Source organism: Pusillimonas sp. MFBS29 (assembly GCF_020687695.1).
In the GTDB taxonomy this organism is placed as follows: Bacteria; Pseudomonadota; Gammaproteobacteria; order Burkholderiales; family Burkholderiaceae_B; genus Pusillimonas_C.
This window is the reverse complement of record NZ_JAJEWL010000003.1, coordinates 169,506-227,176: the sequence shown is the minus strand read 5'-3', so window position 1 is coordinate 227,176 and position 57,671 is coordinate 169,506. Positions and strand designations below refer to the sequence as shown.

Sequence of the window (57,671 nt, the reverse complement as noted above, 5' to 3'; positions counted from 1 at the left end):
GGCACACCAATCAGTACCGACAGGCTTAACGACACCGTGACGATCAAAAGCGTGTGTGGCAGCGTGCGGAGAATGGCGTCGAGCACGGGCTCGGAGGACATCATCGACACAGACAAATCGCCCATGAAGGCATTGCCCACCCAACTGGCGTACTGAACCAGGAACGGCCGGTCGAGGCCGAACTGCTGGCGTACCTGCTCAATACGCTCCGCTGTAGGATTCTCGCCGGCGTACAACAGGGCCGGATCGCCGGCCACAAGCTGCATCAGGCCAAACACCAGGAACGTCGCAAGCAGCAGGGTCGGGACGATCTGAAACACCCGGCTGCCGATGGCGCGTACTCGAACCGCGTTCATGACTGGGCTCCTTGCGATACGGCGGGGGCATCAGCGACGATCGACGAGCCGGCGTAATGGCAGGCGACCCAATGATTCGGGCCGTGCTGTTCCCAGGCCGGCGTTTCGGCGGCGCAGCGCTCGGTGGCCAATGGGCAACGCGTGCGGAAGCGGCAGCCCGACGGCGGATTTAACGGGCTGGGAATTTCACCTTCAAGGATGATGCGCTTGGTCGTGCGCATCGAGCGCGGCAAGGGCACCGGCTCGGCCGATAGCAGCGCCTGGGTGTACGGATGCATCGGGTTATTCATGAGCGTTTCGGCCGGGCCCAGCTCCATGAACTTGCCCAGATACATCACTGCAATGTTGTCGCTGATGTGCGAAACCACGCCCAGGTCGTGCGAAACAAACACATAGGTCAGGCCGAACTCTTCCTGCAGTTCAGCCAGCAGGTTGAGCACGTCGGCCTGAATCGAGACGTCGAGCGCCGCCACGGCTTCGTCGCAGACGATGGTCTGGGGCCGACAGCTGAGCGCACGAGCGATATTGGCCCGTTGCTTTTGCCCGCCCGACAGCTCATGCGGATAACGGTAGGCCAGTTCGGTGTGCAAACCCACGCGCGCCATCAGTTCCATCACACGCTCGTCGCGTTGACTGCGTGTCATGGCGCCTTCGATGTCCAGCGGCTCACGAATACTGGCGCCAACGGGCATGCGCGGATTCAGCGAGGCGTTCGGATCCTGGAAGACCATCTGATAATCGCGCCGGTGTTTGCGCATCTGCGCTGAACCCAGTTTGTAGGGGTCGCGCCCGGCGTGCTCCAGTGTTCCCGCTGTGGGCTTTTGCAAGCAGACGATCACACGCCCGAGCGTGGATTTGCCGGAGCCGGATTCGCCGATGATGCCGAACGTTTCTCGCGGCTGCACGGTGAACGACACGCCGTCAACGGCGCGCACCGGCTGGCGGCTGCCCTGCACGGGGAACAGCACCGACACGTCTTTCACTTCGATTAGAGGTTGGTTCTGCATAATTCCTCTTTCAGGAAACCGAACCGGGAAGGTTCAGCTCGTCATGCCGGTGGCAGCGCACGGCGTCTCCATTGGGTAGCGGCAACATGGGCTGCGGCATGTGGCAAGGGTCGATGGCATGCGGGCAGCGGTCGGCGAACCGGCAGCCGGTGGGCATGGTGTCGGGCGGCGGAACGCGACCGCCAATCGACGGCAGCGGCTCGCCTTTACGGCCAAAGCGTGGCAACGAGCGCAACAGGCCCGAGGTATAGGGGTGGCGCGGGCGATGCAGCACCGAATCGATCATGGCGTCTTCGACGACCTGGCCGGCGTACATCGTGAGCATGCGTGAACAGACCTCCGACACCGCGCCCAAGTCGTGCGAAATGAACAGAATCGCCGTATTGGTTTCTTCGCTCAGCTTGCCCATCAGATCCAAAATCTGAGCCTGAATCGTCACATCGAGCGCCGTCGTGGGTTCGTCGGCGATCAGCAGGCGCGGCTCACAGGCCAGGGCCACCGCCAGCATCGCACGCTGGCGCATACCGCCGGAAAGCTGGTGTGGGTATTCGTCGAGCCGCTTGCGTGCGGCCGGAATCCCCACCTTGTCGAGCATCTCGACGGCGCGTTCGCGCGCCGCCTGGCGGCTGATGTTGAAGTGCTGGCGAACGCCTTCGGTAATTTGTTGGCCCACCGTGAACACAGGGTCGAGTGCGCTCATGGGCTCTTGGAAAACCATGCCGATCTGCCGGCCGCGCAGCTTGCGCAGCTCGCGCTCCGGCAAGCCCACCAGGTTGCGCCCCTCGAGCAGGATTTCGCCCGTAAGCACGGCATGGCGCGGCGGCAGAAGGCCCAGCATAGCCAGGCCGGTGACCGTCTTGCCGCTGCCGCTCTCGCCCACTACAGCCAGACGCTCGCCCTGAGAAATCGAGAACGAGAGGTCGGGCACGATATTCAGCAGGCCTGGGCCTGCACGGAACGAGATACTCAGGTTTTTCACTTCCACCAATACGGGGGGAGCGTTCTGTGCCTGTTGTCTCCGGTTCTCGCTCGTCTGCTTTTCTGTATCCGGCATAGATTCGTTAGGGCCGAGGCCCCATTCCTGCGTTGGTCGCCGAGAATCGAAATAAAATCGTTTCGATTCTCTAACGAAATTCCGTTTTTGGGTCTAGGCCACGGCCGTCCCGGGGTAAAGGCTCAAGAATTGCGTGGTAGGCGTCCCATTGAGCACGGCATCGTGGCTCATTAGGGCCTGCAGCATACCCAGATTGGTTTCCACCCCGCTGACCTGGAAAGCCGCCAGCGCATCGCGCATGCGAGCCGCAGCCAGTTCACGCGTTTCGCCCCACGTAATCACCTTCGCAATGAGCGGGTCGTACAGATGCGTGACTTTCATGCCCTGGGCATAGCCCGTATCGACCCGCACGCCTGCGCCTTCCACTGGCGGTGCGAAGGTTTCCAGCACGCCCGTGGACGGCAGGAAATGCTTGGCCGGACGTTCGGCGTACACGCGGCATTCGAATGCGTGACCATGCTGGTTCAGCGCCGACTGTTCGATCGGTGCCAATGTGCCCGCTGCCAGCTTGATCTGCATGGCAACGAGATCAGCGCCGGTGATCATTTCGGTGATGGGGTGCTCGACCTGAATGCGCGTGTTCATTTCCAGGAAATAGAACTCGCCCGTATCGGTGTCGTAGAGGAACTCCACCGTGCCGGCGCCCCGGTACTTCTGGCCGCAAGCCAATGCCAGCGCGGCCGCACGCATTTTTTCGAGCGTGGCTTCTGGCAGATTGGGGGCCGGTGCCTCTTCCACCACCTTCTGATAGCGCCGCTGAATGGAACAATCGCGCTCGTACAGGTGCACGGCCTGGCCATCGCCGAAGCCAAAAACCTGCACCTCGATATGGCGGGGCTGCGCCACCAGACGCTCAAGGTAAATGGCGCTATCGCTGAAGTGCTTGCCGGCCAAGTCACGGGTGGCCCGTACGGCCGCTGCCAGATCTTCGGGCTTCGCCACGGCGCGCATGCCAATACCGCCACCGCCGCCCGACGCCTTCACCAACAGGGGGAAGCCCACTGAGGAGGCCGCCTCGGCAAGCGCTGCGTCGTCGGCAGACAGAATGGCGCTGCCGGGCACGACGGGCACACCCAGCTCAACGGCCAGTTGCCGTGCCTGGTGCTTGCTGCCCATGGCAACGATGCACTCGGGCGTAGGGCCGATCCAGGCCATGCCGGCTTGCTCGACCGCCGTCGCAAATTCTGCGTTCTCAGCCAGGAAGCCGTAGCCGGGGTGAACCGCGTCGCACTGCGCCTTGCCGGCGATCTCGAGAAGCGCAGCCTGATTCAGGTAGCTTTCGGTTGCGAGTGCGCCGCCCAGCGGGTACGCCTCGTCGGCCTGCTTCAGATACGGCGCCTGTGCGTCGGGCTCTGAGTACACGGCCACGCTCGCGACACCGCACTGCCGACAGGCCTCGATGATGCGGGCGGCGATTTCACCGCGGTTGGCAACAAGAACCTTGCGGATCATGACGCAGCCAGCTCAACCAATAGTTGGCCTTCCTCGACCGTGTCGCCCTCGGCCACGTGTATGGCGCTGACGCGGCCGGCGGCCTCCGCCTGCACGGGGATCTCCATCTTCATGGATTCCACCATCATCACCACGTCGTCTGCGCCCACTTCGTCACCAACGGCCACTTCGACACGCAGCACCCGCGCATTCACTTCGGACTCAATTCTGGTTGTCGACACTGTCTTTCCTTCATTCGTTGACCCGCCCCGAAAACGAGGTGAGCTTGACAATAAAATCGATTTTATTCTAAGATGTTTTCAACGTCGAGTCAATGCAGGTTCCGCTTTGCGACTCGCCTGCACATGCTTACCTTCTGAATCGGGAGTCATCTTGAACGCAGTAATTCTTTCCACGGCCCGTACCCCCATCGCCAAGGCCTATCGCGGCGCGTTCAACGACACGCACGGCGCCACGCTGGGTGCCCACGTCATCAGCCATGCTGTACAACGTGCCGGGGTGCAGCCCACCCAGGTCGAAGACGTCATCATGGGTAGCGCGCTGCCCGAAGGCGCCACCGGCGGCAACATTGCACGCCATTCTTTGCTCCGCGCGGGGTTTGACCCTTCCGTGCCCGGCGTTACGGTAAACCGGGCCTGCGGTTCCAGCCTTCAGGCCATCGCCTTCGCAGCGCAGCGCGTACGCTCGGGTGAGGCCGACCTGCTGGTCGCCGGCGGCGTTGAGTCGGTGAGCCTGGTGCAGGATCATCGCAACGTGCATCGCTTTCGCGAGCCCTGGATCGAGGAAAACCGCCCCGACCTTTACTGGTCGATGATTCAAACCGCCGATTACGTGGGCGAAAAGTACAGTGTGTCGCGCGAAGAGCAAGACCGCTTCGCACTGGAAAGCCAGCAGCGTGCGGTGGCGGCTCAGGCGGCCGGGCGGCTCGATCAAGAGATCGTTCCGCTCACCACCGTGAAAGTGCTGCGCGACAAGGCGGGCAACGAGCTGGGCCGCGAAGAAGTGACGCTGCAGGCCGATGAAGGCGCCCGCCCCAACACCACTCTCGAATCATTGGCCGGCCTGAAACCGGTGGGCGGCGCCAACGGCACCGTAACCGCTGGAAATGCCTCGCAGCTTTCCGATGGCGCATCGGCGTGCGTGGTGGCCAGCGAACGATTCGCTGAGCAGCACGGCATCACGCCTCTGGGTCGTTACATCGGTTTCGAAGTGGCCGGTTGCGAACCCAATGAGATGGGCATCGGCCCCATCTTTGCCATTCCACGCCTGTTGAAGAAGCACGGTCTCACCGTCGACGATATCGACCTGTGGGAACTGAACGAAGCCTTCGCCGTACAAGCCGTTTATTGCCGCGACTTCCTGGGCATTCCCAGCGAGCGCCTGAACGTGAACGGCGGCGCGATCGCCATCGGCCACCCCTACGGCATGACCGGATCACGCCTCGTGGGCCACGCCTTGCTGGAAGGCCGCCGTCGCAACGCCCGCTATGTCGTGGCCACGATGTGCATCAGCGGCGGGCAAGGTGCTGCAGGGCTGTTCGAGGTGATTCATGAATAAGCTTACGCCCCAGGAAGAGCTGCACGTCCGGCGGGCTCAGGCGCTGCAAATGGGTGGCGAGAAGAAACTCGCCGCCCGCCGCGAGCGTGGCGCGCTGAATGCGCGCGAGCGTATCAATACCTTGCTCGACAAAGGTTCTTTCCTGGAAGTGGGCCTGCTGAACCATTCCGACATGCCCGGCATGGAAGAACGCACGCCTTCCGACGGGCGGGTGTGCGGGTATGGCACGATCGACGGTCGCCCCGTGGTGGTGAAGGCCGATGACCAGACCGTGCTTGCCGGTTCCGGCGCGCGTGTGGCCAGCCGCAAATCCCATGAAGTGGCCATGATGGCGCTGGAGAAGGGCTACCCCTTCATCAGCATGGGCGAAGCGGGCGGCGCACGTATTCCTGATATTCAGGGGTCGGATGGCCTGAGCTCGTCGGGCCTGAAGCTCGACATGGCGCTGCGCGATCGCCGCGTGCCCTCGGTGGCCACCGTGATGGGCGAATCGTTCGGCTCGCCGGTCTGGTATGCCGCCTTCGCCGATTTTGCCATTCAAACCAAAGACAGCTGCATGGCCGTGGTGAGCCCGCTGGTGCTCGAAGTAGCCACCGGCGAGAAGGTTACGAACGAAGAGCTGGGTTCCTGGAAGGTTCACGCCCGCCAGACCGGGTTGATCGACCGCGTGGCCGAGAACGAAGAAGAAGCGCTGGCGTTGGTGCGCGAGTACCTGTCGTACATGCCGTCGAACTGCGACGAGCTGCCGCCCGTGCTGCCCTACGATGACGAGGCTCAGGAGCGCCAACAGAACCTGACGAGCATCTTGCCCGAGTCGGCGCGCACGGCGTACGACATGCGCAAGCTGCTGCGCACGCTGGTCGACCACGAAACGCTATTCGAGCTCAAGCCCGAGTACGACAAGAGTGTGATCACCTGCCTGGCACGCATCGACGGCCAGGTCGTCGGCATTATCGCGAACAACCCCATGTTCAATGCCGGCGCCATGGGCCCCAAGGGCTGCGCCAAGTGCACCAAGTTCATTACGACCTGCGACTCCTTCCACATTCCGCTGATCTTCCTGCATGACACCCCGGGATTCTTTGTGGGGAAGAACGCCGAGCACGCGGGCGTGGCGGGCCAGATCATCAACTTCTTTGAAGCCGTGGCACACGCCACCGTGCCGAAGATCGCACTGGTGATTCGCAAGTCGTACGGCATGGCCTACTACAACATGGGCGGCGGCCCCATGAACATGGATTTCCAGTACGCCTGGCCCAGCGCCGACATCAGCTTCATGGCCCCCGAGCTGGCCGCTGAAGTCACATTCGGCCGCAAGCTGAGCGCCGCAGAAGATCGCGACGCCGCGAAAAAAGAAATCGTTTCGGAAATGCGCAGCCAAAGCTCGCCGTGGCGAGCAGCCGGCCTGCATTACCTCGATGACGTGATCGACCCCGTCGAGACTCGCGAGGTGCTCAAGCGCAGCCTGCGCATTGCGCGCGGCAAACGCGGCGGCAAATCGGAACGCAAGTTGGCCGCCTGGCCCACCACTTTCTAGTACGTAGGTTTTACCCATTCAGCACACAAAGGAAGGGAGACATAGATGACATTGCTATTCAAACGCCAGACGGGCGCTTTTGCCCAGGCACTGAAGCGGCGTGCAGGCCGCCTGGCCGGGGTTGCCGCACTGGCCCTCGCCACCACCCTGGTGTTGCCGGCAGCACCGGCCCATGCCGCGGAATCCGAACTTCGCGTCGCGTCGTTCCGCCACCCCACCACGCTTGACCCGCTCACTGGCAGCTCGGGTTACGACCATGCGTTCCTGTACCCCGTGTACGACACCCTGATCGGCATGGACCCGGCAACGCTGGAACTTAAGCCGGCACTCGCCGAGAAGTGGACGTTTACCGACCCGAAAACGCTGGTGCTCGACCTGCGTGAAGGCGTGAAGTTCCACGACGGCACGCCGTTCGACGCCGAAGCCGCTCTGTACAACCTTGAGCGCGCACGCGCCGGCGAACGCTCGAACGTCAAGTCGACCATGAAGGCCGTTGAGCGCATTGAAGTGACCGGGCCGATGCAAGTGACTCTGCATCTGAATACGCCTGACATTTCGCTGCCCGGCGTACTGACCGACCGCGCCGGCATGATGGTTTCGCCGAAGGCGGCCGAGAGCGGCGACGAGCTCGACCGCAACCCTGTGGGCACCGGCCCGTGGAAGTTTGGCTCGTGGACAAGCAACGACACACTGGTTTTTCAGCGTAACGCCGCCTACTGGCAAGACGGTGTGGCAAACGTCGACGCTCTGAACTTCGTGTATGTGGCTGACGTGAACACCGGCCTGCGCTCTGTCGTAGCCGGCCAGAACCACTTCGTTTACGGGCTCTCGCCCCAGCAGAGGTCGGTGGTCGACCGCGCCAACAACGTGGTGGCCGTGAGCGCCCCCACGCTGCAAGTGAACCAGTTCTTCGTGAACTACGGTAAGAAGCCGCTCAGCGACGCCCGTGTGCGTGAAGCCGTGAATCTGGCGATCAACCGCGACCAGTTCACTAAGGTCACCACCCTGGGCCTGGGCAAGCCGGCTTCCAGCCTGTTCCCGGAAGAGTACTGGGCACACGACCCCAGCATTCAGTACGAGCACAACGTGGCTCGTGCCAAAGAACTGCTGGCTGAAGCCGGGTACCCCGACGGCGTGACGCTATCGGCTGTTGGCCTACCAGATCAGGCCTGGCAGCAACGCCAGGAAGTGCTGATCAGCATGCTGGCGCAGGCTGGCATCAACCTGGATGTGGTGCGCCTGGCCCCGGCCGCCGCGCTGTCTCGCTTCTTCCGTGAAAACAACGACGACGTGTTCATCTCGCTTTGGACCGGTCGTGCCGACCCGTCGACCACCTTCGACGGCCTGTTCGCCCTTGAAGCGTTCTTTAACGCCGGCCACGTTGACGTGACCGATGGAGAGCTGATCAAAGCCATGGAAGAAGCCCGCAGTATCGTGGACCGTGAGGAACGCGTGGTGGCGTTGAAGAAAGTGCAGCAGATCTTGCACGACAACGACCTGTTCACCCCGCTGAACTTCGAAACGCAGCTGAATGCTCACACCGACAAGCTGGAAGGCTTCGTGCCGAATCTGCTTGGCAAGCCGCGGTTTGATGGCGTGGCTTTCAAGGAGTAGGTTAGCAGTTACCGACGCCCGTGTTTTGAGGGGCGGGTGAACCGCCCCGGGGTTCGTGGAGGGCTGGAAGCTCAATTGGACAGTGCGCGTCGGGTGCGTGAGATCCCTGGCGTGGGGTTACTGGGCTCTACCGCGCTCGCGGCGGTGCTGGGCACCGATGCCAAGGGGTATCGCAACGCGCGCGAGTTTGCCGCGAGCCTGGGGCTCGTGCCTTGCCACCGAGGGACCGGTGGCAAGGTAGCCGTGGGTCACTTGAGCGAACGCGGCGATCCGTACCTACGCAACCCGCTCATGCACGGCGCGCGCGGTGCTCTTTCACGCGAAGCACCGCAGTGCGCGGCTGGAACAAATCCTGGCTCAACGGCCCTTTAATGTGGTGGCGCTGGCCAACAAGATGGCACGTATCGCCTGGGCACTGATCGCCCACGGTCGGAGTTTAGCGGTAGTAGTAACCGTCTTGTTTTAGCAAGGAGGCTGCAACCGTTCTCGCCATGTCAATCACAGCACAAATTCGAGTTGACACACAGGGTGGCGTCCATATAAGGCTGATTGGTTTAAGTTAGACCTCGATAGCGACCTTTTAGTCTGTTGCCGATCATAATTGTCTTCAGCTTCCGCCAGTGCAATAAACCGGATGGGCGCCAGCAGGAGGTGATGGTTGAACCACGATACCCATTCCAGCGTGACTAGGTCCACTGATGCCTTGGTATTCCAGGGGCCACGGCGATGAATCACGTCGGCCTTGTACATCCCATTGATGGTTTCCGAAAAAAAGCATTGGCGTAGCTGTCACCACGTCACCCACAGAGGGCTCAATGCCGGTAAACTACTTCAATTGAAACTCTCGACGACTATGATTACGACTGTAATACGTCCTATTCCACAACACGTGCTCTGCATTCACCAAAGCCGATGCTATACAAATCATCGCGTGCACAATACGCGGTGAAAATCACCTCATCACCATCCTCTAAAAATGTGCGCTGTTCCCCCGACGAAAGTGTGATCGGTGTGCTTCCACCCTTCGTCAGTTCCAGTAGACTGCCATTACCCGAATCGTCAGGCGTCGAAATTGTTCCTGTTGCCATCAGATCGCCAGATCTCAGATTGCACCCCCCTACAGTATGCTGTGTCAGCATTTGAGCTGGAGTCCAATAAAGGTGTTGCGCATGTGAGTTTGAGATCGTGCACGCTTCAAGATTTTGCGTTCGCATCAACGCTGTCGACACATGCACATCAAGATGAATATCCAGTCCGCCGTGCGCCTGGTCCTGACTGCTCTTCAAATAATCAAGCAAAGGAGGATCGTCTTTCGCACGTTGCATGGCAGAACGACGAAAAGGTGCTAGCGCATCAGCCGTGATCACCCACGGAGATAAGGTTGAAGCGAAGTTCTTTCCTTGAAAAGGTCCAAGTGGCCGATACTCCCAGGCCTGAATATCACGTGCAGACCAGTCATTGAAAAGACTGTATCCTGCAATATGATTTTCAGCCTGTTCGAGAGACACTGAAGTGCCCTGCGATGTACCAGGACCCACCCAGACACCCAGCTCCAGCTCGAAGTCCATACGCTCACTGAGCTGCAACTCAGGGCCATTCTCGCGTTCAACCTGCCCACGTGGGCGACAGACCGGCTGCCCTGAAGGTACAATTGACGAGCTGCGTCCGTGATAGGCGATTGGCAGGTGCTTATAGTTGGGCAGTAATGGATTGTCAGGACGAAACAACGAGCCTGCTTTGACGGCATGATGAATCCCACAGTAGAAATCGGTGTAATCACCGATATCTGCCGGCAGCCTCATTAGACTGTCGTTCCTTTCTCTTAGTATCTGCAGCTGATGTCGTTGTGCCGGGCTTTCCTGCTTCAGCAATTCGAATAAAGCGTGACGCACTTGCAACCGCGCTGGAGCATCCAGTTGCATCCAGCCATTCAGACGCGATGATCGCAATGCGGTCTGCGCCGCGTGATCCAGAGCACTCAGGTAGCCAAGATCAAGAGCTGCCTGTACGTCCAGCACATAATCGCCGATTGCAACGACAATCCGGCCGCCCCCTTCATCAAGAACTCCCATAGGCAAGTTCTGCAGCGGAAATGTTTTGTGACCTGTCGCGTCGGGAACCCAGCTGCGACAGTCCGGTTCGTGTGTGTGATCAATTCTCATGATGGTTTCCTTGATTATTGAGCGGTTGTGCCGCCATCCATGGCCCAGGCCACGCCCCGTACTTCAGAGGTAGCGGGTAAACACAGAAAAAGCGCAAGCTCAGCGATCTGTTCTTTAGTAACGAATCTCCCTGATGGCTGGCGCAAGCCAATAAGACGTTGGGTCGCAGCATCGTTGTCGAGCCCTTCACGCTGGGCAAGAACATCAATTTGTTTCTGTACAAGTGGTGTGTGAACCCAGCCCGGGCAAATCGCATTGCAGGTGATGGCGGTTGAAGCGAGCTCTAGAGCGACTGATTTAGTCAGCCCAACCAAACCGTGTTTTGTAGCGTTATATCCAACTTTGCCACCTCTTCCGCGCAGGCCGCTGATAGACGCTATATTGATGATGCGTCCCCAATCGCGCTCTTGCATGGCAGGTAACGCCATTCGAATGGTGTGAAAACTGGCTGATAAGTTGATAGCCATCATGTCATTCCAGACTTCGGGCGGAAAATCGGTTATCGGACTGACATGTTGAATGCCTGCATTGTTGACGAGGACGTCTAATGCCCCATAGCGTTGGTTCAGTTCAGCCACCATCTGCTCGATCTGAGCATAATCACGCAGATCGCAGTCGGCAAAGTGGGGACGGCTTCCGTAGCTTCTTTCAAATGTGTCACATAAATCTGTAGCCTGCTCCTCACTGGCAAGTCCATGCAATACCAGACGAGCTCCGGCTTGCGCCAATCGGTTTGCTATGACTAACCCGATGCCGCTGGTTGATCCTGTTACCAACGCGACTCGACCATTCAATTCATTCATCTGTTTCCCCCAAATTGATACCCACTAGAACATCACAACTAGGTATGAGGTGGACTGGTAGCGAGTAGCAAAGTAATCTCGGAAAACAGTTTAGCCACAACAATTAATTAAATCCAATACATAATTGTTCCTTCATTTATACTTAGTTTATATAAATAATAAGGTAACTCGCACTCGGATGCGCTTACAAAACAAGGACGCTCCCTCACTATGGAACTCAGATATCTGCGTAGCTTTATTGTCGTAGCTCAGGAAAAGAGCTTTACTCGCGCTGCCCGCAAACTCAATATTGCTCAGCCACCACTCAGCCACAGGATCCGCGAACTGGAGGGCAAACTGAACGTCAAACTATTTGAGCGCAGCACACGCAGCGTGGCATTGACCGAAGCGGGGGAAGTTTTTTTGACGCATATTAAGCCTGCTTTAGACGCCATCGATTACGCCACACAAGCATGCCAGCGTGCACAACAGGGTGAAATCGGTCGTTTAAGATTGGGATACACTGGCCGTGCAAGCCAAGCACACCTTCCAGGTCTGCTTAGCCGTTTTCGTCAATCACACCCGGATATCAGTCTGGATATCCAAGGGCCATGGCCGACTGGCAAGCTACGTTTTGAGTTGCTTGAAAAAAAGCTTGACGCCGCCCTGTGCTTTTTACCCCTTGCGGGGACGGGTATTATGACGCGACAACTCTCTGAAAATGAATTCGCCGTCGCCTTGCCAAGCTCGCACCGCTACGCGCGATCCGAACAATTATCTTTGCAGCAATTAAAGGATGAGTCTTTTGTGGCGTACCCGTCAGGCCGAGGCTTTTATTTGCGACAAGCTATGGATGAAGCCTGCGCGGAGGCGGGCTTTGTCCCGCACGTCATTCGTGAATCTGAAGCCTCGCAAACACTATTGTGTCTTGTCTCTGCGGGCGTTGGTATTACTATCGTCCCGTACGAAATCAAAGCACTGGCTGTTGAAGGAGTTGTTTTCAAACCATTACCGAACAGCAGTCGACGTCTGCAGCATGGGTTGGCATGGCTGCAGAGCAATAACAATCCAGTATTGCAGCATCTTCTGGATGCGGCCGAATCACTTCTGAAATAATCATCCAAAGATACCGCAATAAATAACACATTGCATGATGAGGACGCGGAAGTTCTGGTTGTTGGGTCACGGGCCCACTGACGTGTAACGATCGTTTATTTTCACTAAAAGGAGATAATTAGTATGACCCGCACATCGTTAAATCTTGGGAAAAATTGGGAGCAAAAGGTCCCGTTCTCACTGGGAGTTGTCGTTTCAGGTAAATTTCTTTTCACTGCCGGAATCACAGCCCGGGATAACGACGGAAACGTCGTTGGTGTAAATAGCATGAGGGAACAGGTTGCGCAATGCTTTGCTAACTTGTCTGAAGTGCTGGATGCTGCGGGTGCAAGCTGGGCGAACGTCGTGAAGTACACAATCTATACGACGGATATTCAGGATTACAACGAACACACCAAAGATATACGCACACCGTTTTTCGTGGATGGGCCTGCTGCAACCCTGATCGAGGTGCGTAAGCTGATTGACCCCAAAATGCTAGTGGAAATCGAGGCCATCGTGCATATTGACTGACCGAGGTTCCTTGTGTTTAAGTTTCGTCGTCCCCGGGCGTTGACGGTTGGGTACGACGGGACTCTTCGGCAGAAAGTAAACGCAAGGCAGCAACCAGCGAAAGCAGGTTGGGGTCCCGTTCCCGGGATCGCATAAAGCAGGCGCCAACGGTCTGGGGAATGTTGAATTTCTCAGCCACCGGAACAAACGATACGTTGTTTTTGAACATTTCCCGTATCCGGCCATGAACCAGGGCACAGGCCACACCGTTGGCAACCAGATTCATCAGCGTGAAAATGTCTTCGACTTCCATGACGACTTGAGGTTGAAACTCAATAAAGTCGGCTCTGAGGCGCGCGGTTGTAAACGGACCTTCGGTCAGTGTCGCGATTTTTTCTTCAAAGCAAACCCCAAGATCAATTTCGGACATTGATTCGTAGGGCGATCCCCGTGTCACTGCAAAGTAGACGGAATCTACAAAAATGGGCAAAGACACCATGTCCGAGCCTATTTTATCTACTTCGGCAAATACAACATCCAGTTTGCCGGTACGCAGGTCGGGAAGCAATTCGTTTTTTGCGCGTCCCAGTTTCAGTTCACAACGCAAGTCTGGCCGACGTTCGGCCATGGTTATAATGACCTTTGGCATCCAGGAATGCGTCAGTGAATAAAGCGAACCAATTTTAAGTTCGTCGGATGCATAGCCGGCGACTCCCCGCGCTGAGTTGACTCCCGCTTCCATCCGATCAAGCACTTCTTCGGCAGCTTCAGCCAAAACATGTGCCGCTTCACTTGGGATCAGGTTTCGGCCAACGCGCCGGAAAAGGGCCACACGCAAGCTTGTTTCCAGGGAACGGATCGCCCGGTGCACACTGATAGGATTGCTGTCCATCAGTTCGGCGGCTTCGGCCATACTGGTTGTTTTCATGTAGGCCAGGAATAACTCCAGCCTTTTGAACGACAGTTCTTCGTTAATCCTAAAGCTCATGCGTGCTCCGTAAATTGAAACAGCCGGGCTGTTATGCGTCTATCGACTCACGGGGCAGAATAACAAGTTTTCCGGTGACACGTCGCTCGATCACGTCTCGTAGCGCAAGAGGAACCTCGTCCAGCCGGTATGTTTTGGTCACAGGCGGCTGCACATGCCCATCGTTATAGTATTGAATTAATTCGTCCAGATGGCGCTGCGCCTGCGTTTTGTCTTTTCGTAGGAAAGCGCCCCAGAATACGCCGACAATCGATGCGCTTTTCAGCAACGGAAGGTTAAGGGGTAGTCGGGGTACATCACCCGCAGCAAAGCCGACAACCAGGTGACGGCCACCATATGCGATAGAACGGAAAGCCGTTTCGGAAAAACTCCCGCCTACCGGATCGAATATGACGTCAATCCCTTTTCCGTCGGTCAGCGATTTGATTTTTTCCCGTAGATCGTCTTGTTCATAATTGATGACATGGTCGGCTCCGTGTTGTAGACACAGCTCCAGTTTCTCCGCGGTCGAGGCAGCGGCAATGACTTGCGCACCCATGGCTTTGCCGAGCTCAATTGCAGCAATGCCAGTGCCGCCTGCTGCACCCAGCACTAATAAGGTTTCACCTTTTGCCAGTGCGGCCCGTTCTTTAAGCGCATACAGTACGGTGCCGTAGGCGAGCACATACGCAGAGGCAGTCGTAAAGTCCATGGCGTCAGGGATGTGAACGATACGTTCTTCGACCACCACGGCTTCTGTTGCGAAGCCGCCCCATGTAAACGTGCCGATCACGCGGTCGCCGACCTGGCAAGCCGTTACATCGGAGCCGATTTCTTTTACGATACCCGCAACCTCGCCACCCGGGGAAAAGGGCCGGTCGGGCTTGAACTGATATTTGTTCTGAATGATGAGCGTGTCGGGAAAGTTGACCCCGGCGGCGTGCACATCCATTAATACTTCACCTGGACCAGGTTTTGGTCCTACAACGTCTTCTACAACCAGGGTCTCGGGCGGACCCCATTCTTTACAAAGAATCGCTTTCATCAATTACCTCCTAAGGCAGGACGTGTTGTGGCACGCCTGGTCCCGCCTGATTATGCGGCACACGGTACGGGCTTGCGTTGAGTCGCAACACGAATGACGGCATCGACAGCAACGACCTTGTCGGGATACACGCGCAAAGGGTTTATTTCGATGACGTCAAGGTCGCCCTGCAGTGCATGTGCCAGATCAGCAAGCTTTAATATGCTGTCTGTGATTTTTCTAACATTCACCTGTGGTGAGCCTCTGAAACCGTCAAGCAATGGCCATGCACGCAGTGATTTCAGCAGTGCGGTGGCATCAGATTGCGTCAGGGGCAACGGTGCTTGCGCTACGTCGTTTAGTAATTCGACCCAGACGCCTCCAAATGCCACGCTTAAAACGGGCCCGAAGGTTGGGTCTTTTGTGACGCTTAACAGAAGCTCAATGCCTGCTTCAACCTGTTCCTGAACAAGCACACCCTCGATTCGTGCATCGGGAGCAGCGCGACGAACATTTGATGTAATCCGGTCAAAGGTACTGATAACCTCGGACGAGCTATTGAGGTTCAACGCCACGGCACCCAGTTCAGTCTTGTGGGCGATATCAGCGCTTAATACTTTCATTACCACCGGATAACCGATTTCTGCAGCAATACGCGCGGCCTGTTCAGAATTATGTACAACGTGCTCGGCAACCACTGGAATGCCGTACTGCGCAAGCAGCTGTTTGGCGTGATGTTCGTTCAGTTGTGTGCCGCTTTCAGCATTGCGCGGTTCAAGCGTGGTGTCTATCGTTAGGCGCTGAACATCGGCTATGTCGTCCTGCAGGGGTCGACCCGCATATTTTTGAAGGTTCTCGTGCCAGGTGGCAAGACTGGATAAGGCCGCAACCGCACGGGTCAGGTTATCGAATACAGGAACGCCAACGCGTTCTAGCTCATCTTGCCGCGTGGGATCGCCTGTTGCAATGACAGCGATCAGCTTCGACTGGGCGTTCGCAACCTGGCTAATCGCATCGGTCATGCGGTCTATCAGAAAGCCGGGGGCATAAACCACCGCGAAATCCACATCATTGTCATCCAGTATGTACGTCAGGGCGTCGGCCACGAAACTGTGGCGGTTCATGATGTTGCCGGTCAAATCGACGGGGTTGGCAACCATGCCGTACTGGGGGATTTCTGTTCGAAGCTGGCTCTGGATTTCATTGTTCAGCGTTGGCACCTGGACACCGGCCTTGATGAACTGATCGGACAGCAGGGCTCCCATTGCGCCAGATATGGAAAGGATCGCGACACGACGGCCGCTGTCTTTCTTGCGGAAACGAGCCATATAGCCCATGTCGGCAAGATGCTCTATGTCGTTGGCGGGCACAACACACAGACGTTCAAAAACGGCCTGGTATACGCCTTTTTGTCCGGTGATTGCCGCGGTATGAGAGGCCGCAGCGCTGGCGCCTTTTTCGGTGTCGCCTACTTTAAGGACGGACATTAATTGGCCACGATCACGCATTGTTGCGGCAACCTGGCAAAAATTGTCGCCGTCACGCACGCCTTCTACATAGCCAAGAATGGCCTGGGTGCCGGGTCGGCCTGCCAGGTATTCCATGTACTGCGAAAACTCGACACAGGCTTCATTACCGGTATTGATGACCACACTGAACTGGACGCCCTTGCTGCGACCTGCAGCGTACACGGCAGAACTGACGCTGCCACTTTGTGTAATCAACGCGACATCGCGCGGGCCAACAGGGGGTTCAACCGTACGATAGACGGACGTAAAGGTACTGTATGCGTGGATATCCAGATTGGCAAAGCCCATGCAGTTAGGTCCGGCCACCAGAATGCCGCTTTCCTGCGCATGTCGTTTCAGTTCTTCTTGAAGCGCCTGGCCTTCGGCATCGCCTTGCTCGGCATACCCGGCTGCAAAGATGACCGCAGCACGGATCCCTTTTGCGCTGGCATCTTTTAATGCAGTCACGACTTCGGATGCGGCCACAGCGATGATCAGCAGATCAACCGAACCGGGTAGCGACGCAATGTCCGGGTAGCATGTCAGTCCCCCGATTTCAGGGTACTTAGGGTTGATCGGATAAATTTCCCCTTTAAAGCCATGTTTTTGCAACAGGACAATGGGGACGCCTCCCAGGCGCTGCGGGTTTGCCGAGGCACCCAGAATTGCAATAGAGGCAGGATCGACTAGAGGCTGAAGGCTGTGAGTCATAAAGGCGGAAAATTCAATGTGTTAGATAGGCTTGGGATCAAAAATATGTTCGGGCATGCTGTTTACGACTTTCCACAACTCTTCATCCCGTGCCTCCTGGAGTTCGCCAGGAGTCCGGTTGCCATAGTCATAAAAACCCCGGCCTTCTGCAATTCCTACCGCACCTTGCTCGACACGTTCGGTCAGCAAACGGGGTGCGCGGTCAACAGGGGCATCAACCATCGCAGGGTCCTGAAGATTGCGTAGGCTCAAGCCTAATCCGGTGTAGTCATAACGCTGCATGACACCTAGAATTTGCATGCGTGGCGCCAGGCTTGCACGTACGGCTACATCTAGGGCCTCGACAGAAATGACCCCCGATTCAATCAGGTAGAACGCTTCCCGGCCTAAGGCGCGCAGCAAACGGTTGATAACAAAACCGGGCGCAAAACTGTCAAGCAGCACGGGAGTTTTGCCCAGTGACTTCAGTATCGATGCCGTTTCATCACGCACTGGCGAATTGCTGTCCTCGGGGCCAAGTACTTCGACTAAAGGCAGGATGTGTGGCGGTGCAAACCAGTGAGCTACCACCAGACGGTCCAGAACGTCGGGCTCAACAAGCTTGAACACGTTCAATGTTGATGTGTTGCTCCAGATGACGGTGCGTGGCCCGCAGGCTTCGAAAACTTCAGCGAATACGGTTCTCTTGATGTTTTCGTTTTCGGTGACGGCCTCGATGACAAGCGTTGCATCAGCGTAGGCATTCGGGGTCATTGGGCTGGCCGATACGCGGCTTAGTGCGTCAGCGGCCTGCTCGCGTGTACACAAACCCAGGTTTGCGCGTAGCTCGAGGCTTTCTTTTAGCGACGCCATGCCTTTTTGGAGCATGGCGTCTTGTACATCACAAAGCGTCACACGATAACCATGCATCGCAAAAGTGTGAGCAATGCCGGGCCCCATGACGCCTGCACCAATGACTACGATGTGCGCGTCAGGACCGAAGTTCTGGCCCGACAGCGTCAAACGCGAGGAAGAGGAACTGGAAGTATCAGCAAGCACAATGAAAACCCGACAAGTGAATTACCGGATAAAGCGTGAAGCGAGCTTCGCTTAGTCGAGCATCGCGATGGCTTCGACTTCAAGCAGAAGTTCGGGGCGCGCCAAAGACTGAACGCCAACCATGGTGCTTGCGGGGCGGCCTTCATCGGCTAAAAACGAGGCACGGGCATCCCGTATGATCATCGCTTTATCCAGATTCAGGTCACAGACAAACAGCGTGGTCTTGATGACGTCATCCCAAGTGGCACCACATGCCTTAAGGGCGTTTTCGATATTGGTATAGACCTGCGTTGTCTGGGCTGAAAGATCGCCCTCTCCGACAACCGTACCGCTGGTGTCATAGGCGACTTGTCCAGAAATATAGACCGTCTTCGCGCGGGACGATACCGCAACGTGCGAGAAGCCTCCGGGAGCGGGCAGCGTGTCAGGGTTATAAGTCTGCTTCATGTTTATTTCCGTGATTGGGATAATGGACGATCATTCAGTAGCTATAGAGTGTTGGCAAGCCCGAGTCGATTGATCAGTTCTTCTTCGCTTTTATAGAGTTCTTGGACCCATGTGGCATATTCTTTAGGTGGGATATAAAGGACGGGTTTTACATATTCACCTAGTGCGTCAAGCACACGCTGTTCTTTCAGCGATGTTTCGATTGCATCGGCTAGCACCTGAACGGTTTCCGGATCCATGCCTTTTGGCCCTGCAATACCCCATGGTGATTCCGAAACGATGTCATAGCCCAGCTCTTTCAGCGTGGGCACATCAGGCCAGCGTTCAGAGCGTTTCTCGCCGTATGTGGCAAGCAAGCGTACCTTTCCGGCATCAACGTGAGGCGCAAAAGTGGCTGTGCCGGTGCCGACGTCCACGTGTTCGCCCAGTACGGCAACCAGCATGTCAGCATCCCCTTTATACGGGATGTGGTTGACGTCCACGTCGGCCAGTTGAGCAAAGTTCGCGAACAGAAGGTTGGGGGATGCGGCAACACCCGTTGACGCGTAATTTAGAGCACCCGGATTTTTCTTGGCATAGTCCACAACATCTTGGACCGAATGGAACGGCGAGTTTGCCGGCACGATCAGCCCCAGGGTGTACCCGGTTACGTTGCAGATAAAGGTGAAGTCTTCAGTGAAATCGTATGTAGGCTTGGCCTGCATATGAGGCATGCGGACCATCCCGATGGGAACCTGCGTCAGCGTATAGCCGTCAGGTTTTGCATTGCGAATGGTTGTTGCAGTTAACGTACCCCCGGCGCCGGGCTTGTTCGCGATAATGACCGGCGTATCGAGTGTTTTTGCCATCGAGTTTGCGATCAGACGCATGATGGCGTCTGTGGCGCCGCCTGCCGTGAACGGGCAGTACATCGTGATAGTTTGTGACGGGAATGTAGTTAATGCTGCTAAGCTTGGCCGGGCGAATCCGGCTGCGACGGCCGCGCTGCTTATTATAAAATTACGGCGATCCATGATGTCTCCTTATTGTTGTATGCCTTCCGGTCTAAAAATACTACTTCATGTCATTGCTACTAAGCCTGTGGTGCAAAACGACACAGCCCACCCTTAAACTCGGCGGACGTGAATACTTCGGGCAGAACAGCGATGAGCTCTTCCGTGTCGATATCAATGTTGTTGGCTTCCAGATAGGGTTTCGCCTCATGTACCATCTGTTCCCAGTCGCCAATGGCCCGATAGGGCTCTACGGTATCCGGACAGGGCTCAAGACCCATCGCACGGACAAGAATGTCGGTGTAGTTAATCGTCTGGAAGCCATGTTTACGGCCGTCTGATGACAGTTGTAAATGACAGGCATGATACAAAGTGACGAGGGCGTCGATGTCGTTACATTTGCTCCGTTCTACCGTCTTGGCACGATAATGCTCCTTCATTTCCAGTGCTTTTTCAGAACCTGATGCACCACACATATAAGCGGGTTCCTGCAGTTCTTCGACTATCGTCAGGCCGGGTACGGCGCGTAGCAAGCGCATTACCGCGGCCCCGACTTCAGGGACGCCGCTGTGCGTGTGCACGGCAACCTGCATGTTGACCGGAGTCGTGAAGCGGGAAATCAGTTCTTCTTCGCGTTCAAGTAAAAATTTGGTGATGTGGTCGAAGCTGAACTCGACTTTACGATAACCTTTCAGTGTTTCTGTCAGGTGTATCTGACAGGTTGGGCACCAGTTCAACACCTTTTGTGGCTTGAAATCACCAAATTTATGCAGCGTCCGTTCGGTGACACGCCCACCCGTCTTGAGGTCGCCCTCCCACTTCGAGTGCACGACGCCGCAACACGCCGATGTTCCGCCCATGACTTCGTAGTCGACATCAAGCTCGTCCAGCATTGTCATTACGTTAAACAAGACATGCGGGGTGCGGATCGGATTACAGCCTGTATAGAAAATAACGTCTGCATCACGAACCGCTTTGGGCCTGAGCAGGCGCGCGACGTCGTCCGGGATCAGTTGCATTCCAACCATTATGCGAATGGCACGCGCCATCTTGCGAAAGGCGTAAGGTGTTTTGTCTTTGTTTTTGGCAACTTTTGAGTTGGCCATGCTGATCAGTTGCCTGACATTGATGTCTTCAGGGCATGCTGGAATACAGTCGCCACAGCCGTTACAGGTGCTGATCCATTTGTCTGCGTCGGCCGACATGGTGACATCGTCACGCAGCGAGCTCAGCACATCAGATATCACATCTTTTGGAGCGGCATCGGAAAGCCCGGAAAATGGGACAGTGGGGCATACTTCAACGCAACGTCCGCAGCGGGTGCATGCCGAAAAAATGTCATCCAGAGTCTGGTTAACAAAGGTCTCCATCGTCAAGGGATTCTCAGCGGGCTTGACCCTACTAATTGCTTCTGTCATGTCTGTCTCGCTCCAGGTAGTGTCCATGAACGTTAAACGGACTGTAGTCTTAAAGTCCGGGGGTAATCAATTTCATATCAGTCCAGATCGTTACGTCTGGTGTAATGATTATTGTTCTGCGAATGCTTTTTCGATTACAAAATGACCTGCCACGCCGCGCTGTTCAGAAGGCTTGAATCCTTTGCTTTCCAGCAGCTCGGTAAGATCCTGCAGCATGCCGACGCTGCCGCAAAGCATGACACGATCAGTGTCCGGATTCAGCTTAGGTAACCCGCTTAGGCTGCTAAGCTTCCCGTTTTCAATCAGACTCGTAATGCGCCCCTGGGTGTGAAAGTCTTCCTGGGTCACAGTGGGCACGTATATCAGTTGTTCTTGCACCTGTTCGCCGACCAGCGGGTGCTCATGCAGTTCAGCCCGAATTGTGTTTTCGTACGCCAGGTCACTGACGTGTCGTACACCATGCACAAGCACGACCTTTTCAAAACGATCGTAGATTTCGGGTTGTTTGATGATGCTTAGAAACGGTGCCAGTCCGGTTCCCGTCGCGAGTAAATAGATGTTTTTACCTGGAAGAAGGTCATCAACGACCAAGGTACCAACGGCTTTCTGACTGACCAGGATTTCGTCACCGACCTTGATATGTTGCAGACGTGAGGTCAGGGGGCCGTTCGGTACTTTAATGCTCAGGAATTCCAGATAAGGGTCATAGGTTGCGCTTACAATGCTGTAGGCACGCAGTAATGGCCTTTCGCCATTGGGCAGCCCCACCATCAGGAAATGCCCGCTATCAAAACGTAGGGACGATGAGCGTGTCGTACGAAAGCTGAATAAAGAATCGTTCCAATGTTCCACTGAAAGAATCGTTTCGGGTGTGTGAGCAGCCATGTTTTCTCCTATGCTGTCCAAGGATCATTAGTACCAAATGCGGTTTCCAGTTTTCCAGATACTCCATTCCACTCTTCGGCGTCTGGGTTTGGTGGCGTCTTATAGCTAATGTTTGGCCAGATTGATGCGTACTTGCTGTTGAAGTGTCCCCACGGCGCTGTCGTTTCATCAACGTCAGGCTTGATCGCTTTTGCCGGGCATTCAGGTACACAAACGCCACAATCGATACAGACAAGGGGATCAATGACCAACATGCTTTCACCTTCATGAAAGCAATCCACCGGACAAACCTCGACACAGTCCATGTATTTGCACTTAATACAGTTTTCGGTCACGACGTAGGGCATGAAGTTATCTCCGTTGTATCTTTACGCTTAAGCAGCGTTTTGTCAGGAGAACGCTCTGTCAGTACGCCGCTGGATAACGTCATCATAGAAATCGGCACAATGCGTATCAATATCATGTAGGGCACAATATGTACGTTAAAGGAAACAATGGTCTCTTCAATCGCTGAGCGAGCTCGGTCGTTTACGCTGCAAGGAGAAAAAAATATGGCGACAACCGCTTCAAAGAACTTGGTCGACTGGATCGACGACCATTTCGACTAACAGGTCGCTTTTTTGCAAGATCTGGTCCGCATACAGACCAATACTCCGCTTGGCGAGAATGCCCCGCACGCCGATGCCGTGGCCACGGCTCTGGAACAACTGGGCTGGGCCGTCGAAAGACACGCTGTTCCGGCAACCCGGGTCAGCGACTATGGCATGCAGCCCATTACCAACCTGATTGCGCGCCGACGCTACAGTAATAACGGCCCCGCGATTGCACGGAATGCACAAGGTGATGTTGTACCCCCCGGTGATGGCTGGACTTGTCGCCCCTACGATGCCGTGATCGAAAACGGCTGTCTGTATGGTCGTGCAGCGACCGTATCCAGAATCGGCGTCCTACTCTTTGACCACGGCGGATGGATTAAATTTCGGACGTGCATTCCTATGTAAACGATTACAATCAAACATTACGTTTTTTTTTAGTTGTTAATTATTGATTCGGTGATGGCAGAAAAATTGATTTATAGAGTGCTGACCTGTCCGGGAATTTCCTACCAGTGGCAACTAGAGATTCCGGCCGGGTTGGTTAATTGATTGCTTAGTGTTCCCACGAACTGCCGTGGGGTCAGGTAATTCAAGCTGGAATGCGGTCGGATCTCATTGTAGTGGCGGCGCCAGTCATCGATGATGATCCTGGCCTCCAGGCGGTTGCGGAACCATTCCATGGACAAGCATTCATCCCGGAATTTTCCGTTAAAGCTTTCGTTGGTACCGTTTTGCCAGGGTTTTCCTGGCTCGATCAGTACCGTTTCCAGTTGCTCGCTCACAGCCCATTGCAGTAATTGAGTGCTCACAAATTCCGGGCCATAGTAAGTGCAGAATGATTGTCAGCCAAACAAGGTGACAGGCATCCTTAGGTTTCTCTAGGACCTGCGGAGGACACCAAGATGGCTGACATTACACATACTACGACTAAACCGCATCTGCTCGCGATCGACATAGCCAGACGATTCAATGCCGTTTTCATTGAGTTGGCTAGCGGCGAGCAACGCCGTTTCAAGATGACGAATAGCGCACAGGACTTTGATCGTTTGGTGCATTTCATCAACGCCACAGCAGGAGTTTGGCGTGCCGCGCTCGAACCCACGGGTGACTACCATCGCCCGATTGCACACCGCCTGATTCAGGCGGGTGTGGAGGTGGTCATTGTCTCCTCTGTCGCTCAGTCCCGATATCGTGAAGCGAAATTTAACTCCTGGGACAAAAACGACCCCAAGGATGCTTCGATCATTCTGGATATGCTCAAGCATGGCATGGTGATGCGGTATGTTGACCCCATGGTCGCAGGGCATCACGATCTGCAAGAGCTATCCAAGACATACTATCAAGTCACTCGCGCTAGAACTAAGGTCTTGCACGCCATTGTCAATCACCACCTACCGCTGTACTTTCCTGAAATGCAGCGATATTGGCAGACCACACGGATCGAGTGGTGGCTCAGATTTATGCTGGAGTTCCCAACGCCTGCCCACGTCCGACGACTGTCGAAGGAAGCATTCATCAAGCAGGCCTGGGAATTAGTCGGCAGAAAGGTGGAAAAGACCGCCAAGTTAACCGAAATCTGGCAGATGGCTGAACACTCGGCAGCTTTGCCGCATGCACCAGACTGTTTGGCTGTGGAGACGTTTCGGATGTCGTTGCGCCAAGCTCAACATCTGAATGAGCTGCGACGCAGCCTCGAGCAATGCGCCCAGGAGGTTTTGACCTCAAACAAAGATTACGAGCAATTGATCAGCCTGCCCGGCATTGGCCCAATCATTGCGTTAACAGTACTTGCAGAAGTCGGCGATATCAGACGTTTCGCCCATCACCGACAATTCTTGAAGTACTGTGGCTTTGATCTGGCGAAACTGCAGTCCGGCTCTCAACGTGGACGTGAGCAGCTGTCCAAACGGGGTAATGCACGTTTGCGACTCGCGTTCTGGATGGCCGGACAGGTGGCTATCCGCCTTCGTGAGAACGCCTTCAAGGACAAGTATGACCGCTATATCCGTTCAGATCCGGGAAACGCCGATCTGCGTCGGAAGGCGCTGACCGCTGTCGCAGCAAAAATGGCCCGTGTTGCGTACAGCATTATCAAGTCGGGCCAACCGTATCAACGTTTTTACGAACAAAGCTTACCCAGCGGATCGATCCCTCTCAGTAGGGCCGTGGAGGCAGCGCCGTATCACTGACCTCGTAGATAATGCTTGGACCTTCCGCTGGGCCCTCAAGCTGTTTTAAGTACAGTGAAGACCTGCGAATCTCGCCAGGATCTTGTTTCTACTATGGTGAGCTGCTCGGACCCATATAAGCGGAAATGGCTGGGAAGTGCTGGATGCTCTTTTTTTGTAACGCTGGCGTAAAGCCCGCGCAGGATGGCTGTTGTGTTTTGCCAATCAGGGTCTTGCATTTAGTACGTTATCGCTTCGTAGATATTTCGGAGCCCCATGAAGGCTTACCAAGCGGCTCAATACCTCAATGACGCGTGCCGCCCGGATACTGCCGGCCACATCAATCGCCAGGCATTCTCGCGTGTACTCATCGACCACCGTCAGGCATTTCAGTGTCTGACCATTGGCGCAGGCGTCATACACGAAATCGTAGCTCCAGACACTGTTTTTGCCGGTGGGCAGACAAGGCCGGGGGTGCGAGGCCGCTACCCGGCGCCGCTTGCGTTTGGCAGGCACCTGAAGACCCGTTTCGCGCCACAGGCGCGAACAGCGCTCCTGACCGACATGGAGTCCTTCGCGACCTAGAAATATACGGATACGGCGCGAACCAAATCGTGGGTATTGTCCTGAGAGGCGTCGCATTGCCTCAATGACGGGAGCGTCCTTCACGGGCATCCTCAGCGTGTAATACAAACCGGAACGGGAAACATCCATCAGCGCACAGGCCCGGCGTTGCGATACACCACGGGAAATGGCATATCTGGCCTGATCAAGCCGGGCCTGCACGCTCACCACTTTTTTGCGTTGATCTCCTTCATGACGTCGATTTCGAGCTCCCGGTCAACCAGCAGCTTGCGCAGCCTGGCATTCTCGCCTTCCAACGCTTTGAGCCGTTTGACTTCGTCGGTCTCCATGCTGCCGAACTTTTTGCGCCACGCGTAGATCGTCGCCTCACTCACACCGTGGCGCTTGGCTACCTCGGCTACAGTGTCCTTGTCGGTCTCGCGCAGGATCCTGACGATCTGCTCGTCGCTGTATCGCGTCTTCTTCATTTGCCTCTCGCTATCGAAGAGGCCATTATCTCAAGTTACCTTGGATCGAAAAAGCCGGGACAGGTCACTCCCGTTTCATGAGGTTCAATCAGATCGCCGTAACTGCTGTAACATCGCGGAATGACACGAAAAATCCAAATCGATCTAGGTCGTCCACTTCTTGTGAACGGCATCCCTGCGCGGAATCAGTCGGTTTGGTTGCTGTTAAGAGTTTGGTACGCACAGAAAACCGGAGAGGTATTTGTGCCGGCGTCGTCATTGCAGGCTCGATACCCAGGCAGCACGAACCTTCGCATGTTTGTGTCCCGCGCGTTTCGTGATTTTGCAACGTGGGGTATCGAGGTGGGGTGGGGAAACTCCATTGACCTTCCCCCTGCACTACTCAATTCGTCATGTCGCAGTCAGGGACCATTCTGGATCACGCAAGCGCAGGCCGATATGGTGCTTTGCCGCCGCGGTGAGGAGCCTGCAAGCCTGGACCTCGTGGCGAGCTTTCTGGGTCTGAAGGGATATATACCCCGGCGCGCAGATCTTCTGCAATATGTGACCCAGGATGGGGACTACTGGAATCATCTGACCCAGGCCATGCGGCTTGCGCGGGATGGCATGACGACGACTGGTATGAGTTGGGCTGCGAGCTATCGGGCAGCCGACCGAACGGCGCTGGACGACTTTCAGCGCGCGTTGGCCATACTCAAAGAGAGTCTCGCATGGCGACGTCACGGTAACGTAAGGCGCAGCGAGGCCGCATTGAAAAGACTTGAGCGTATTCTCCAGTCCGAATTTGTCGGCCCTTCCATGCCTACTTTGTCGGCCATGGCGTCGGTCGCTTCAGCCTGGAATAGCTATGCGCGCGGGGAAATCAGGCAAGCTCATGCCGGATTGGACCGGTTAGCATCAGACCCGCTTCTGGCGCCCGTAATTCGCTATAACCCTCGCGTGCGCTTCGAATACCTGAATTTGCGCGCCTTGCTGCACAAAGGCAGCGCTCTCGAGGACAAAAATGCTGATCGAGTCTCGAGAATGAATGAGGCCGAGAAGGCGCTTAGTGCCCTGTCAGAGGCACTCCAGGCCGCCTACGAGGCGGACTCTGTCGAGGCCGCTCAGGATGTGGCGGCAAACATTGGATGGACTTTGTGGTTATTTTGGCAGCAGCGACTGCTTGCTGTACTCAACGACCAGGATGTTCAGACGGTGCAAGGATTATCGCTGCGCTGGCTGGGGCTATCCGAATGGATATGTGACCGCTTTGGTGTTGGCGGAAGCTCTGCCTGGAATACAGTATTTGTACTCCGTATCGCTCGTGGCCACTGTGACGACAAAAGCGGAGACTTGAAGCGCTTTCAAGCGCAGTCGCCCCTTCCTGTTGGCAAAATGCTAGAGGCAGTCAAGCCGTTCCAAGCCGCGTTTTCTCGTGCCAAGGGCTACGACGACTGGTCGAATGTTGCTGCCTTCACGCTTGAAGAAAACGATGCAGGCCGGGTTTTCTACGGGGCTCATCAAGTAGCCAACCTGCTGCTGGAGTTTGTGTGGTTTCGCACTCACAGCGAGGGGCTGAGCCATCAGGTTTTCGCTGCGGTGGAGCGGCTTGCACGCGTAGTGCAAGATTTGGGCTCAGGGCAACGACGCTTTTTCAGGGAAAGCCTCAAAACCTTGCCTGAGCCGCTGCAGATAGTTGCAAAGGATGCCGCTATCACTGGTTAACCTTGCCCGGTAGCGACAGATCACCTTTCGCGAGGTAGCAGGCCGGGCGTTGGCTCACTGGCTGGCTGGTTGGTGCAGTTGTCGGCGCCCTCAAATCCAGTCAGGAACTGCCTAAGCAGATCATCCAGTTGAGCACGCTGCCTATCTGTAAGGCTGGCCACCAGTTTTCTCTGCGTTTCGACGTGGGCCGTGACGGCCCCGTTGATGACTTTCCGCCCTTTCGGAGAAAGAGAAATCAGAAAACTGCGGCCATCGTTTGGATCTCTGACGCGCTTGACCAGCCCGATCTTTTCCAACTGGTCGATACGATGCGTCATCGTGCCCGAGGTCACCATGGTTGAAGTTATCAAATCTCCCGGTGATAGCGTATAGGGCGGGCCAGCCCGGCGTAGAGTCGCCAGGACGTCGAAACTGGCCGCATTCAAGCCGTGTGCCGACCATGTTTTTTCCATGCCGCGGACCAAGTACTGATTTAGTCGCTTGATGCGTCCGATCGTACCCATTGGAGAAACCTTCAGGTCAGGGCGTTCTTGCTGCCATTGCGTGAGAATTCTGTCGACTTGATCCATGGCACCTGTTCTTTTATTAATTTATCTTGACATCAAGATTAATGGGACGGTATCTTGATGTCAAGGTAGTCTGCAAAGAGCTTGAATATGTCGGGTTTTATGGTTAAAGCGCACAAAGTCGCTCGTGAAAGGAATTGGTTGCTGCCGTTGTTATGTCTTCTGGCCGGCGGTTCATTGCTGGGGTTGTCCACGAATCTGGCAAAGCTTGCGGGTGAGGTGCACCTGTCGCCACTGGCGTTTCTGTGTTGGTCAATCATCGGTGCGGCCCTGGTCCTGATGACTGTGTCGGCGCTACGTCGGGATCTGCCGCCGGTCAATGTGCGGGCACTTAAATACTATGCCGTGTCTGCACTGGTGGGAGTAGCCGGCTCCAATCTGATTTTCTTTTCAGCCATCCCGCATGTAGGCGCGAGCTTTGTCGCCCTGATCATCTCACTGCCTCCGTTATTGACCTATGTGGGAGCGCTCGCACTGCAGATGGAACGGTTCAAAATGATGCGCGCGGCCGGGGTGGCGGCGGCGCTGGCCGGCGCCATTGTTCTGGCAGTAGGCAAGTTTTCCGCCCCCGATGCGGATGGATTCTGGATTCTCCTTGCACTTGCCGGTCCGGTTCTGTTGGCCATCGGCAATCTCTACCGGACACTGCGCTGGCCCACCGGAGCATCCCCCGATGCGCTGGCGCCAGGGATGCTGGTTGCGGCTGCATTGATGTTGCTGAGCGTTGGTTTGCTGCCCGGATTCTCGCTCGCGGTGCCTATGCACGATAGCTTGCCGCTGGTCCTGATCGCCACGCAGTCGGTCGTCTTTGCAGGCATGTTTCTGCTGCTGTTCATGCTGCAGAAAACAGGCGGGCCGGTGCTGCTGAGCTTGCTGGGGTCTGTTGGCGCCCTTGTGGGCGTGCCCGTCGCCATATTTCTGCAAGGCGAAGCAGCACCCGAAGGTCTGATGCCGGGGGCTGCCCTGATCGCTACAGGGGTTGCCCTACTGACACTAGGCAAGACCAAGTCCGAACGGCGATGATTGCATGGTTTGCTTGAATCAAACGACTGCCAATACCAGTGATGCGGACTATGTTTGGACGAGATTGAGTTGCTGCGACGCTGTTATCTAAAATGACCAATCAGATTCTTCCCCCGCGTGGTCAGGCGGTAGCGCTGTAAACGGCTGTTGGGCTTTTCAGGGATGGTCATTTCGATAAAGCCCGCATTCAGCGCAGGATTAAGGTAAGCATTACGAAAGTGCGGCGAATGCTCCAGACCCAGGCAATATTGTAATTCATTGCGAGTCATTTCGCCCTGCATCACCACCATCAGGCGAGAAATCTCATCAGTGAGTTGGTCAGTGACTTGGTCGGTGGCTCCAGGACCCGACTTCAAATCACCCATTTCATTGTGATGAGCAAAATGGAAAATGGCCCAGAAATCACCGCCTGATACCTGCCACTCAGGCCTTGGACTACCGTTCTAAAGAATGCCCAGCTCGGGATAGGGTTGATGCTTTTCCACCCGCTCGTAACCCAAACGCGTCAGATCGATCGTTTCGTAGCGGCCCCTGATAATGAGCTCGGCGATACCTCGTCCCGCTGCCGGCGCGTGCATCATGCCGTGCCCGGAGAAACCCGCCACCGTGTACAGGTTGGGCAGCCTCGTGTTCCAGGCACCGATGACTGCATTTCCATCGAGCTCATTCACTTCGTACAGACCCGACCAGGTGCGGTGACATTTTGCCGCTTCAAAGGCGGGAAAACGATGAGCTACGGCAGGCCAAACAACGTTCTCGAAGTAGTCGTGATCTATATCGAAGCGGTATCCACGTGCCACGTCGCCATCGACCAGGCCGCCGGAATAACCTTGCCCCTCTGACCGAAATGCCAGTCGGGAAAGGTCTTTAACATAAGGCAAATGACCAACCGGAGTGCCCGGGGTGAAATAGTGTTCGAATCGGCGCACCGGAGAAATTGGCAGTGTCATGCCAAAGAGTTGCGCGACATCGCCAGACCACGCGCCCGTTGCATTAACGAAGGCCTCGGCATGTACGGTTTCGCCTTGATCGAGCCGAACGGAAACCGCCCTGGAGTTTGTCACTTCGGCATCGACGACCCTCCCTTCAATGTAGGTCGCGCCAAGCTCAACCGCTTTGCGGCGAAATCCCCACAATAGGCCATTTGGATCACACCAACCGTCGTGTGGGGTATGAGCGCCGGCGCCCAAATCGTCCACATACATGGCGGGAAACTTTGCCTTAAGCTCGGGTGAAGAAAGCAAGTCGACCGTGGCGCCCTGGGCGCGTTGTAGAACCACGTTTTTCTCTAGCTGTGCCGCGTGTTCGGGAGGAACGATGAACAGATAACCGCCTTCCACCCAGTCTACGTGCGCGGAATGCCTGGCCGTTGACATGTGCTCGTCGAACTGCTTGATGAAGTCGATACTGAACAATGACATTGCAATGTTCTCTTCACCGGTGAATTGCACACGGCAGCCTCCGGAAGATCGCAGTGCCGATGCATATTCGTAAGTAGAGTCGGGCTCTATCACACACACAGACAGCTGCGGATCTTGCTTGAGCAAGAAATAAGCAACCGAGGACCCGATCACGCCGCCGCCTATTACAGCGATATCGAATTTTTTCTGATCACTGGTTTCCATGTCTCTCCCGTGCAAGCGGCTAATATTAGGTCAGACTATATGAGCTGAATGTACCCACAATCCGGGCGTCAGGCTACCGGGGATTGATATTGCGACGCAGCAGATCAAGTTGCTCAAGAGCTGCGAATTAAAGCGATATAGTTATGCTGTGGTCCTGAAAGTTACAGGATTGAATTTATGTGGAGCTTTTTCATGAAAGTATGGCTTGCCATGGCTGCGCTTGCGGTGGCGTCATCGGCTGTTCACGCAACCGACCGCGCCATTACGGTTTACCAGGATCCCAATTGCGGCTGTTGTTCCGGCTGGGTCGATCACATGCGTGATGCGGGGTTCCAAGTGAAAGCGATCAAAACCAATCGCATGGCGTCGATCAAACAGGAATTGGGCATACCCATGGAGCTTGCCTCCTGTCATACGGGCGTGCTGGAAGGCACAGGCCAGCTTGTTGAAGGCCATGTTCCGGCAAACGTAGTAGACAAGCTCCTGGCGAACGCCTCGGTGAAGGGCGTGTCCGCCCCAGGAATGCCCTTGAATGCACCCGGCATGGGCGAGCTGGACGGTAATCTGGTCACCGTGGATTTCGATGGGAAGCCGTTTTCCAGGGATTAGCGGGCTGAACGGATCGGTCGTGTTTCGTCAGGTGTATGTAACGTACGTCCATAGCTTTCGTTGGCAGCATATCTTCAAGGGGTGTCCCATTAAATCGAGGCCTCCCGCATCAGGCGCACCGGAACTTTCAAGTAAACAACGCCGTTGGATTCTGCTTTGGGGAAGCGGCCGGCTCGTATGTTGACTTGAACGGATGGCAAAAGCAGGGATGGCGTGCGCAGGGTCTTGTCGCGTTCTTGTCGCATGGTAACGAACTCCTGTTCAGTTACTTGGTCATGCACATGAATGTTGTGCTTGCGTGCTTCTTCTACCGTGCATTCCCAAGCGTAGTTACTGCGCCCCGGAGCTTTGTAATCGTGGCACATAAGTAAGCGCGTATCTGGCGGCAAGCTTAGCAAGCGTCGGATTGAGCAAAACAAGGTCTTGGCGCAGCCACCGGGGAAATCGGCACGCGCAGTGCCGTAATCGGGCATGAATAGCGTGTCACCCACAAATACCGTATTACCGATCCGGTATGAGACACATGCGGGGGTGTGTCCGGGTGTGTGCAATATTTCGACGGGCATGGAACCGATCATGAGCATTTCGCCATCAATCAACAGCCTGTCGAACTCACTACCATCCTCCGATACATCGTCCAGGTTGAAGATTGGCCGAAAAATGGTCTGCACTTCACGAATTTGCGCACCAATAGCGATTTGTGCGCCCGTGCGTTGCTTGATGTAGGATGCTGCGCTCAGGTGATCCGCATGGGCGTGGGTTTCGAGTGCCCAAATGATTTTCAGCCCTGCCTGGCTTGCCGTTTGCAGGATGCGATCGGCGGACTTTGCTGACGTGTCGCCGCTGGCATGATCGTAGTCAAGTACTGGGTCGACTACGGCGGCTTGGTTGGTCGCAGGATCCGAGACTAGATAGGTAACCGTATTCGTGGTTTCGTCAAAAAACGGCAGAATGTCAGGGTCTGTTTTCATCAAAGAACTACGCTCCTAGCGGCTGATGGGCGAGCCCGCGGTATTGCACCATTGGCTCCATGAGCCAGGGTAAAGCGCGGCGCCATGCAGACCAGCGATCTCCATGGCCAGAAGATTGTGGCACGCAGTGACACCCGAACCACACTGACTGATAACTTTGGCGGGTTCCTGGCCGTCGAGGTAGGCCAGGAACTCCTGACGCAATGTTGGTGCGCTTTTGAAGCAACCATCAGGCTGCAAGTTATCTTTGAAAAACCGGTTTACCGCGCCAGGGATATGCCCGCCGACTGGGTCTATGGTTTCACCCTCGCCCCGAAAGCGCTCGGGGCTACGCGCGTCGATAACTTGTGCTGTTCTGGAGTCCAGGTTTTCGACGACCTGGTCATAATCTATTGTGTCTACGAGCGACTCGCCAACAGTCAGTGTGCCTGCAGGATGTTCTTCCGCCTCGCCTGTGCTGAGTGGGCCGCCTGATTTCATCCATGCCTTCAGCCCTCCGTCAAGTACCAGCACCTTCGCGTGACCAATCCATCTCAGCATCCACCACAGCCTTGATGCATACATGGAATCACAAGCGTCGTAGCAGACTACCCATGTATCACTGCTGACACCTGCCGCTGCCATAGCTGCCGTAAAATCTTCGCGAGCAGGTAGTGGGTGGCGGCCTTGTTCGGGCCCCGCCTTGCGGCTAAGTACGCGATCAAGATCGATATGCACTGCGCCAGGCATATGGCCCGCCGAATAGTGCCGAAGTCCTGCTTCGGGGTCAGCTAGATCGAAACGGCAATCGCAGATAACCGTTCTTTTTGTTTGATCCTGGAGGAGAGTCGCCAGATCCGTTGTGTTGATTAATGGTATTGGCATCATGATGGTTGTATTGGTTCAGCTACTAAAAGTAAAAGATTAAAAGGTCAGGCAGACTGTGTTGTATCGTCGCGCATCCAGCCGCTTGCATTCTGGCTGGCCAGAGTTCGGTCAATACTTGTACCGACTTGTCCCAGATAGTTAGCGGGATCGGTCAGCTCGGCAATTTCCTCGTCTGACAGCACTTTGGATATCTGGCCGTGATCATGCATGGCGGAACTGAAGTCGATTTTTTTCTCAATGCCTCTCATTGATGCTTCATATACCCACTCGTGGGCATTATCCTTGCCTACCTTCTTCGCTAACTCAAGCATGACCCGTTCAGATAGCAGGTAACCGCGCATCATGTCTAGATTGGCAGCCATTGCATCCTGATCTACCCGCAAGCCAGCAAGCAGATTGCGTGATTGCAGCAAGATAGCGCCGGCAATCAGGCAGCACTCCGGTAGTGCTTTCCATTCTGTTTTCCATGCGATGCCATCTCGCTCGTGCTCTTGAACCATGGCTTCGGTCATCATGGCTGCGTTGTATCGCAAAGTTCGCGATAGTCCGGCCACATTTTCTGCAGAAGTGGGGTTGCGCTTGTGGGGCATGGTGGAAGACCCAAGCTTGCCTTCTGTAAAACCTTCCTCTACTTCAGCAAACTCGTTGCGCTGCAGATTTCGGAGTTCGTTGCCGATTTTGGAAAATGTAGCACCGACCATTGCCAGCAGGTTCGCATATTCGGCAAACCGGTCACGTGCCGGTCCCCAGCTTATATCAGGTACTGCCAGGCCCAGCGTGGCGCATGTCATCTCTTCCAGCTCTCGCGCTTCGGCCCCAAGGGAGGCCTGTGTTCCCACGGCGCCGATCAGCATGCCTACAAACAACCGGGGCTCGATTTGACGCATACGTTCATGATGGCGCGATACCTCGTCCAGCCATATTGCGCATTTATGACCAAAGGTTATCGGCAGGGCCTGAACGCCGTGGGTGCGGCCAGCCATCAGAGTGTCCCGATGGGCTTGCGCCAGTCTCGCCAACTCTCGCGCACATGCTTTGAGATCCCGCAAGAATATCGCGTGTGCTTCCTTCAGCTGAAGCACAGTCCCGGTGTCGAGTACGTCCTGGGTCGTAGGGCCGTAGTGGACCCATTGCCCGTGATCACCACATTGTGCAATCAGTTGCTTAAGCATGGGAACGAGCGAATGCTTGATTCTGCGCATTTCCGCAGCCATTGCAGGAATATCGATGTTTGCAACATTCGCATGGGAGGATATCGAGTCAGCGGCGTCCTGGGGGATCAGTCCAAGCCGGGCCTGGGCTTGGGAGAAAGCGGCTTCGAAATCCAGCCATTTCTGGATACGGTTTTCCTCGGAGAATATGGCTCGAAGTTCATCGGTGCTCCATAGATGTTGCATACTAACGGAGTCGAATACAGAAGATGGCATGAACAATACCTTTTGATATGAAAGGGGTTAGCTATAGCGATTGCCTTAGTGGCAGTACGCGGCCAGGGTTGAAAATATTGTTGGGATCCAAGGCGTTTTTGATGCAATACATCATCTGTATTGCTACTGGGTCCTTGTACCGGAGCAGAATGTCTTGTTTCTGTCGGCCAATTCCATGCTCGGCCGATATCGATCCGCCAATCGCCGCCGCAGTTTCATGTACAACTTCATGAATTGCTGTTGCTGCGGCAAGGAACTCCTCTTTTGCCATTTCTTTGGGCTTGCTCTGGTTGAAATGCAGATTGCCATCGCCAACATGCCCGAATGTGATGCAACGTATGCTGGGGACGATGGCCTGCATGCGCGGCACCACTGTTTCTATGAACTCCGAAATACGGGATATGGGTACCGAAATATCGTGCTTAAGCGAAGGCCCATCCTTGCGCTGGGCTTCCGGTATATGGGAGCGTATGTTCCACATCGCCTGCCTCTGTTGCCCCGAAGCTGCCAGGGCGACATCCAGAATACAGTCTGTCTCTATGGCCTGGACGAGAGCGGCTTCAAATTCCTCTCGTACTGGCACGCTCCGGGATGCTTCCGAGACCTCCACCAGTACTACCCAGGGTGCTGCTGTGGGCAGGGGTTCGCGCATTTGCGGAAAATGGGTCAGGACAAGATTCACGGTTTCTCTTGCCATTATTTCGAAAGCCGTGACGCGGTCGCCCAGCTCTTCGCCCAAGGCAGCAAGCAGGGCGACCGCCTTGTCAGGACTTTGCAACGCAACCCACGCAGTAGCCTGCTGACGAGGCACGGGGTACAGTTTCAGTGTGGCAGCAGTGATGATTCCCAATGTGCCTTCGCCGCCGATGAATAAGTGCTTCAGATCATACCCGGTGTTGTCTTTGCGCAGGCTTGATAGTCCGTTCAGTACGCTGCCATCCGCGAGCACAACCTCCAGTCCCAATACTTGTTCTCGCGTGTTTCCATAACGTACAACCTGGTCGCCTCCGGCATTGGTGGAAAGATTGCCGCCAATGGTTGCGCTGCCTTCCGAACCAAGTGTTAGCGGGAACATTCGATTCTGCGCTGCGGCTGCCTCTTGTACACTTTGCAGGATGCAACCGGCTTCGACCGTCATGGCATTGTCGAAGGGGCTAATGTTCCTGATGCGGTTCATGCGTTTCAAACTGAGAACAATTTCATGGCCTGAGTCGTCAGGTGTGGAGCCCCCCACGAGCCCGGTATTGCCACCCTGAGGGATCAGCCGCACGCAATGTTCTGCGCAAGTCCGTACCACTGCACTGACCTCGTCGGTTGTGCGCGGCAGCACGACAGCCCAGGCTTGGCCAGGGTAGTTGCCGCGATGTTCGATGGAATATGCCTCGGTGTCGACTTGTTTTGTCAAGACGCCATGTGGGCCCACAATACGAGCGAGAGCGGAAAGCAATGATTGTGGGGGCACAGAGGTTTGTGTATGCAGCATCAGGTTGGCGCTCTTCATATAGTATATTTTATTGAATGAAACGTATTTCGTTTAATAAAATATAAGATATCTTTTCTTAGTCAATCTGTCAAGAACCATAAAGGCCTATCCATTATGAAAGCAGTAGATAAAAATCCCAGGGTCACTCCAAGTCCCCCGGTCGGAGTCTTGGCCCGCGGGCTAATTATTCTGGAGTGTTTTGCAGAAGACCGGTTGCGGTTGCAATTGCGCGAGCTTGCCGACATGACTGGACTTGACAAGGCAACGCTGCTACGCCTACTTGGAACCTTCATGGAGTATGGATACGTCCAGCGTGGAGCAGATGGCCGCTATTCTCCTGGCCACAGTCTCTTGCGGTTGGGTGCGCTATATCGCGCCACGTTCGACATGGGGCAGCGTATTCAGCCGGTACTTCGCGCTATTGTGGCCGAAACACATGAAAGCGTGGCGTTCTATATCCGCGAGGGTGAACAACGGGTATGCCTGTTCAGAGAGAACGTTTCGCGTGATGTGCGATACGTATTTGAGGTCGGTACGCGTGTTCCGTTGGTGGACGGGGGTTCTGCCTCACACGTATTGCGGGCTTTTACCGATGGGGGCTCACTGCGCAGCGCAGAAGTGCTGGAGCGCGGCTATGCCATCACGCGTGCCGAGCGCTCACCGGAGTTGACGTCTGTATCCGTACCCGTGTCTGAACTGCATGGACCATTGCTCGGTGCCCTTCAGATCACCGGCATTCTTAGCCGGCAAACGGAAGAGCAGCAAATCCAGGCTGCTGCTGCTGCCGTCCAGATATTGAGATCTCATGGATTCGCATCACGTCCCGCCAATTTTCCAGGTAAAGAAATCAGTTAGATATTAAAGAGCGCATTTCCTTATTGCGTTTTTTTAATATATGTGCCAAAGTGCCCGTACGGTTCAATTAATAAAATATATTTCATTAAATGAAACTAAACGGCAAAATGATTGGCGCGGAAAGTCGGCTGTGCGCATATATAGCCTCGTTACCCCAACGGGATTTCGTTGATGCAACGCGGCATAGGGTTTCGCAGGCGTTACTGGACTGGTTTACGGCCGGCTGTTCGGGGTCTTCGCTTGCTGCGGCAAGCACCCTGCAGCAACTGGCGCTGCAGCTGATTCCAGCAGAGGGTGCCGCCCCGATCTTTGGCGGTGGAGCCGCCCACCCGCTAGCAACAGCGTTGTGCAATGCGGGCATCGCTCATCTGTGCGAAATAGACGACGCCCATCGCACTGCAATGTTGCATCCAGGCATTGTGGCGATTTCCCCCGCCATGGCGTTGAGCACAACTACACCACTCAGCAATCAGCGTTTTACCGCCGCAATCGTGGCCGGATATGAGGTTGCAATACGCGCAGGCGAAGCGTTGGGCGGTGAGCACTCCGGGCGCTTTCATGCAACGGCAACTGCGGGAACGCTAGGGGCCGCTGCGGCGAGTGCTACGGTTCTGGGACTGGATGCCGATCAGATCCATCACGCACTTGGCATCGCCGCCACACAAGCTACCGGCTTGTGGCAGTTTGTCGATGATGGCGCACACGAGGCTAAAGCATTGCATCCCGCTTTTGCGGTAAGAAATGGGATAGCCGCCGCCTATGCCGCAAAGCTCGGGTATCCGGGAGCTCGGGATTTCATGTCTGGCAGCCGCGGCATGCATGCGCTGCTTCACGGCAATGGCGATCTTTCTTGTCTGGATAAAGATCTGGGCGTGACCGACCGGATATCTTCGACCACGATCAAGCCATGGCCGACCTGTGGCCAGCTTTTCACGGCGATTGGTGCTGCTCAGGCAATTATTGACGAGCACGACCTTGACCCGCAGTTTATCGAGTCTGTGAATGTATCGATATTCCCGCAAGCATTGCGTATCGCCAAAGTCGACTGGCCATCTAAGCCCGCTGAAACGTGCTTCTCAGGCCGTTACTGTCTGGCCGTATTACTGACAAATGGCAGATTGGCGCTGGATGACATGGAGCGGCCAAAACTGGATAACCCGGACTTACTCGCGCTTGCTGCTCGTATAACGATAGCTCCGGAGCCTGGCTATGCGTCAGCCTTTCCCGATCGGCGACCCGCTACCGTCACCATCACCCTAAAGAACGGCAAAGTGTTGTCCGCCATGCGCGACAAGCGGCAAGGAGATCCAGAGGCTCCTTTTAACTGGGAGCAGCTTGATGCACGTTTGCGCGACTTCAACCCTGGTATGCCCGAAACGCGGGCTAGCGCCATAGCTGGTTGGTGCGAGGCGCTGCAGCATTCTCCTGCAAACGCGCGCTTTTCCAACCCAGAGAAAGACCTGTTCGGCACGGCGTGAAACCTGCTTGAAACTCCATCATGTACACCGTCGGGCGTGCATTGACTAAGTTGGTATTACCGTAAAACCCATAAATCCATAAACCCATGAACCCAAAGGAGAATTTACATGCGATTCCGGAATCTTGTGTCTGCATTTTGCGCGCTGCTGATAGCGGGACTTGGCATACTTGCCGGCCCGGTGTCAGCGGCCAACTTTCCTAATAAAGCCATCACCCTCACTGTCGGTTTCCCGCCTGGTGGAGGAGGGGATCTTTACGGCCGCCTGCTGGCAGACGCGATGAGCAAGCGCCTGGACAAAACCGTTGTGGTGGAAAACAAGCCTGGCGCAGGCGGGAATATCGCTGCCGACATCGTAGCAAAGAGTCGTCCCGATGGTTATACGCTGTTGCTTGCAATGAGTGGAAACATAGCGGTGGCGCCAGTTGTGCGGGGCGACTCGCTACCCTATAAGTCGCCGGACGACTTCGAGATGATAGGTGCGGCAGTCGAAGCTCCGCACGGTCTTTTTGTAGCGAAGGACTCGCCCTTCCAAACGGCACAGCAGTTCTTTGAACATGCTGGCAAGGAAGAAATCACTGTTGGCTCTACTTCACCGGGCGGCGCTGCACATATGGGCCTGGAGATGATCAAGCTCAAGACAAAAGCCGATCTTCTGTATGTGCCATATCGTGGGTCCGGACCCGCTATCACGGACATGATTGGAGGCCAGATCGAAAGCTTCTTTGCTACTGCGCCACCCCTGGTTGCGCAAGTGCGCAGCGGCGGGCTTCGGTTATTAGCGGTCACTGGTGAAGAGCGAAACCCCTCGCTGCCCGATGTTCCAACATTCAAAGAGCTTGGGATTCCTGTTGTGGTGACCCAGTGGTATGGCCTGGCAGCTCCCAAAGGAACACCTCGCGAAGTGGTGGATATTTTGTCGAAAAACCTTTCACTTGCACTCAATGACCCGAAAGTGCAGAAAATAATTCGTCAGGATGGCGCATTGGAAATGGACCTGCCCACTGACAAATTTACAGCCTATGTAAAGGCTGATATCGACGACTATCGAAACAACATCGATCCTGAGGCCATAGCCGCGATCATTCCTTGACCACCAGAGCATGAAGGGCCGCCATACGGCGCCTTTCATAACGGCCCAGGTCGGACAAATTTTCATTACCACTTTATTTAATCGGAGAAAGCATGCTGAACAATTGGATAGCTCAAATGGAAAATACCCGTGACGCTGTTACGCCATTTGCAGAGAACAACCCCAAGATGCTGTCTGCCTTTCGTGCACTCAATGCAGCACAGGGCGCTAATGGGGCATTGGATGCCAAAACACGTGAGTTGATTGCGCTGGCTGTAGCGGTTACCACGCGCTGCGACAGTTGCATTGCCGCACATGCAAATGCTGCGCGGCAAGCGGGTGTAACCGAGGCGGAGCTTAGCGATGCGCTGGGAACCGCCATCGCGCTTAATGCGGGTGCAGCCTATGTGTACTCCTTGCGTGCGATGGAGGCTCACGGCCAGTTTGAAAGCGGGCAGGGATAGCTTGGCACCGAGTGCTTCGGCTACCCAGGCGTCTCGCGCGGTACAGTTGCATTCTGACGCAAGCCGCTGAGGGTAGCCACCAGGCTTGTGAAGATCTACCCTTCATTCATGCCGTACGCGTTATCAAACGAAGAGTACTGCAGGCAGCCTTTTTCCCTCGGCATAGTAGTATTTTGCCTAGCGAGCAATTCCCAGAAACAGTACCAAGCGTCGATCAACCTCGACCATCGTATTGTCGTCCAGCTTGCCAATCGGTGCGGAGACCTTGTCGCGTTTAACGGTCATGCTTTTGTCGATCATGATCTGTGATGGTTTGCGTAGTCCGTTATTGGCATTGGGGTGAATAGTGACCTGCAGCAATGGTGCGTCCACAAGTGTGCTGGTGATGGGCAGAATACTAACAGTTGGATGTGTACTGAATAGATCCGACTGAATTACCAGTGCCGGGCGTGGTTTGCCAAAGTCGCCTTGCATGGCGATCATGACCAGGTCTCCGCGCATTTATTCCGTCCAGCCGTCTGTGTCCGACAGCGCGTTGTCCATAAATTGATCCAGCTTTGTGTCTTTGCATTCGGCTTCGGCAATAAGCCTGGACTGACGGTCGCATTCGGCGTTAAAGCCGGCCATGCGAGTGTCTGGCACCCATATCTGCAAGGGGCGTAAGCCGGATGCGCGCAAGGAGTTGCGATACTTTTGCACGCGTTCGTTCACGGAAAGGTTAGGCATGGTGGGCCTCGCGCTCGGTTTGTATAAGTAACATGTTACGCGTGCCAAGCGTTACATGCAACTTTTTCACCATGCATTTCAACGATTAAATCGTACGTTTCATCGAAAAATTCTTGTTTCGGTGCAAGCCTGCACAACATAATTTCTTGCGTAAAAGTACGCGCCTGTGGTCGTTCGTGCTTCAGGGTCCGCCATTTTTAATTATGCGAGAAAAACATGAAGCAGAATCCTGTTTATCGAAATGGTGTCTCGATCAGGCTGTCTTGTCAGGGCCTATTGCGGCTTGCGATTGTGTCTGCGCTGGGGGCGTGTACGCTGGGCCTCTCTGGTGGAGCACGGGCTGATTCCACTTGTCAGGGCAGTCCCACGCAGAATATTGCGGCCGGTAGTTATACCTATGGTTACGCAGTGTGTCAGGGCGATGCAGGCGTAGACAAGAGTGACGAAAAGGATGGCGACAGCGGGGCTGATATTTCGATTGCCACCAATGGTGGTTCCTTTGGTGTGGACTCTGGTGATGTCCTGACGATTAGCGGCTATAACCGAAAGCTGGGTGTGCTGACGGGGGCGTCGATCGGCGGAGCTGGTGTGGATGAGGGCACGGCGGGTGATGGTGGTTACATAACCATCAACAACAGCGCTGGCATCACGCTTAGCGGTTCGGGCACAGGTTCCTACAATAGTCTCATCTCGGGCGTGTCTTTGGGTGGTCTGGCCGACCAGGATAACGACAACAACAATTCGGACGGCGGTAATGGTGGTTTGGGCCAGAAGGTTTCGATCACAAACACCGGTGTACTGACCATAGAGGGCACAGTGCCCGTTGCCGATGACAGCGGCCTGTTCGGTATCGATGCCTTGGCCATGGGCGGTGCCGGGGGAGAACAGAATAATCCCACCCTTGACTACGGTGATCAGGTGGGCGGAGATGGCGCCAACGCCAGCACGGCCATCATCACGGATAGCGGCACGGTGAATCTGGGCAGTAGTGATACGCGCCTGAAGACGTATGCAAGCGGGGCAGCACTTTCTGCGCGCTCAATAGGCGCAACAGGAGGCAATTACAACGGCAACGCGGGCACGGGTGGAACGGTACAGGTGACCCACAAGGGCGCGACCAGCAGTTATTGGCAGGCGGACGGCGACAGCAAGCTGTTTGGCATTAATGCTGAAAGTATTGGTGGCGATGGTGTCGACGCGAATCCCGATAACCCGGATAACAGTGATAACGGTGGTAACGGCGGCGGCCAGGGCACCGGGGGCTGGACCCAGCAAACAACGGTGGATGCCTACGGCAGCGTGTTGCTGGACGTGGCGGACTCGGGCTCCGGTGCGGCCATCGAAGGGGCGGGTATCGCGGCGCGGGCTGTGGGTGGCAAGGGCGGCAAGGGGCCATCAAAAGATCATTGGGGTGGTCAGGGCGGTACGGGTGGGGCCGTAACGGTGAATCTGTATTCCGGCGCCAGTGTGACCACGCGAGGTGCCAATCTTCCCGCAATTGCCGCCCAGAGTCTGGGCGGACAGGGCGGAGATGCCAGCGATGGGTCGGCCATTGCGGGGCAAGGCGGTGGCGGTGGGTATGGCGGCAACGCCAGCGCCGTTAATGTCGTTACTCAGGGTGACAGCGCCATCACGACCTCAGGTACCTATGCGTCGGGCATCCTGGCCCAGTCCATTGGCGGCGGTGGCGGCACCGGCAGCAACTTCGTTGCGGTCCTGGGCGGTCAGGGGGGCAATGGTGGCAATGGCGGTGACGCCGGCACGGTAACCACGACAACTGCGGGTTCCATTACCACTACCGGTGATCATTCGTATGGTGTGGTGGGCCAATCCATTGCGGGCAGTGGTGGCGCAGGGGGTGCGGACACTTCTGCCGCGGTCGCGCTGGGTGGCGATGGCGCCGGCGGCGGCACTGCCAATCTGGTAACGATGAGCAATTCGGGTGCCATCACGACCTCGGGTTATAGCTCCCACGGTATGGTGGGACAGTCCATCGGTGGCGGCGGCGGTGTGTCCGGCAGCGCCACGGGCCTGCTCAGCGTTGGGGGCAGCGCAGCGGGCACGACGGGATCGGCCGGCGGTGACCTGATCATGAACAATACTGGATCCATCACGACGACCGGTAAAGCCGCCCTGGGCATTGTGGGACAGTCCATAGGCGGCGGTGGCGGCAGTGGCGGCGACAGTGTGGGTGTAGTGGGTGTGGGCGGCACCGGGTCGGCCGGCGGTACCGGCGGTCAGGTCACGATGCATGATCCGGGCATGATCCATACCTCGGGCGATTTCAGCCTTGGCATGCTGGGGCAATCCATAGGCGGTGGCGGCGGCAATGGCGGGGATACGTTCACCGCATCGGTGGGTGTATCTGTGGCCATCGGCGGCAGCGGCAGTGGCGGCGGAGACGGCGGTTCGGTGTGCATGTCCAACGCGGGTGCCTGCGATGGCTGGACATCAGGCGATGGCTCGAATGTGCTGACCCATGGCGACTACGCCGCGGGTATCGTCGGGCAAAGTATCGGTGGCGGTGGTGGCAATGGCGGTAGCGTCAAGAACGTCAGCGTTGCGTCGGTCCTGGCACTGCAACTGGGCGGCAGCGGTAGCACCGGTGGTTCCGCAGGGCCGGTCGAGATCAGTTATAGCGACCTGGACCTCGGCACCGGCGGTCAGCACGCCATTGGTGTGCTGGCTCAGTCCATCGGTGGCGGCGGCGGTAACGGCGGAGATTCCAGCTATGCCGATGCCACGGTGGGGTTCAATGCCGCCTTGGTTATGGGGGGCAGTGGCGGCGGGGGAGGCCATGGTGATTCGGCCATCGTCAGCTTGAGCAATTCCCGTATTGTCACTGGCGCAGACTTCGCCAGTTCCGACATCGACCCCGGCACCTATGCACCTAACGATTCGTTCGGCGTCCTGGCGCAGACGGTAGGCGGTGGTGGCGGTAACGGAGGCAGCGCGAGCGCCCGCGACCTAGTGCTGGCGGTGCCCACGGGCGAAGGTGCATCGGTGGCCTTGAATCTTGAAGCGGCCATCGGAGGCAGTGGCAGTACGGGTAGCGATGCCTGCGGCGACAGCAATAGCAATTGCCTGACACAGGTTGTACTGAAAGAAAAGTCATCCGTTGCCACTATTGGTGATGGTTCGCACGGCGTGATGGCTCAGTCCGTCGGCGGCGGTGGCGGTAACGGTGGCGATTCGTCGGCGATGGCGGCCACGCTGAGCGACGGCGATTCCATTTCTGCTACGGTCGGGATGGCACTGGGTGGCACGGGCTCGGGGGGCGGTGCCGGCGGTGCAGTGAACGTTACCTTGGGGGATTCTGACACCAGTAGTTCCGGGTTGCCGCCTGCATTGTCGGCGCCAGGTACCACGCTGCCTGCGTCCAGCATCATTACCTACGGTCATTTCGCTAACGGTGTCGTGGCGCAATCGGTTGGCGGTGGCGGCGGCAATGGCGGGGTGGGCAGCAGCAACGCGTTCTCGAATGGCGGTATGGCCAACGTGGATCTGACCATGTCGCTGGGTGGCACGGGTGGTGCTGGTGGTGTGGGTGGCGAGGTAGATGTGGCCGTGAATCCGAACTTTACGATCCGCACGCGCGGGTCCGGTTCACGCGGCATCGTAGCCCAGTCTGTCGGTGGCGGTGGCGGTGTGTCGCAGGGTGGCACCATAGGCATTTCCGCAGGTCGGACGGGAGGCGGCGAGACGCCCGATGAGGGTGGCGGTAGTCTGAACGGATCATTCAACCTTACCCTGGGAGCGACCGGTGGGTCGGGTGCTGTGGGCGGCAAGGTTACGGCGGCGCTGTCGGGCGCAATCCGCACAGAAGGCGGCGATGCTGACGGTATGTTGTTGCAGTCCATTGGCGGTGGCGGCGGCCTGGGCGGATCTGTCGGCGCTGACGCCTCGTCCACCCCCATACTCGAGCGGCTGGACATGTTTGACGACGGCGAGGAAGCCGGCAGCGATGAGGGTGTCAGCTATTCCTTTACCGTGGGCGTTGGCGCCACCGGAGGCAGTGGTGGCCACGGCGGTGAAGTTGACCTTGATTTCGGCGGACAAATACAGACCAGCGGGGACTGGGCCGATGGCATCTTGGCCCAGTCCATTGGCGGCGGTGGAGGTGCGGGCGGCTCATCCAGCGCGTCGGGCAGCGAGGTCCAGGCCAGCATCACTCTTGGTGTGGGAGGCAGTGGCGGCGCGGCAGGAGACGGCGGAACGATTAACTACTATCTGCCGAGCTCGCATGGCGCCGGCATTGCCACGGCAGGCTATCAAGCCTATGGCATGCTGCTGCAGTCCATCGGTGGCGGCGGGGGCCTGGGTGGCGATGGCTCGGATCAGGCGAAAGGTGAGCTTACGATTGGCGGCGCGCACGGTGGAGAGGGCGGCGCGAGCGGCGATGGTGGCGCCATACAGGCGTCGCAAACAAAGGGTTGGTTGAATGTTTCAACATTGGGCGATGAGGCGCCCGCTGTGGCCATGCAGTCAATTGGCGGCGGTGGCGGTACTGGCGGCGCAGGGAGCAGCGACTCCAAGGATATCGACGGGGACAGCCACGCCATGTTCGTATCGGTCGGCGGCAACGCCGGCGCATCCGGCCACGGTGGAACGGTCAACGCAACCATGGGTCTTGACGCAAGTACGGCCGGTGACCGGGCCTATGGCATGTTGTTGCAATCGATTGGCGGCGGCGGTGGCGTGGGCGGGGCCGGCGATGCCGATAACCTGACCAGCGTCGTATTGGGCGGGCGCGGTGGAGCGGCGGGTGACGGCGGCAACGTTACCGTCAACCTGAACGATACTGAAAGCCGGATCACCACGGCGGGCGCCGGCGCCCATGCGATCGTGGCCCAGTCGATTGGTGGCGGCGGAGGTATTGCCGGCGATACGTCAAAGGGGATCAAGCTCGGTTCTGCCTGGTCTGCGGCGAATGCCAATGATGCCGGCGGAAGCGGAAATGGCGGGGCCGTCAATGTCACGACGAACGGCACCATCACGACCACGGGCGCAAACGCTTTTGGCGTCGTGGCCCAATCCATAGGAGGCGGCGGCGGGCTCGGCGGCAACACCAGCGGTGGATTTGCCGGCACGACTGCGGGCACAGGCAGCACCGGCGCTGGCAGCAATGTCACCGTGGCACAGAACGGTACGCTCACCGCCTCGGGTAGTGGTTCCACAGGTATTTTTGCGCAAAGCGAAGGTCCGCAAGGTTCCGGAGAGGTTTCCGTTACCGTCAATGGCTCTGTCACTGCCGAGGCCTATGGGGTATGGATAGTCGGTAACAACCAGAACTATCTGATCGTGAATGATTTTGGCAGCATTTCGACCGGTTCCAGCGACACGGCCGTGCACTATGAAGGCACCCCGCCGCAGGTAATCGGCATGAAGCTGGCTGCTGACAATGCAATGGGCGCCATGCTCAACATTCACAACGCGGGTTCGATACGCGGCAATATCGAATGCGCACGAGGTGACGGCGGCATTGCCTGCGATGTAGATAATGCCGCTACCGGTACGCTTAGCGGTGCAACGCTTTACCAAGCCAATATTGACAACGCCGGCGTGGTGGCCATCGGCAAGCCTGGCGCGTTCGACCTGCTGACCGTAACCGGTGACTTCAACCTGCAGTCCGAGGGCTTGCTGCAGGCCGATGTGGATTTCGTTCAGTTCAAGTCGCCGCGTATGGTGGTTCAAGGCGAGACCCGCCTGGATGGCCGCATCGATGTGCGCCCGATCGCGCTGCTTCCCGAGCGCGAAGTTACCGTGGCCACCTTGGAAGGCGATATCCTGGGTACGCCAAGCGCTCTGGACAGCCCGATCATCGATTACGCCGCCAGGCTGGATGGCAGGAATGTGCACGTGAAAGCGGCGGATGCAGACTTCGCTTCCGAGTCGATGTCCTTGTCGGATAATCCGCGTTCGGTGGCGCAACATGTGCAGGGAACCTGGGATGCAGGCGGCAATTCAGACATGGCTCCCTTGTATGCCGCGCTTGATACGGCCTCGCGTCAGGGCAGCGATACCTATTCGGACCGCCTGGCAGACCTTTCGCCCGGTGTGGCTGTAGCGCCCGGCGCCCAGATGCAGGCCGGAATGGCCCGCTTCACCGGTGCCATGATGTCGTGCCCGACCTTCCAGGGTGCCGATGCACTTACTGGCGAGCAGAACTGCCTGTGGGGCGAGGTCTCCGGTGTGAATACCAACCAGGACAGCGAGGGGGGCGTGTCGGGCTTTTCATTCAGCGGAGTCACTTACCAGTTTGGCGGGCAACGTCAGGTCAGCCCGGGCTGGTTCCTGGGTGGATCGGCAGCCTATCAGAACACGCACATGAGCGGTAACGACGGACGTGTCAGCGGCAAGGGCGATACGGGTTATGTCGGGCTGGTGCTGAAGCGCGAGACCGGCCCATGGATCTTTTCGGCGGCTTTGGGCGGTGGTTATGGCCAACACGATATTGACCGCAACATTCGTATTCCAAGCCTGGAAAGCCAGGCCAGTGCAGACCTGGATGTCTATGGCGCCGCACTGCGCCTGCGCGCTGCGCGTACGTTCGCCACCGATACCTACTACGTCAAGCCGTATGTTGATCTGGATATGTTCTATACGCATATGCCCAGCTACAGCGAATCGCGCGACGCCATGCATCTTGAGGTGGAAAGCAGCAACCAGTTTGTTGTGGGCCTGTCGCCCATGATAGAAGTAGGTGGCCGGATATCGCTGGATAACGGTGCCGTCATGCGGCCATATGTGTACGGCGGTGTTTCGCTGCTGTCAGAGGATGAATACACGGTCAAGGCCCGCCTGCAGGGTGCGCCGGCGGGAACGGGATCGTTCGAGACATCGGTGCCCACGGATGATGTCATCGGACGTATCGGTGCCGGCCTGCAAATCTCGAATGCCGGCGGCATTGATTTCCGACTGCAATACGACGGTGAGTTCTCGTCGCATATTCAAAGCCATCGCGGCACGCTGAAGGTGATGATTCCGTTCTGACTCAGGGCCTGCCAAAAGCGCCGGCGCAGTTCAACTGCGCCGGCGCTTTGTTGTATGGGTCAGGCGGCGGGTCCGGTTGAGCTGCGCTTTACCAAAAACGTCGGCAGCATTTGAGGTGGTGGCATGGGCTCTGTCGAGTCAATTGCGGCCAATAGGGTTTTGGCTGCAAGCATCCCGATTTCAACCGATGGAAAATGAATCGTAGTAAGTGGCGGATCTACGAAAGCGGAGAACTGGCTGTCGTTGAAACCGATGACCGACACTTCGTTGGGGATGGACAGGCCGTGTTCGCGCAAACAGGCCGTTGCCCCCAGAGCCAGGTAATCGTTGCCGCAAATGAGTGCGGAAAACTTCAGCCTCTTGCCCAAAAGTTCTTTGGTGGCCTGATAACCTTCGGCGAACCCGTAATCTGTTTCAGCAATCAGGTCTCGTGACAGGCGTCCGCCGCCTGCAGCAATGGTTTCCAGCAAACCCTGGTAGCGCTGCCGGGCACGTTGATTAAAGGCAAGGTGACCGCTGATGAACGCGAACTCACGATGCCCCAGGTCTAGCAAATGTTCGGCGGCTTTGCGGCCGGCAACATAGTTGTCGAAACCAATGGCGCCTGCCAGCGCGTTGCCCGAGTCGGCCCAGATGGTGGCGAATGGCAGATCGTTCTTGGTGATCAGATCGATCCAGGGTGGCGGGCAGTCATTGCCCAGCAGGACGATGCCGTCCACGCCTCTTTCGATGAGTGTGCGCAAAGGGCTTAAATCGGCTTGTTCCTTGATGGATGGTTGCGCCAGCAGTAGGGTGTAGTTGGCCATACCCAGCCCTTGCCGCAAGGCTTCTATGGTTTGACCAAAGGCCGATACGCCTATGCTGGGCACCACGGCACCGATACTGCGCGTGCGTCTTGATACCAGGGCTCGTCCTACACCTTGAGGCACGTAGCCTAATGCCGCCACGGCAACGTTGATACGTTCACGGGTGGCGGCATCTACCATTTCGGGACGGTGCAAGGCGCGCGAAACCGTGCTGATGGAGACCCCCACCATGCGGGCAACATCTTGCAAGCTGGCTGCCATATTTATTTTTCCTGTTCTTTGCAAACGATAGTCATAAATATAGCACTATTTCACAAAATCCCTATTTAAATCATGTTTGACACTTTAATGCAAACGTTTGTATTATGCAGAAAATTACCTCTTCAAGGAAGAATGAAATGGATGGAATCGCTGCCACTGCTGCCGTGACAACCAAGCAGGCAATAGTCAATACGCTTACTGAACTTGACGTTAAGTACGCTTTCACCCTGCCGGGCCTGGGTGTTACCTGGATGCTCGACGAGTTCTATCAAACCAGAAAGGAACTGCGGGTCGTCCTGACACGAGGCGAGCAAGTAGCGTCGATCATGGCCCAGGTGGTGGGGCGCCTCACAGGCAAGCCTGGCGTTTACATGGGGCAAGGCCCATTTGCCAGCACGACGGGTGCGTTCGGCATACTCGAAGCCTACTTCGCCGGTACACCGATGCTGGTGCTTACAGATACGTCGTGCTACGACGGCTTCGGCATGTATGGCGTATACCAGACCATGACCGGCGATTATGGTGCGGCAGACGTCCGCACTGTCATGAAGACCATGACCAAATCCACGTACTACGCAACCGAGCCGCACGAGGCGGTCTACGCCATTCAGCAAGCCTACAAGCAGGCCGGTCTGCCGCGCCAGGGGCCCACGGCTGTTGTGCTGAAGTCGCCCATTATTCGTCGCGAAATGCCCGAGCAATCCCGTGTCACGCTTTATCCTTCCAAGGGTTACCAGGAAGTCGCCATGCCCCTGCCTGATCCCAAGGCAATCAAAGAACTGGCAGATCTGGTCAAAGCGGCGAAGCGGCCAGTGCTGGTTGTCGGCAACGGCATGCAGAATGCCCGTGGGCGTGCATTGGTTGCCCAGCTGGCCGATAAGTTCGGACTGGCGGTAGCTACCAGCTATAACGCCAAGGGTGTTGTCGATGAAACGTCCGCGACAGCCGTTGGCATGTTGGGAACATGGGGCATGAAATCCGCCAATGCAGCGGTCAAGGATGCCGACATGCTGGTGGTCATCGGGGCCAGCCTGGGCGCCGACTACATCAAGTTTCGTGATCCTGACTTCATCAAGCCCGGTGTGCAGCGTATTGTGCAAATTGACGTCGATCCGCGCAATGCCGGCTGGGTCTATCCGGTAGATCTTGCCATTTGCGCCGATGGCAGTGACGCCATCGATGCACTGCTGAAGCACGATCTGGGTGCAGACCAGCGCCAGGAGCGCCTGAGCTGGATCGCCACCATTCAGGCGAACCACCCCGTTTTCGACCAGCCCACCACGGCTGCATCGGGAACCCTGCACAATGCAGAGGTCGTCAAGGTACTGGATGCCTTCCTCACACCCGACGACATGCTGACGCTGGATGCCGGCACCAACCGCATTTGGGCAACAACCACCCTGAAAGTTCGCACTCCCGGACAACTGGTGGTTCCCGGTGGCATAGGCGGCATGGGCTGGGGGGCGCCTGCCGCTGCAGCCGTCAAGCTCGTTCACCCCGAGAAAAACGTTGTTTGCCTGACCGGAGACGGCGGGTTCGCCATGACCATGAACGTCATGTCCACCTGCGTGCAGGAAAACCTGCCCATCACAGTTGTGGTTGCCAATAACAGCGGGCTGGGCATGGTGCGCGACAACCTGAAAGATCGCCGCATTGCCGTAGATTTTTCAAACACCGACTTCGCGCAGATTGCCCGCGGTATGGGTTGTCATGGCGTCAGTGTTACCACCGCCGAGGAATTGGCCAAGGCGCTGAAAGAGGCTCGTGAATCCGGTGTGGCTACGGTCATTGATGTTGCGGTCGATCCTGCCTCCAGCCACGTGGGTGTATCGGACTACTAAGGACAACCCATGAAACCCATAGCCATAGTTACCGGTGGGGCGCGCAATATCGGCTGGGCGATAGTGCAAAGGTTGTCTGCCGATTACCGCGTATTCATCGCCGATCTGGCAGAGCCGAGCCAGGCTCTGCCAGAGGGCTGCGAATACATTCGCACCGACGTGTGCGACACGCAGCAGGTCGGCAGCCTGCTGGCCCATGCCGGGAAGGCGGGGCCTTTGCAGGCTCTGGTTCACTCGGCCGCCATCACGGCGCCTGCCAGACCAGTCGCCGACATCCCGCTGGATGAATGGACCCGGTTGCTGCACGTGAATCTCACGGGAAGCTTTATCGTCGCCCAGGCCGCCATCGCGCCTTTGTCCGAAGCCAAAGGCAGCCTGACGCTACTGACCTCGCGCGCCGGGAAAACGGGTTTTGCCGCCTTGAACGCCGGTAACAGCGGTACCAAGGCCCATTACTGCGCTTCCAAGGCGGGCGTGATTTCCTTGATGAAGTCGCTGGCAACCGAGCTGTCGCCAAACGTTCGTGTCAATGCAGTGGCTCCTGGTCCCATCGAAGGCGAGATGATCCCTCGCGAGCGCTGGCCGGAGATCGCTGCACGAGTTCCCTTGGGCCGGCTGGGAACTGCCGCTGAAATTGCCGACGCGGTGCATTTTCTTGCCAGTCCTGCCGCCAGTTTCATCACCGGCCATGTATTGGATGTAAATGGTGGCACCTTGATGGATTAAAGGGTGTGTCGTGGCCGACCAACAATCAGAAGTTGTGCGGCCGGGCTTTAACTATGCAATGGAGACAAACAATGAAAGCCTTTAAATTCAAGAATATCCTGGGTGTGGCTGGTTTGGTGCTGTGCCTGGGTGTAGCGCCTGCACATGCCGATGTCACGGAAGTGCGTCTGGCCAGGCAGTACGGCATTGCCTACTTGCCGCTGATGGTGATGCAGGAGCAAAAGCTCGTAGAAAAGCATACTCGTGAACTGGGGTTGTCGGATGTAAAAGTAAGCTGGAATCAGTTTACGGGCGGCTCAATCATGAACGATGCGCTTCTGGCCGGTGCATTGGACTTCGCAGTGGCCGGTCCGCCGCCATTTCTGACCATGTGGTCTCGTACACAGAATACGCCGGCCAGCGTAACGGGGCTGGCTTCCCTGAATGCGATGCCAATGTATCTGGTAAGTCGCAATCCCGAAACGAAGACCGTTGAAGATTTCACCGAAAAAGACAGGATTGTTGTCTCGGGTATCAAGGTTTCCACTCAGGCGGTCGTACTGCAAATGGCGGCGGCCAAGGCGTTTGGCCAGGATAAGTACGACGTACTGGATCGGCTGACGATTGCCATGCCCTTGTCAGACAGCATGGCAATCATGTTGTCAGGTAAAGGCCAGGTCACTGCCGATTTCACGGTTCCGCCATTTTCTTACCGGGAACTGAAGCAGCCGGGCTTCCATTCCGTCATCGATACCTATGGGGTAGTGGGTGGGCCTAGCTCAACCAATGTGGTGTATACGACGAATCGGTTTCAGGAAAAAAACCCCAAGGTAACGCAGGCGGTCCTGAACGCCCTCGACGAGGCACAGAAGTTTATTACGGCCAACAAACAGGAGGCCGCACAAATCTATCTGGACATCACAAAGGATACCGATCCCGTCGAGGACGTTGTCGAGATGTTGTCTGATCCAAAGGTTGAGTACAACCTTACGCCGCAAGGCTTGATGGCCTTTGCCGACTTCATGCATGAAATAGGAACGATCAAAACCAAGCCAGCATCGTGGAAAGATTTGTTCGTAACGCAGATGCATGATCTGCCCGGGAACTAACGAAATGGTCGGCACATGAAAATACAGTTAGGCACTGTTGGTGTAGAGCGAATCGAGGAACGGCTGGGACTTGGGTTTCAGCCGCACGAACTCTTTCCGGCGTTTGAGTCCCATATGCTTGAACCATTACGTCATCAAATGGAGCCCACTTTCTACGACGCAACGGAGAATCGCTTTCGCACCAGCATTCACAGCTGGCTGCTACGTACACCGAATTGCATAGTGCTTATTGATACGTGTGTCGGCAACCACAAACAGAGGCCGCAGGTTCCACGGTTTCATATGTGCGACACGCCCTGGTTGTCACGCCTTGCCGAGGCTGGCATACAACCTGAGGATGTTGACTACGTCATGTGTACGCATTTGCATTGCGATCATGTTGGATGGAATACGCGATTGTCTAATGGCAAATGGGTGCCTACGTTTCCTAATGCCCGCTATCTATTCGGCCGCAAGGAATTTGATCGCTGGGATGCACGCAGGGCGGATTACCAGCATCGGCATATCAACGACCATGTTTTCAACGACAGTATTTTGCCTGTGGTGGAGGCTGGCCAAATGATGTTGGTCGATGACGGGTATGAGCTCGATGGTGTACTGACCGTCGAACCGGCACCTGGGCACACTGCAGGTCACGTGTGCATACGTGTTGCTTCCGGGGGCAAGCGTGCGTATTGCAGCGGAGATATTTTTCATCATCCCTTGCAGATTCATCATCCGCAGTTGTATACCGGCTTCGATGACGACCCTGATGGTGGTGTCCGTACACGCCTGCGATTGCTGTCTGCTTGTGCTGACGAAAATGCCATATTGCTGCCCGCGCATTTTGCCGAACCACATGCATGTTTTGTGCGCAGGAGCGGCAGCGGATATGTCGCCGACTTTGGCGGTTTCGACGTGCCCAATCAACTTGGTGGGGATACGCATACTATTGATAGCGGGGTAATTTCATGACGGCACCTTTGCTTGAAGTCAGGGGAGTCACCCTGCAATACAAGACACGTGAACATCTGGTGACCGCTACGTATCGAGTGGATTTTTCGGTACGGCAGGGCGATCGATATATTCTTCTGGGGCCTTCAGGCTGCGGCAAGTCCACTTTATTGAAGGCGGTAGGCGGCTACCTGCGTCCAACAGAAGGCCAGATTCTGCTCCAAGGCAAACCAGTGCTGCGGCCAGGAGCTGATCGCATGATGGTTTTCCAGGAGTTTGACCAACTTCTGCCTTGGAAAACCGTCAGGCAAAACGTTGAGTTCGCACTGAAGTCGTCTGGAACTTTGCGAGGCAAGGAGGCCGAGGAACGTGCCTTGTATTACCTCGATAAAGTCAATCTGGGAAAGTTTGTCGATAGCTATCCACACATGCTTTCTGGTGGTATGAAGCAGCGTGTCGCCATAGCGCGCGGCATGGCCATGGAACCGGACATCATTCTTATGGATGAGCCGTTCGCCGCCCTGGATGACCTGACACGACGCAAGATGCAAGACGAGCTTATGCAGCTTTGGGAAGAGACGCGCTTCACGGTTTTGTTCGTCACACACTCTATCCCGGAGGCCGTCCGTATAGGCAGCCGCATCCTGCTGCTGTCTCCGCATCCCGGCCAGGTCAGGGCCGAGCTCAATGGCATCGATCCGGGCTCAGGTCAGGATGGTGCGCAAGCCGCGCTGGAGGATGAAATCAAGCATCTACTTTTTTCCCAAGAGATCGAGGAGAGCGGCCATGTCTGATGACGTCTTGCGCGATAGCGCGCGCCCGAATGTCTATAAAGAGCCCAAAGCTTCCGAGAGCCTGGGTATTGTCGAGAACTCCTTGCCTTTGATGGCGCGCTTGTGGGATCAGGGGTGGTTGCGAAAGTTGCTTGTCCTGGCCGTTCTGGCATGCCTCTGGGAGGTCTATGCCCGCTATCTGGACAATGAACTTTTGCTTCCGACCTTTACGCAGACATGTCTTGCATTGTTTGATGCCACATTTGCCGGACAGTTGCCTGAGCGTATCGGCGTGTCGCTCGATGTACTGATGACAGGCTATGTCGCTGGCATAGCCCTGGCTGCCTTGCTGACTTTGCTTGCAATCACCACGAGGTTGGGTACCGATTTTCTCGAGGTGATGACAGCCATGTTCAATCCGTTGCCGGCAATTGCCTTGTTGCCGCTGGCGTTGATCTGGTTTGGCTTGGGAAAGATGACCATGGTGTTTGTCCTGGTGCATTCAGTATTGTGGGCGGTAACCCTTAACACATATTCCGGGTTCCAGGCTGTCTCGCCAACGCTGAAGATGGTCGGACGCAATTATGGCTTGTCGCATCTGTCCTTCATTATGAAAATCCTTATCCCGGCAGCATTCCCAAGCATACTTTCGGGCCTGAAGATAGGCTGGGCGTTCGCGTGGCGCACGCTGATTGCTGCAGAGCTGGTATTTGGCGTGAGCTCCAGCAGCGGCGGGCTGGGGTGGTTTATCTATGAAAGCAAGAATCAGCTGGATATTGCCGCAGTATTTGCTGGTTTGCTGACCATCATCATCATCGGCCTGGTGGTCGAGAACCTTATCTTCCGAACCATCGAGCAGCGAACCATCCAGCGTTGGGGCATGCAGACCTGAAGCGCTGGATTACTAAACCACAAGGAGACTTTCAAATGCGATTCCTTAAAACACTTCCGATCGTACTGTCTGTCCTGATGATGTCGGGCGTTGCCCAGGCACAGGATACGGCCGCTAATTATCCTGATCGTCCCGTCAAGGTGATTGTGCCATTTCCGCCTGGGGGAGCCACTGACATCGTCGGGCGGGAAATTTCCGACCGCCTGGCACGCGCACTGGGGCAGCCCTTCGTGGTTGAGAACCGTAGCGGGGCAAGCGGAAATATTGGCATGGAGGCTGCTGCACGATCCGCGCCTGATGGCTATACGCTGGTTATCGGCGCACCACAAACCTTGACCATCAACCCTCAGCTTTTCAAGTCCAATCCGTTCAATCCGCAGAAAGAGCTGGATCCCATCATCGTTGTGGCAACGGTACCCAATGTGTTGATCGTTAATCCCAAGTTGCCGGTATCGTCGGTGAAAGAGCTGGTTGCCTACGCCAAAGAGCGACCCGGAAAAGTCAATTACGGTTCGTCCAGCATCGGTGGCACCCCGCACCTCTCATCGGAACTGTTCAAATCAATGACCGGTACCGATATCATGCACATTCCTTATCGGGGCAGTTCTCCCGCCTTGACGGACCTCATGGGTGGGCAGATCGAGATGATGTTCGATAACTTGCCCGCCTCGCTACCGAACATCAAGTCCGGACGGGTCAAGGCACTGGCAGTGACTACCAAGAAGCGTAGTGCAGCCGCGCCCGATATTCCGACCATGGAAGAAGAAGGCGTAACCGGCTTCGAGTCACAAGGATGGTTCTCGATACTGGCTCCCGCTGGCACACCTCCTGCCATACTGGAAAAACTCAACACAGAAGTGAACAAGATCCTGGCTACCGACACGTTCAAACAGCGGCTGGCCAACGTAGGTGCAGAGCCCATGGGTGGATCGATAGCTGACTTCCGTGCATTGCTGGACACAGAAACAAAACGCTGGGCCGAAGTCATCGAGTTTGCGAATATCAAGGTTGAATGACGATGCGTGGCCTGGCAGGGAAAACGGCATTTCTGACTGGTGCTGCAGCGGGAATAGGCAAGGCGACTGCGTTGCGGCTGGCGCAGGAAGGCATGCACGTATGGGTTTCCGACCTTGATCCGCGTGCGCTCGAAAGCGTGAGCCAGGATGCGGCGCGCCTGAGCCTGCAGGTGGGGGTTGTACAGGCAGACTCCACCAGCGAGGCGGAAATACGCCAGGCCATTCAAAGTGTGTTTGATGCAACCGGCAGGCTGGATGTATTGGTCAATAATGCGGGCGGCTCGTTGCATACGCCATATCGCTTCGCCGATGAAACGGATGGTGATTGGGATAAGGTGTTGAACCTGAACCTGATGGGGGCGGTGCGCGCTTGCCGTGCTGCGTTGCCCCTGATGCAGCGCAGTGGCGCAGGGCGGGTCATCAACTACGGCTCGAAAGCGGGCCGCTATGGCAGCCTGATTGCGGGGCCGAACTACGCGGCCGCCAAGGGCGCCATCGCGGCGTTAACACGACAGCTGGCAATGGAATACGGTGAATACGGGATTACCGTGAACTGTATTTGCCCCGGGGTCGTGCTGACGCCCCGCACCAGCGGTTTGTGGGCGGAGCGTCGTAGTGCCGAAGAGCGCGAGCGTATCGTCTCGGAAATTCCTTTGCGTCGTCACGCCGGCGTAGAGGATATTGCCGGCGCGGTCGCTTTTCTGGCTTCCGATGACGCCGCCTTCATTACCGGCGTTTCGCTGGATGTAAATGGCGGGCAGGGGATGGCGTGAGGGCGCTTTCACCGTACGTTCAGCGTCTCGCCATTGGCACTCAGACCTGACTTCCATTTCTCCAGCCACCAGCCATATTGGTGTGGCCAGTGTTTGAAAGCGCGGGTCATGCCCATTTCCTCTGCAGCATGATGCGGCCAGTTCGGATTGAACAAGGCCTGGCGACCGATCGCAATCAGGTCTGCGTGCCCCGATTCAAGCAGCTCATTTGCCAGTTGCGCGGTGCGGATCAAGCCCACTGCTTGCGTCTGAATCCCGGTCTCGGCCTTGATGCGTCGGGCAAACTCCGCCTGATAGCCTGGTGCGCGCCTGAAACTGGCGTTCGTGGCACCCATCACAAGATTGCCACCCGATGAGCAGTCGATTACGTCGACTCCGATCTTCTTGAGTTCGCGGGAAAACACAACGCTGTCCTCGATCTCCCAGCCACCTTCAATCCAGTCCACCGCAGATATCCGCACAAATAATGGCGTGTCCTGAGGGATGGCTGCCCGTACGGCGGTTGCGACCTCCAGCGGAAATCGCATGCGGTTCTCCAGGCTTCCGCCATACTGGTCGTTGCGTTTGTTCGCCAACGGCGACAGAAAGCTTTGCAGCAGGTATCCGTGAGCCATATGGATCTCGATAATGTCGAATCCCGCCTCTAAGGCCCTGACGGCTCCTTTGGCGAAATAAACCGCATGCTCATGGATTTCGGGAATGGTCAGTGCGTGTGGCTGCAGCCATCCGTCGGCGAAAGCCAGGTCCGATGGACCTACGGGTGTC

General features: G+C 56.4%; 51 protein-coding genes and 3 pseudogenes (2 of these 54 cut by a window edge). 24 read left to right on the top strand and 30 right to left on the bottom strand.

Annotation, left to right across the window (positions count from 1 at the left end; genetic code table 11):
- The 5 genes from LKR43_RS06110 to LKR43_RS06090 form a co-directional block, all read right to left on the bottom strand.
- On the bottom strand, positions 1-356 hold the 5' end (the start) of the coding sequence (locus LKR43_RS06110; protein WP_227683096.1) for an ABC transporter permease. The gene continues 601 nt to the left of window position 1, outside the view; only the first 356 of its 957 coding nucleotides appear in the window; its start codon is at positions 354-356; the stop codon falls past the left edge of the window.
- On the bottom strand, positions 353-1,363 hold the full coding sequence (locus LKR43_RS06105) for an ABC transporter ATP-binding protein (RefSeq protein ID WP_227683094.1): 1,011 nt from the start codon (positions 1,361-1,363) through the stop codon (positions 353-355). The genes LKR43_RS06110 and LKR43_RS06105 overlap by 4 nt, the downstream gene beginning before the upstream one ends.
- Positions 1,364-1,373: 10 nt before the next feature.
- The gene (locus tag LKR43_RS06100; protein ID WP_227683093.1) at positions 1,374-2,417 is read right to left on the bottom strand and encodes an ABC transporter ATP-binding protein; all 1,044 of its coding nucleotides are present in this window, start codon (positions 2,415-2,417) and stop codon (positions 1,374-1,376) included.
- A 93-nt stretch (positions 2,418-2,510) separates the two neighbouring features.
- Positions 2,511-3,869, bottom strand: coding sequence for an acetyl/propionyl/methylcrotonyl-CoA carboxylase subunit alpha (locus LKR43_RS06095; RefSeq protein WP_227683092.1), 1,359 nt, complete (start codon positions 3,867-3,869; stop codon positions 2,511-2,513).
- Positions 3,866-4,090 (bottom strand): acetyl-CoA carboxylase biotin carboxyl carrier protein subunit, encoded by a 225-nt coding sequence (locus LKR43_RS06090; protein WP_227683091.1) that lies wholly within the window; start codon positions 4,088-4,090, stop codon positions 3,866-3,868. Before LKR43_RS06090 ends, LKR43_RS06095 begins: the two co-directional genes overlap by 4 nt.
- Before the next feature lie 148 nt (positions 4,091-4,238).
- Between LKR43_RS06090 and LKR43_RS06085 the strand changes: the two genes are divergently transcribed.
- The 4 genes from LKR43_RS06085 (at position 4,239) to LKR43_RS06070 (ending at position 8,949) form a co-directional block, all read left to right on the top strand.
- Positions 4,239-5,426, top strand: a complete 1,188-nt coding sequence (locus LKR43_RS06085; RefSeq protein ID WP_227683323.1) for an acetyl-CoA C-acyltransferase — start codon at positions 4,239-4,241, stop codon at positions 5,424-5,426.
- A complete protein-coding gene (locus tag LKR43_RS06080) occupies positions 5,419-6,963 on the top strand; it encodes an acyl-CoA carboxylase subunit beta (protein ID WP_227683090.1) in 1,545 nt (514 codons plus the stop codon). The genes LKR43_RS06085 and LKR43_RS06080 overlap by 8 nt, the downstream gene beginning before the upstream one ends.
- A gap of 45 nt (positions 6,964-7,008) precedes the next feature.
- Positions 7,009-8,577 carry an ABC transporter substrate-binding protein gene (locus LKR43_RS06075; RefSeq protein ID WP_227683088.1) on the top strand — a complete coding sequence of 523 codons (1,569 nt, stop codon included), beginning with the start codon at positions 7,009-7,011 and terminating at the stop codon, positions 8,575-8,577.
- A gap of 75 nt (positions 8,578-8,652) precedes the next feature.
- Positions 8,653-8,949 (top strand): transposase, encoded by a 297-nt coding sequence (locus LKR43_RS06070; protein ID WP_227683087.1) that lies wholly within the window; start codon positions 8,653-8,655, stop codon positions 8,947-8,949.
- Positions 8,950-9,075: 126 nt separating this feature from the next.
- Here the strand turns inward: LKR43_RS06070 and LKR43_RS06065 are convergent.
- From LKR43_RS06065 to LKR43_RS06055, 3 genes and pseudogenes are all read right to left on the bottom strand, one after another.
- Positions 9,076-9,397, bottom strand: a pseudogene (locus tag LKR43_RS06065) (hypothetical protein); the annotation flags it as partial.
- A gap of 55 nt (positions 9,398-9,452) precedes the next feature.
- Positions 9,453-10,739, bottom strand: coding sequence for a fumarylacetoacetase (gene fahA, locus LKR43_RS06060; RefSeq protein ID WP_227683086.1), 1,287 nt, complete (start codon positions 10,737-10,739; stop codon positions 9,453-9,455).
- Between the two features lie 14 nt (positions 10,740-10,753).
- Positions 10,754-11,542 carry a 3-hydroxybutyrate dehydrogenase gene (locus LKR43_RS06055; RefSeq protein WP_227683085.1) on the bottom strand — a complete coding sequence of 263 codons (789 nt, stop codon included), beginning with the start codon at positions 11,540-11,542 and terminating at the stop codon, positions 10,754-10,756.
- Between the two features lie 210 nt (positions 11,543-11,752).
- On the opposite strand from LKR43_RS06055, the gene LKR43_RS06050 reads away from it, so the two are divergent.
- On the top strand, positions 11,753-12,637 hold the full coding sequence (locus tag LKR43_RS06050) for a LysR substrate-binding domain-containing protein (protein WP_227683084.1): 885 nt from the start codon (positions 11,753-11,755) through the stop codon (positions 12,635-12,637).
- A gap of 123 nt (positions 12,638-12,760) precedes the next feature.
- Positions 12,761-13,150, top strand: coding sequence for a RidA family protein (locus tag LKR43_RS06045; protein ID WP_227683083.1), 390 nt, complete (start codon positions 12,761-12,763; stop codon positions 13,148-13,150).
- Positions 13,151-13,166: 16 nt separating this feature from the next.
- On the opposite strand, the gene LKR43_RS06040 is transcribed toward LKR43_RS06045, so the two are convergent.
- The 9 genes from LKR43_RS06040 to fdxA form a co-directional block, all read right to left on the bottom strand.
- The gene (locus LKR43_RS06040; protein ID WP_227683082.1) at positions 13,167-14,117 is read right to left on the bottom strand and encodes a LysR family transcriptional regulator; all 951 of its coding nucleotides are present in this window, start codon (positions 14,115-14,117) and stop codon (positions 13,167-13,169) included.
- A 31-nt stretch (positions 14,118-14,148) separates the two neighbouring features.
- A complete protein-coding gene (locus tag LKR43_RS06035; RefSeq protein ID WP_227683081.1) occupies positions 14,149-15,141 on the bottom strand; it encodes an NADPH:quinone oxidoreductase family protein in 993 nt (330 codons plus the stop codon).
- Positions 15,142-15,191: 50 nt separating this feature from the next.
- A complete protein-coding gene (locus tag LKR43_RS06030; protein ID WP_227683079.1) occupies positions 15,192-17,339 on the bottom strand; it encodes an acetate--CoA ligase family protein in 2,148 nt (715 codons plus the stop codon).
- Between the two features lie 21 nt (positions 17,340-17,360).
- Complete coding sequence (locus LKR43_RS06025; protein ID WP_227683078.1) at positions 17,361-18,377, bottom strand: 3-hydroxyacyl-CoA dehydrogenase family protein; 1,017 nt, start codon at positions 18,375-18,377, stop codon at positions 17,361-17,363.
- 51 nt (positions 18,378-18,428) lie between these two features.
- A complete protein-coding gene (locus LKR43_RS06020; protein WP_227683076.1) occupies positions 18,429-18,824 on the bottom strand; it encodes a RidA family protein in 396 nt (131 codons plus the stop codon).
- A 41-nt stretch (positions 18,825-18,865) separates the two neighbouring features.
- Positions 18,866-19,837: a tripartite tricarboxylate transporter substrate binding protein gene (locus LKR43_RS06015; protein WP_227683074.1), complete on the bottom strand. Its 972-nt coding sequence runs from the start codon at positions 19,835-19,837 to the stop codon at positions 18,866-18,868.
- Positions 19,838-19,896: 59 nt separating this feature from the next.
- The gene (locus LKR43_RS06010; protein WP_227683072.1) at positions 19,897-21,234 is read right to left on the bottom strand and encodes a (Fe-S)-binding protein; all 1,338 of its coding nucleotides are present in this window, start codon (positions 21,232-21,234) and stop codon (positions 19,897-19,899) included.
- Between the two features lie 108 nt (positions 21,235-21,342).
- Entirely contained in the window at positions 21,343-22,119 is a 777-nt protein-coding gene (locus tag LKR43_RS06005; protein ID WP_227683070.1) for a ferredoxin--NADP reductase, read from the bottom strand.
- Positions 22,120-22,127: 8 nt separating this feature from the next.
- Positions 22,128-22,466 (bottom strand): ferredoxin FdxA, encoded by a 339-nt coding sequence (gene fdxA, locus LKR43_RS06000; protein ID WP_227683069.1) that lies wholly within the window; start codon positions 22,464-22,466, stop codon positions 22,128-22,130.
- 273 nt (positions 22,467-22,739) lie between these two features.
- Between fdxA and LKR43_RS05995 the strand changes: the two genes are divergently transcribed.
- Positions 22,740-23,120, top strand: a complete 381-nt coding sequence (locus tag LKR43_RS05995) for a hypothetical protein (RefSeq protein ID WP_370632073.1) — start codon at positions 22,740-22,742, stop codon at positions 23,118-23,120.
- A gap of 101 nt (positions 23,121-23,221) precedes the next feature.
- Here LKR43_RS05995 and LKR43_RS05990 read toward each other — a convergent pair.
- Positions 23,222-23,536: pseudogene (locus LKR43_RS05990) on the bottom strand (integrase core domain-containing protein); the annotation flags it as partial.
- A gap of 81 nt (positions 23,537-23,617) precedes the next feature.
- Between LKR43_RS05990 and LKR43_RS05985 the strand changes: the two are divergent.
- Entirely contained in the window at positions 23,618-24,904 is a 1,287-nt protein-coding gene (locus LKR43_RS05985) for an IS110 family transposase (protein ID WP_227683067.1), read from the top strand.
- A gap of 225 nt (positions 24,905-25,129) precedes the next feature.
- Here LKR43_RS05985 and LKR43_RS05980 read toward each other — a convergent pair.
- Positions 25,130-25,935: pseudogene (locus LKR43_RS05980) on the bottom strand (IS3 family transposase); the annotation flags it as partial.
- Between the two features lie 120 nt (positions 25,936-26,055).
- Between LKR43_RS05980 and LKR43_RS05975 the strand changes: the two are divergent.
- A complete protein-coding gene (locus LKR43_RS05975) occupies positions 26,056-27,639 on the top strand; it encodes a hypothetical protein (RefSeq protein WP_227683066.1) in 1,584 nt (527 codons plus the stop codon).
- A 20-nt stretch (positions 27,640-27,659) separates the two neighbouring features.
- Here LKR43_RS05975 and LKR43_RS05970 read toward each other — a convergent pair whose 3' ends face one another.
- Positions 27,660-28,208, bottom strand: coding sequence for a MarR family winged helix-turn-helix transcriptional regulator (locus LKR43_RS05970; RefSeq protein ID WP_227683065.1), 549 nt, complete (start codon positions 28,206-28,208; stop codon positions 27,660-27,662).
- A 138-nt stretch (positions 28,209-28,346) separates the two neighbouring features.
- Here LKR43_RS05970 and LKR43_RS05965 point away from each other — a divergent pair, with 138 nt between their 5' ends.
- Positions 28,347-29,228 (top strand): DMT family transporter, encoded by an 882-nt coding sequence (locus LKR43_RS05965; protein ID WP_227683064.1) that lies wholly within the window; start codon positions 28,347-28,349, stop codon positions 29,226-29,228.
- Between the two features lie 83 nt (positions 29,229-29,311).
- On the opposite strand, the gene LKR43_RS05960 is transcribed toward LKR43_RS05965, so the two are convergent.
- Both LKR43_RS05960 and LKR43_RS05955 read right to left on the bottom strand, forming a co-directional pair.
- The gene (locus LKR43_RS05960; RefSeq protein ID WP_227683063.1) at positions 29,312-29,593 is read right to left on the bottom strand and encodes a Fic family protein; all 282 of its coding nucleotides are present in this window, start codon (positions 29,591-29,593) and stop codon (positions 29,312-29,314) included.
- A 78-nt stretch (positions 29,594-29,671) separates the two neighbouring features.
- The gene (locus tag LKR43_RS05955; RefSeq protein ID WP_227683062.1) at positions 29,672-30,853 is read right to left on the bottom strand and encodes an FAD-binding oxidoreductase; all 1,182 of its coding nucleotides are present in this window, start codon (positions 30,851-30,853) and stop codon (positions 29,672-29,674) included.
- A gap of 192 nt (positions 30,854-31,045) precedes the next feature.
- On the opposite strand from LKR43_RS05955, the gene LKR43_RS05950 reads away from it, so the two are divergent.
- Positions 31,046-31,462, top strand: a complete 417-nt coding sequence (locus tag LKR43_RS05950) for a DUF411 domain-containing protein (protein ID WP_227683061.1) — start codon at positions 31,046-31,048, stop codon at positions 31,460-31,462.
- An 89-nt stretch (positions 31,463-31,551) separates the two neighbouring features.
- On the opposite strand, the gene LKR43_RS05945 is transcribed toward LKR43_RS05950, so the two are convergent.
- Genes LKR43_RS05945 through LKR43_RS05930 form a run of 4 tightly spaced genes read right to left on the bottom strand, consistent with a single transcriptional unit; the run spans position 31,552 to position 36,132 of the window.
- Positions 31,552-32,433, bottom strand: a complete 882-nt coding sequence (locus LKR43_RS05945; protein WP_227683060.1) for an MBL fold metallo-hydrolase — start codon at positions 32,431-32,433, stop codon at positions 31,552-31,554.
- Positions 32,434-32,448: 15 nt separating this feature from the next.
- On the bottom strand, positions 32,449-33,297 hold the full coding sequence (locus LKR43_RS05940; protein ID WP_227683322.1) for a sulfurtransferase: 849 nt from the start codon (positions 33,295-33,297) through the stop codon (positions 32,449-32,451).
- Positions 33,298-33,344: 47 nt separating this feature from the next.
- Entirely contained in the window at positions 33,345-34,727 is a 1,383-nt protein-coding gene (gene purB, locus LKR43_RS05935) for an adenylosuccinate lyase (RefSeq protein ID WP_227683058.1), read from the bottom strand.
- 31 nt (positions 34,728-34,758) lie between these two features.
- Entirely contained in the window at positions 34,759-36,132 is a 1,374-nt protein-coding gene (locus tag LKR43_RS05930) for an FAD-binding oxidoreductase (protein ID WP_227683057.1), read from the bottom strand.
- 192 nt (positions 36,133-36,324) lie between these two features.
- On the opposite strand from LKR43_RS05930, the gene LKR43_RS05925 reads away from it, so the two are divergent.
- The 4 genes from LKR43_RS05925 to LKR43_RS05910 all read left to right on the top strand — a co-directional run bounded on the left by LKR43_RS05925 (position 36,325) and on the right by LKR43_RS05910 (position 40,078).
- The gene (locus LKR43_RS05925; RefSeq protein ID WP_227683055.1) at positions 36,325-37,065 is read left to right on the top strand and encodes an IclR family transcriptional regulator; all 741 of its coding nucleotides are present in this window, start codon (positions 36,325-36,327) and stop codon (positions 37,063-37,065) included.
- Positions 37,066-37,154: 89 nt separating this feature from the next.
- Positions 37,155-38,543 (top strand): MmgE/PrpD family protein, encoded by a 1,389-nt coding sequence (locus LKR43_RS05920; protein ID WP_370632072.1) that lies wholly within the window; start codon positions 37,155-37,157, stop codon positions 38,541-38,543.
- Between the two features lie 108 nt (positions 38,544-38,651).
- The gene (locus LKR43_RS05915; protein ID WP_227683051.1) at positions 38,652-39,635 is read left to right on the top strand and encodes a tripartite tricarboxylate transporter substrate binding protein; all 984 of its coding nucleotides are present in this window, start codon (positions 38,652-38,654) and stop codon (positions 39,633-39,635) included.
- A 92-nt stretch (positions 39,636-39,727) separates the two neighbouring features.
- Complete coding sequence (locus LKR43_RS05910; RefSeq protein ID WP_227683049.1) at positions 39,728-40,078, top strand: carboxymuconolactone decarboxylase family protein; 351 nt, start codon at positions 39,728-39,730, stop codon at positions 40,076-40,078.
- Between the two features lie 177 nt (positions 40,079-40,255).
- Here LKR43_RS05910 and LKR43_RS05905 read toward each other — a convergent pair whose 3' ends face one another.
- Together LKR43_RS05905 and LKR43_RS05900 are read right to left on the bottom strand one after the other, a co-directional pair.
- Positions 40,256-40,579 (bottom strand): type II toxin-antitoxin system PemK/MazF family toxin, encoded by a 324-nt coding sequence (locus LKR43_RS05905; RefSeq protein ID WP_227683048.1) that lies wholly within the window; start codon positions 40,577-40,579, stop codon positions 40,256-40,258.
- Positions 40,580-40,804, bottom strand: coding sequence for an antitoxin MazE family protein (locus LKR43_RS05900; protein WP_227683046.1), 225 nt, complete (start codon positions 40,802-40,804; stop codon positions 40,580-40,582).
- 216 nt (positions 40,805-41,020) lie between these two features.
- Between LKR43_RS05900 and LKR43_RS05895 the strand changes: the two genes are divergently transcribed.
- Entirely contained in the window at positions 41,021-47,797 is a 6,777-nt protein-coding gene (locus LKR43_RS05895; protein ID WP_227683045.1) for an autotransporter outer membrane beta-barrel domain-containing protein, read from the top strand.
- Between the two features lie 59 nt (positions 47,798-47,856).
- On the opposite strand, the gene LKR43_RS05890 is transcribed toward LKR43_RS05895, so the two are convergent.
- Positions 47,857-48,864, bottom strand: a complete 1,008-nt coding sequence (locus LKR43_RS05890; RefSeq protein ID WP_227683044.1) for a LacI family DNA-binding transcriptional regulator — start codon at positions 48,862-48,864, stop codon at positions 47,857-47,859.
- A gap of 137 nt (positions 48,865-49,001) precedes the next feature.
- On the opposite strand from LKR43_RS05890, the gene LKR43_RS05885 reads away from it, so the two are divergent.
- From LKR43_RS05885 to LKR43_RS05850, 8 genes are all read left to right on the top strand, one after another.
- The gene (locus LKR43_RS05885; protein WP_227683043.1) at positions 49,002-50,705 is read left to right on the top strand and encodes a thiamine pyrophosphate-binding protein; all 1,704 of its coding nucleotides are present in this window, start codon (positions 49,002-49,004) and stop codon (positions 50,703-50,705) included.
- Between the two features lie 9 nt (positions 50,706-50,714).
- Positions 50,715-51,431 (top strand): SDR family NAD(P)-dependent oxidoreductase, encoded by a 717-nt coding sequence (locus LKR43_RS05880; RefSeq protein ID WP_227683042.1) that lies wholly within the window; start codon positions 50,715-50,717, stop codon positions 51,429-51,431.
- Between the two features lie 71 nt (positions 51,432-51,502).
- Complete coding sequence (locus tag LKR43_RS05875; protein WP_227683041.1) at positions 51,503-52,519, top strand: ABC transporter substrate-binding protein; 1,017 nt, start codon at positions 51,503-51,505, stop codon at positions 52,517-52,519.
- Positions 52,520-52,534: 15 nt separating this feature from the next.
- Positions 52,535-53,473, top strand: coding sequence for an MBL fold metallo-hydrolase (locus LKR43_RS05870; RefSeq protein WP_370632071.1), 939 nt, complete (start codon positions 52,535-52,537; stop codon positions 53,471-53,473).
- Positions 53,470-54,246 (top strand): ABC transporter ATP-binding protein, encoded by a 777-nt coding sequence (locus LKR43_RS05865; RefSeq protein ID WP_227683040.1) that lies wholly within the window; start codon positions 53,470-53,472, stop codon positions 54,244-54,246. The genes LKR43_RS05870 and LKR43_RS05865 overlap by 4 nt, the downstream gene beginning before the upstream one ends.
- Entirely contained in the window at positions 54,239-55,117 is an 879-nt protein-coding gene (locus LKR43_RS05860; RefSeq protein WP_227683039.1) for an ABC transporter permease, read from the top strand. The genes LKR43_RS05865 and LKR43_RS05860 overlap by 8 nt, the downstream gene beginning before the upstream one ends.
- A gap of 35 nt (positions 55,118-55,152) precedes the next feature.
- Positions 55,153-56,133 carry a tripartite tricarboxylate transporter substrate binding protein gene (locus LKR43_RS05855; protein ID WP_227683038.1) on the top strand — a complete coding sequence of 327 codons (981 nt, stop codon included), beginning with the start codon at positions 55,153-55,155 and terminating at the stop codon, positions 56,131-56,133.
- Positions 56,130-56,906: an SDR family NAD(P)-dependent oxidoreductase gene (locus LKR43_RS05850; RefSeq protein ID WP_227683036.1), complete on the top strand. Its 777-nt coding sequence runs from the start codon at positions 56,130-56,132 to the stop codon at positions 56,904-56,906. Before LKR43_RS05855 ends, LKR43_RS05850 begins: the two co-directional genes overlap by 4 nt.
- A gap of 8 nt (positions 56,907-56,914) precedes the next feature.
- On the opposite strand, the gene LKR43_RS05845 is transcribed toward LKR43_RS05850, so the two are convergent.
- A protein-coding gene (locus tag LKR43_RS05845; RefSeq protein ID WP_227683034.1) for an NADH:flavin oxidoreductase/NADH oxidase crosses the window boundary here: on the bottom strand, positions 56,915-57,671 show its 3' portion. It continues 416 nt past the right edge of the window; 757 of the gene's 1,173 nt are visible here — the last part of the coding sequence; its start codon lies off the right edge, out of view; the stop codon is at positions 56,915-56,917.

Bases quoted from the DNA above. Each gene is read 5' to 3' on its own strand.
- LKR43_RS06010 (WP_227683072.1), bottom strand. From the start codon at position 21,234: ATGACAGAAGCAATTAGTAGGGTCAAGCCCGCTGAGAATCCCTTGACG.
- LKR43_RS05895 (WP_227683045.1), top strand. From the start codon at position 41,021: ATGAAGCAGAATCCTGTTTATCGAAATGGTGTCTCGATCAGGCTGTCT.
- LKR43_RS06075 (WP_227683088.1), top strand. From the start codon at position 7,009: ATGACATTGCTATTCAAACGCCAGACGGGCGCTTTTGCCCAGGCACTG.
- LKR43_RS06015 (WP_227683074.1), bottom strand. From the start codon at position 19,837: ATGGATCGCCGTAATTTTATAATAAGCAGCGCGGCCGTCGCAGCCGGA.
- LKR43_RS05865 (WP_227683040.1), top strand. From the start codon at position 53,470: ATGACGGCACCTTTGCTTGAAGTCAGGGGAGTCACCCTGCAATACAAG.
- LKR43_RS06005 (WP_227683070.1), bottom strand. From the start codon at position 22,119: ATGGCTGCTCACACACCCGAAACGATTCTTTCAGTGGAACATTGGAAC.
- LKR43_RS05850 (WP_227683036.1), top strand. From the start codon at position 56,130: ATGACGATGCGTGGCCTGGCAGGGAAAACGGCATTTCTGACTGGTGCT.
- fahA (WP_227683086.1), bottom strand. From the start codon at position 10,739: ATGAGAATTGATCACACACACGAACCGGACTGTCGCAGCTGGGTTCCC.
- LKR43_RS06050 (WP_227683084.1), top strand. From the start codon at position 11,753: ATGGAACTCAGATATCTGCGTAGCTTTATTGTCGTAGCTCAGGAAAAG.
- LKR43_RS05875 (WP_227683041.1), top strand. From the start codon at position 51,503: ATGAAAGCCTTTAAATTCAAGAATATCCTGGGTGTGGCTGGTTTGGTG.
- LKR43_RS05880 (WP_227683042.1), top strand. From the start codon at position 50,715: ATGAAACCCATAGCCATAGTTACCGGTGGGGCGCGCAATATCGGCTGG.
- LKR43_RS06080 (WP_227683090.1), top strand. From the start codon at position 5,419: ATGAATAAGCTTACGCCCCAGGAAGAGCTGCACGTCCGGCGGGCTCAG.
- LKR43_RS05855 (WP_227683038.1), top strand. From the start codon at position 55,153: ATGCGATTCCTTAAAACACTTCCGATCGTACTGTCTGTCCTGATGATG.
- LKR43_RS05920 (WP_370632072.1), top strand. From the start codon at position 37,155: ATGAAACTAAACGGCAAAATGATTGGCGCGGAAAGTCGGCTGTGCGCA.
- LKR43_RS06035 (WP_227683081.1), bottom strand. From the start codon at position 15,141: ATGAAAGCGATTCTTTGTAAAGAATGGGGTCCGCCCGAGACCCTGGTT.
- LKR43_RS06105 (WP_227683094.1), bottom strand. From the start codon at position 1,363: ATGCAGAACCAACCTCTAATCGAAGTGAAAGACGTGTCGGTGCTGTTC.
- LKR43_RS05945 (WP_227683060.1), bottom strand. From the start codon at position 32,433: ATGAAAACAGACCCTGACATTCTGCCGTTTTTTGACGAAACCACGAAT.
- LKR43_RS06030 (WP_227683079.1), bottom strand. From the start codon at position 17,339: ATGACTCACAGCCTTCAGCCTCTAGTCGATCCTGCCTCTATTGCAATT.
- LKR43_RS06040 (WP_227683082.1), bottom strand. From the start codon at position 14,117: ATGAGCTTTAGGATTAACGAAGAACTGTCGTTCAAAAGGCTGGAGTTA.
- LKR43_RS06100 (WP_227683093.1), bottom strand. From the start codon at position 2,417: ATGCCGGATACAGAAAAGCAGACGAGCGAGAACCGGAGACAACAGGCA.
- LKR43_RS06045 (WP_227683083.1), top strand. From the start codon at position 12,761: ATGACCCGCACATCGTTAAATCTTGGGAAAAATTGGGAGCAAAAGGTC.
- LKR43_RS05870 (WP_370632071.1), top strand. From the start codon at position 52,535: ATGAAAATACAGTTAGGCACTGTTGGTGTAGAGCGAATCGAGGAACGG.
- LKR43_RS05910 (WP_227683049.1), top strand. From the start codon at position 39,728: ATGCTGAACAATTGGATAGCTCAAATGGAAAATACCCGTGACGCTGTT.
- LKR43_RS05985 (WP_227683067.1), top strand. From the start codon at position 23,618: ATGGCTGACATTACACATACTACGACTAAACCGCATCTGCTCGCGATC.
- purB (WP_227683058.1), bottom strand. From the start codon at position 34,727: ATGCCATCTTCTGTATTCGACTCCGTTAGTATGCAACATCTATGGAGC.
- LKR43_RS05950 (WP_227683061.1), top strand. From the start codon at position 31,046: ATGAAAGTATGGCTTGCCATGGCTGCGCTTGCGGTGGCGTCATCGGCT.
- LKR43_RS05955 (WP_227683062.1), bottom strand. From the start codon at position 30,853: ATGGAAACCAGTGATCAGAAAAAATTCGATATCGCTGTAATAGGCGGC.
- LKR43_RS05960 (WP_227683063.1), bottom strand. From the start codon at position 29,593: ATGGGTGATTTGAAGTCGGGTCCTGGAGCCACCGACCAAGTCACTGAC.
- LKR43_RS05940 (WP_227683322.1), bottom strand. From the start codon at position 33,297: ATGCCAATACCATTAATCAACACAACGGATCTGGCGACTCTCCTCCAG.
- LKR43_RS05860 (WP_227683039.1), top strand. From the start codon at position 54,239: ATGTCTGATGACGTCTTGCGCGATAGCGCGCGCCCGAATGTCTATAAA.
- LKR43_RS05885 (WP_227683043.1), top strand. From the start codon at position 49,002: ATGGATGGAATCGCTGCCACTGCTGCCGTGACAACCAAGCAGGCAATA.
- LKR43_RS05925 (WP_227683055.1), top strand. From the start codon at position 36,325: ATGAAAGCAGTAGATAAAAATCCCAGGGTCACTCCAAGTCCCCCGGTC.
- LKR43_RS05890 (WP_227683044.1), bottom strand. From the start codon at position 48,864: ATGGCAGCCAGCTTGCAAGATGTTGCCCGCATGGTGGGGGTCTCCATC.
- LKR43_RS05905 (WP_227683048.1), bottom strand. From the start codon at position 40,579: ATGCGCGGAGACCTGGTCATGATCGCCATGCAAGGCGACTTTGGCAAA.
- LKR43_RS05900 (WP_227683046.1), bottom strand. From the start codon at position 40,804: ATGCCTAACCTTTCCGTGAACGAACGCGTGCAAAAGTATCGCAACTCC.
- LKR43_RS05915 (WP_227683051.1), top strand. From the start codon at position 38,652: ATGCGATTCCGGAATCTTGTGTCTGCATTTTGCGCGCTGCTGATAGCG.
- LKR43_RS05970 (WP_227683065.1), bottom strand. From the start codon at position 28,208: ATGGATCAAGTCGACAGAATTCTCACGCAATGGCAGCAAGAACGCCCT.
- LKR43_RS06020 (WP_227683076.1), bottom strand. From the start codon at position 18,824: ATGAAGCAGACTTATAACCCTGACACGCTGCCCGCTCCCGGAGGCTTC.
- LKR43_RS05975 (WP_227683066.1), top strand. From the start codon at position 26,056: ATGACACGAAAAATCCAAATCGATCTAGGTCGTCCACTTCTTGTGAAC.
- LKR43_RS06095 (WP_227683092.1), bottom strand. From the start codon at position 3,869: ATGATCCGCAAGGTTCTTGTTGCCAACCGCGGTGAAATCGCCGCCCGC.
- fdxA (WP_227683069.1), bottom strand. From the start codon at position 22,466: ATGCCCTACGTCGTGACCGAAAACTGTATTAAGTGCAAATACATGGAC.
- LKR43_RS06055 (WP_227683085.1), bottom strand. From the start codon at position 11,542: ATGAATGAATTGAATGGTCGAGTCGCGTTGGTAACAGGATCAACCAGC.